At 47.0% G+C, this 57,671-nt stretch carries 43 protein-coding genes and 2 pseudogenes (1 of these 45 only partly in view); 41 read left to right on the top strand and 4 right to left on the bottom strand.

Annotation, left to right across the window (positions count from 1 at the left end; all coding sequences use genetic code 11):
* Positions 1–131: 131 nt before the first annotated feature.
* The 12 genes from ACFVS2_RS20020 (at position 132) to mglC (ending at position 14,027) form a co-directional block, all read left to right on the top strand.
* Positions 132–1,187, top strand: a complete 1,056-nt coding sequence (locus ACFVS2_RS20020; RefSeq protein WP_390236876.1) for a DUF3048 domain-containing protein — start codon at positions 132–134, stop codon at positions 1,185–1,187.
* A 119-nt stretch (positions 1,188–1,306) separates the two neighbouring features.
* Entirely contained in the window at positions 1,307–1,597 is a 291-nt protein-coding gene (locus ACFVS2_RS20015) for a YerC/YecD family TrpR-related protein (RefSeq protein WP_007717484.1), read from the top strand.
* A 17-nt stretch (positions 1,598–1,614) separates the two neighbouring features.
* Positions 1,615–2,310: a heptaprenylglyceryl phosphate synthase gene (gene pcrB, locus ACFVS2_RS20010; RefSeq protein ID WP_390236873.1), complete on the top strand. Its 696-nt coding sequence runs from the start codon at positions 1,615–1,617 to the stop codon at positions 2,308–2,310.
* 489 nt (positions 2,311–2,799) lie between these two features.
* Positions 2,800–3,954: a HesA/MoeB/ThiF family protein gene (locus ACFVS2_RS20005; RefSeq protein ID WP_390236871.1), complete on the top strand. Its 1,155-nt coding sequence runs from the start codon at positions 2,800–2,802 to the stop codon at positions 3,952–3,954.
* A gap of 36 nt (positions 3,955–3,990) precedes the next feature.
* Positions 3,991–5,229 carry a PqqD family protein gene (locus ACFVS2_RS20000; RefSeq protein WP_390236869.1) on the top strand — a complete coding sequence of 413 codons (1,239 nt, stop codon included), beginning with the start codon at positions 3,991–3,993 and terminating at the stop codon, positions 5,227–5,229.
* Positions 5,230–5,304: 75 nt separating this feature from the next.
* Positions 5,305–5,790: a tetratricopeptide repeat protein gene (locus ACFVS2_RS19995; protein WP_390236867.1), complete on the top strand. Its 486-nt coding sequence runs from the start codon at positions 5,305–5,307 to the stop codon at positions 5,788–5,790.
* 70 nt (positions 5,791–5,860) lie between these two features.
* Positions 5,861–7,465 (top strand): response regulator, encoded by a 1,605-nt coding sequence (locus tag ACFVS2_RS19990; protein WP_390236865.1) that lies wholly within the window; start codon positions 5,861–5,863, stop codon positions 7,463–7,465.
* Positions 7,466–7,468: 3 nt separating this feature from the next.
* Positions 7,469–9,232 (top strand): histidine kinase, encoded by a 1,764-nt coding sequence (locus ACFVS2_RS19985; protein ID WP_390236863.1) that lies wholly within the window; start codon positions 7,469–7,471, stop codon positions 9,230–9,232.
* Positions 9,229–10,215 (top strand): substrate-binding domain-containing protein, encoded by a 987-nt coding sequence (locus ACFVS2_RS19980; protein ID WP_390236861.1) that lies wholly within the window; start codon positions 9,229–9,231, stop codon positions 10,213–10,215. Before ACFVS2_RS19985 ends, ACFVS2_RS19980 begins: the two co-directional genes overlap by 4 nt.
* 125 nt (positions 10,216–10,340) lie before the next feature.
* Entirely contained in the window at positions 10,341–11,387 is a 1,047-nt protein-coding gene (locus ACFVS2_RS19975) for a galactose ABC transporter substrate-binding protein (protein ID WP_173618307.1), read from the top strand.
* Between the two features lie 84 nt (positions 11,388–11,471).
* Entirely contained in the window at positions 11,472–12,989 is a 1,518-nt protein-coding gene (locus ACFVS2_RS19970) for a sugar ABC transporter ATP-binding protein (protein ID WP_390236858.1), read from the top strand.
* An 18-nt stretch (positions 12,990–13,007) separates the two neighbouring features.
* Positions 13,008–14,027 carry a galactose/methyl galactoside ABC transporter permease MglC gene (mglC, locus tag ACFVS2_RS19965; protein ID WP_173618305.1) on the top strand — a complete coding sequence of 340 codons (1,020 nt, stop codon included), beginning with the start codon at positions 13,008–13,010 and terminating at the stop codon, positions 14,025–14,027.
* 51 nt (positions 14,028–14,078) lie between these two features.
* Here the strand turns inward: mglC and ACFVS2_RS19960 are convergent, their stop codons facing one another.
* Entirely contained in the window at positions 14,079–15,128 is a 1,050-nt protein-coding gene (locus ACFVS2_RS19960) for a DUF418 domain-containing protein (RefSeq protein ID WP_390236856.1), read from the bottom strand.
* 195 nt (positions 15,129–15,323) lie between these two features.
* On the opposite strand from ACFVS2_RS19960, the gene ACFVS2_RS19955 reads away from it, so the two are divergent.
* The 7 genes from ACFVS2_RS19955 to ACFVS2_RS19925 all read left to right on the top strand — a co-directional run bounded on the left by ACFVS2_RS19955 (position 15,324) and on the right by ACFVS2_RS19925 (position 25,739).
* Positions 15,324–16,109: a VanW family protein gene (locus ACFVS2_RS19955; protein WP_390236854.1), complete on the top strand. Its 786-nt coding sequence runs from the start codon at positions 15,324–15,326 to the stop codon at positions 16,107–16,109.
* A 101-nt stretch (positions 16,110–16,210) separates the two neighbouring features.
* Complete coding sequence (gene pcrA, locus ACFVS2_RS19950) at positions 16,211–18,556, top strand: DNA helicase PcrA (protein ID WP_390236852.1); 2,346 nt, start codon at positions 16,211–16,213, stop codon at positions 18,554–18,556.
* 228 nt (positions 18,557–18,784) lie between these two features.
* The gene (gene ligA, locus ACFVS2_RS19945; protein WP_173618301.1) at positions 18,785–20,800 is read left to right on the top strand and encodes an NAD-dependent DNA ligase LigA; all 2,016 of its coding nucleotides are present in this window, start codon (positions 18,785–18,787) and stop codon (positions 20,798–20,800) included.
* 20 nt (positions 20,801–20,820) lie between these two features.
* The gene (locus ACFVS2_RS19940; RefSeq protein WP_173618300.1) at positions 20,821–21,747 is read left to right on the top strand and encodes a WD40/YVTN/BNR-like repeat-containing protein; all 927 of its coding nucleotides are present in this window, start codon (positions 20,821–20,823) and stop codon (positions 21,745–21,747) included.
* Positions 21,748–21,788: 41 nt separating this feature from the next.
* A complete protein-coding gene (locus tag ACFVS2_RS19935; RefSeq protein ID WP_390236850.1) occupies positions 21,789–22,856 on the top strand; it encodes a CamS family sex pheromone protein in 1,068 nt (355 codons plus the stop codon).
* Between the two features lie 274 nt (positions 22,857–23,130).
* Positions 23,131–24,678, top strand: a complete 1,548-nt coding sequence (gene pruA, locus ACFVS2_RS19930; protein ID WP_173618298.1) for an L-glutamate gamma-semialdehyde dehydrogenase — start codon at positions 23,131–23,133, stop codon at positions 24,676–24,678.
* A 257-nt stretch (positions 24,679–24,935) separates the two neighbouring features.
* Entirely contained in the window at positions 24,936–25,739 is an 804-nt protein-coding gene (locus ACFVS2_RS19925; protein ID WP_390236910.1) for an MraY family glycosyltransferase, read from the top strand.
* Here ACFVS2_RS19925 and ACFVS2_RS19920 read toward each other — a convergent pair whose 3' ends face one another.
* Complete coding sequence (locus ACFVS2_RS19920; RefSeq protein ID WP_390236848.1) at positions 25,740–26,660, bottom strand: diguanylate cyclase domain-containing protein; 921 nt, start codon at positions 26,658–26,660, stop codon at positions 25,740–25,742. It abuts the gene before it with no gap.
* A 156-nt stretch (positions 26,661–26,816) separates the two neighbouring features.
* Here ACFVS2_RS19920 and asd point away from each other — a divergent pair, with 156 nt between their 5' ends.
* The 6 genes from asd (at position 26,817) to ACFVS2_RS19890 (ending at position 35,525) form a co-directional block, all read left to right on the top strand.
* The gene (gene asd, locus ACFVS2_RS19915) at positions 26,817–27,662 is read left to right on the top strand and encodes an archaetidylserine decarboxylase (protein WP_173618296.1); all 846 of its coding nucleotides are present in this window, start codon (positions 26,817–26,819) and stop codon (positions 27,660–27,662) included.
* A gap of 1,244 nt (positions 27,663–28,906) precedes the next feature.
* Complete coding sequence (gene gatC, locus ACFVS2_RS19910) at positions 28,907–29,197, top strand: Asp-tRNA(Asn)/Glu-tRNA(Gln) amidotransferase subunit GatC (RefSeq protein WP_007717539.1); 291 nt, start codon at positions 28,907–28,909, stop codon at positions 29,195–29,197.
* 32 nt (positions 29,198–29,229) lie between these two features.
* Positions 29,230–30,702, top strand: a complete 1,473-nt coding sequence (gene gatA, locus ACFVS2_RS19905) for an Asp-tRNA(Asn)/Glu-tRNA(Gln) amidotransferase subunit GatA (protein ID WP_390236845.1) — start codon at positions 29,230–29,232, stop codon at positions 30,700–30,702.
* 4 nt (positions 30,703–30,706) lie between these two features.
* Entirely contained in the window at positions 30,707–32,143 is a 1,437-nt protein-coding gene (gene gatB, locus ACFVS2_RS19900; RefSeq protein WP_012684435.1) for an Asp-tRNA(Asn)/Glu-tRNA(Gln) amidotransferase subunit GatB, read from the top strand.
* Between the two features lie 132 nt (positions 32,144–32,275).
* A complete protein-coding gene (locus ACFVS2_RS19895; protein WP_390236843.1) occupies positions 32,276–33,847 on the top strand; it encodes a YcdB/YcdC domain-containing protein in 1,572 nt (523 codons plus the stop codon).
* Between the two features lie 19 nt (positions 33,848–33,866).
* The gene (locus tag ACFVS2_RS19890) at positions 33,867–35,525 is read left to right on the top strand and encodes a YcdB/YcdC domain-containing protein (protein WP_390236841.1); all 1,659 of its coding nucleotides are present in this window, start codon (positions 33,867–33,869) and stop codon (positions 35,523–35,525) included.
* A 53-nt stretch (positions 35,526–35,578) separates the two neighbouring features.
* On the opposite strand, the gene ACFVS2_RS19885 is transcribed toward ACFVS2_RS19890, so the two are convergent.
* Positions 35,579–37,339 (bottom strand): RNA polymerase sigma factor, encoded by a 1,761-nt coding sequence (locus ACFVS2_RS19885; protein ID WP_390236840.1) that lies wholly within the window; start codon positions 37,337–37,339, stop codon positions 35,579–35,581.
* 225 nt (positions 37,340–37,564) lie between these two features.
* On the opposite strand from ACFVS2_RS19885, the gene ACFVS2_RS19880 reads away from it, so the two are divergent.
* The 7 genes and pseudogenes from ACFVS2_RS19880 (at position 37,565) to ACFVS2_RS19850 (ending at position 42,422) form a co-directional block, all read left to right on the top strand.
* Positions 37,565–37,903, top strand: coding sequence for a hypothetical protein (locus ACFVS2_RS19880; protein WP_173618291.1), 339 nt, complete (start codon positions 37,565–37,567; stop codon positions 37,901–37,903).
* 111 nt (positions 37,904–38,014) lie between these two features.
* On the top strand, positions 38,015–38,479 hold the full coding sequence (locus ACFVS2_RS19875; RefSeq protein WP_390236838.1) for a hypothetical protein: 465 nt from the start codon (positions 38,015–38,017) through the stop codon (positions 38,477–38,479).
* Between the two features lie 28 nt (positions 38,480–38,507).
* Positions 38,508–39,236, top strand: coding sequence for an ABC transporter ATP-binding protein (locus ACFVS2_RS19870; RefSeq protein ID WP_173618289.1), 729 nt, complete (start codon positions 38,508–38,510; stop codon positions 39,234–39,236).
* Complete coding sequence (locus tag ACFVS2_RS19865; RefSeq protein ID WP_390236835.1) at positions 39,236–40,417, top strand: ABC transporter permease; 1,182 nt, start codon at positions 39,236–39,238, stop codon at positions 40,415–40,417. Before ACFVS2_RS19870 ends, ACFVS2_RS19865 begins: the two co-directional genes overlap by 1 nt.
* A 67-nt stretch (positions 40,418–40,484) precedes the next feature.
* Positions 40,485–40,616: pseudogene (locus ACFVS2_RS19860) on the top strand (DMT family transporter); the annotation flags it as partial.
* Between the two features lie 174 nt (positions 40,617–40,790).
* A pseudogene (gene tnpB / locus ACFVS2_RS19855) lies at positions 40,791–41,911 on the top strand (IS200/IS605 family element RNA-guided endonuclease TnpB).
* A gap of 121 nt (positions 41,912–42,032) precedes the next feature.
* Entirely contained in the window at positions 42,033–42,422 is a 390-nt protein-coding gene (locus ACFVS2_RS19850) for an EamA family transporter (protein WP_390236833.1), read from the top strand.
* A 72-nt stretch (positions 42,423–42,494) separates the two neighbouring features.
* Here ACFVS2_RS19850 and ACFVS2_RS19845 read toward each other — a convergent pair whose 3' ends face one another.
* The gene (locus ACFVS2_RS19845; protein ID WP_452101544.1) at positions 42,495–43,499 is read right to left on the bottom strand and encodes an ROK family glucokinase; all 1,005 of its coding nucleotides are present in this window, start codon (positions 43,497–43,499) and stop codon (positions 42,495–42,497) included.
* A gap of 112 nt (positions 43,500–43,611) precedes the next feature.
* Here ACFVS2_RS19845 and ACFVS2_RS19840 point away from each other — a divergent pair, with 112 nt between their 5' ends.
* The 9 genes from ACFVS2_RS19840 to brxL all read left to right on the top strand — a co-directional run.
* Complete coding sequence (locus ACFVS2_RS19840) at positions 43,612–44,502, top strand: diacylglycerol kinase (protein ID WP_390236829.1); 891 nt, start codon at positions 43,612–43,614, stop codon at positions 44,500–44,502.
* Between the two features lie 118 nt (positions 44,503–44,620).
* The gene (gene rlmD, locus ACFVS2_RS19835) at positions 44,621–46,054 is read left to right on the top strand and encodes a 23S rRNA (uracil(1939)-C(5))-methyltransferase RlmD (RefSeq protein WP_390236827.1); all 1,434 of its coding nucleotides are present in this window, start codon (positions 44,621–44,623) and stop codon (positions 46,052–46,054) included.
* Between the two features lie 245 nt (positions 46,055–46,299).
* Positions 46,300–46,566 (top strand): TIGR04540 family protein, encoded by a 267-nt coding sequence (locus ACFVS2_RS19830; RefSeq protein WP_390236825.1) that lies wholly within the window; start codon positions 46,300–46,302, stop codon positions 46,564–46,566.
* Between the two features lie 17 nt (positions 46,567–46,583).
* On the top strand, positions 46,584–47,180 hold the full coding sequence (locus ACFVS2_RS19825; RefSeq protein WP_390236823.1) for a DUF1819 family protein: 597 nt from the start codon (positions 46,584–46,586) through the stop codon (positions 47,178–47,180).
* Positions 47,181–47,194: 14 nt separating this feature from the next.
* The gene (locus ACFVS2_RS19820; protein WP_390236822.1) at positions 47,195–47,761 is read left to right on the top strand and encodes a DUF1788 domain-containing protein; all 567 of its coding nucleotides are present in this window, start codon (positions 47,195–47,197) and stop codon (positions 47,759–47,761) included.
* Positions 47,762–47,779: 18 nt separating this feature from the next.
* Positions 47,780–51,349, top strand: a complete 3,570-nt coding sequence (gene brxC, locus ACFVS2_RS19815; RefSeq protein ID WP_390236820.1) for a BREX system P-loop protein BrxC — start codon at positions 47,780–47,782, stop codon at positions 51,347–51,349.
* Positions 51,350–51,429: 80 nt separating this feature from the next.
* A complete protein-coding gene (gene pglX / locus ACFVS2_RS19810) occupies positions 51,430–55,005 on the top strand; it encodes a BREX-1 system adenine-specific DNA-methyltransferase PglX (RefSeq protein ID WP_390236818.1) in 3,576 nt (1,191 codons plus the stop codon).
* An 86-nt stretch (positions 55,006–55,091) separates the two neighbouring features.
* Complete coding sequence (gene pglZ, locus ACFVS2_RS19805; RefSeq protein ID WP_390236908.1) at positions 55,092–57,644, top strand: BREX-1 system phosphatase PglZ type A; 2,553 nt, start codon at positions 55,092–55,094, stop codon at positions 57,642–57,644.
* An 18-nt stretch (positions 57,645–57,662) separates the two neighbouring features.
* Positions 57,663–57,671, top strand: the start of a protein-coding gene (gene brxL / locus ACFVS2_RS19800; protein WP_390236816.1) for a protease Lon-related BREX system protein BrxL. The gene runs 2,046 nt beyond the window's last position; only the first 9 of its 2,055 coding nucleotides appear in the window; its start codon is at positions 57,663–57,665; its stop codon lies beyond the right edge, outside the window.

Raw genomic sequence — 57,671 nt, 5'->3', positions numbered from 1 at the left:
GCCAAAAACGAGATGTGTGGCACGGACGTATGAGAATCGTGGAAAACGTGTGGAAGCAGGATTCCCCTGTATCCTTCTGGAAAAAGAAACAGGGAAAAAAAGACAACGAGAGATGGAAAGGAGCGATTCATATGAAACGAACAGTCAAATCGTCTCTCATGGTACTAGCCTTCATGTTCTTAACGACGGCCTGCGCTCAAAAGCCGGTGGACACCCAACCTAGTCCGCAGATACCTGATCCGATTGTGCAAACGCCACCGGAAACGAATCAGCCTATCGAGTATGCGTATAAGGCACCGATGACAGGACTTGGCAGTCACGAAAACCTGGGAAGCAAACGACCGATCATGGTAATGATCAACAACGCTCCGCCCGCCCGTCCACAAACAGGCGTCAACAAAGCGGACATGATTTATGAGGTATTGTCCGAAGGGGAAATGACCCGCTTTCTTGCGATATTCCAAAGCCAAAAACCGGAAGTAATTGGACCCGTCCGCAGTATCCGTCCTTATTTTATCCAGATCGGGACTGGTTTTGATGCGGTCCTCGTCCACGCGGGAGGTAGTCCGGATGCGCTGGAAACCTTGGCGCGAAAAGACCTCAGCCATCTGGATGAAATCCCGAACGGTCAATACTTTTGGCGAGAAAAATTTCGTAAAATGCCACATAACCTGTACACCAAGCCAGAGCTCTTGGAAAAAGCGATGCAGGATAAAGGGATGCGTCAATCGGCAGAGGTGCCTCACTTCACGTTCCTGCCGGAGGATGCTGAGATCAAGGAAGGCGAGCCTGCTACACAGGTTGATCTGACTTTCCACTCATTGAATAAAGCTGCTTTTACCTATGATGCCGAGCAAAAGAAATACATGCGCTTTACGGCAGGCAAGCCGCACTTGGACTTGAGCGACAAGAAACAGTTGTCCACGACCAATCTGTTGGTCATCTCCGCCAAACACCGCGTGCTGGATAAAGAAGGGCGTCTATCGGTCGATGTAATCGGCCCGGGGGACGGTTATTTATTCCAGAAAGGAAAAGCGCGCAAGGTCAAATGGAAGCGCAGCAATGGAGTCATCCGTGCCTATGAGGACGCGGCTTTGACGCAAGAAGCACCGCTTTTGCCAGGAAATACATGGGTGGCTATATTGCCGAACTCACCGGGCCTGTCGAAGTCGCTCAAGTTCCAGTAAGGATTAGGGCTTGCGGATGTAGGCGGTTTCTTCTAAGATAATTGTTGAAGCTTTAGTGCTTAAAAATTGTACAGTGAGAAACCGCTCGAAAGACGGACTATATAACTGAGGTGACAGACATGCAATTGGAAAAATTAAAAGGTAAAGGGCTCGAACAGTTGTTTGAAGCTGTTCTTTCCCTGGAAACGATGGAAGAGTGCTATCAATTTTTTGACGATCTGTGCACGGTGAACGAAATGCAGTCGCTCGCACAGCGCCTGGAAGTGGCGAGAATGCTCCGCAAAGGCTTTACTTACAATCAGATTGAAGCAGAGACTGGCGCAAGTACGGCGACCATTTCCCGCGTCAAACGCTGTTTGAACTATGGAAATGATGGATACCAGATGGCGCTTGAGCGGATCGGAAAATAGCTAGGAGGCAGGCAACGTTGATTGACTATCGTGGCTGGCGCCATACATTTAAACTAGACCCGGATAAAACAATCGATGACGAGGCCTTGGAGGCGATTTGCGAGTCCGGAACAGATGCGATCATTGTAGGCGGCACATACGGTGTGACCTATGACAATACACTCGAATTGATGTCGCGATTACGTCGTTACGCGGTACCAGCTGTCTTGGAGATTTCTTCGCTGGATGCGGTTGTGCCGGGATTTGATTCGTACTTGATCCCGCTCGTACTGAACGCTGGCGATCCAGACTGGATTTTTGCTCCGCATGTATCGGGGCTTCAAGCGTTTGGCGCTTATATTCATTGGGATGAGATCATTACAGAAGGTTATATCATCGCCAATCCAGACGCGGGCGTAGCACAGCTGACGAAAGCACGTCCGATTGCGGATGCTTCGCAGGCCAAAGCGTACGCACAGGTAGCGACGAACGTTTGTCGTTTGCCGATTGTCTACATGGAGTACAGCGGTACATACGGCGATCCGGCAATCGTAAAGGCTGCCAAAGCAGGCGCGGGTGAAGCCCACCTCTTTTATGGCGGCGGGATTCGTAACCCCGAGCAAGCGGCAGAAATGGCTGCGATTGCAGATACGGTTGTCGTAGGGAATGTCATCTATGACGATCTAGCTGCTGCATTGGCTACTGTGAAGGCCGTTAAGAGAACAAGCAACTAAAAAACCACCTCCCCAACTTAGGATTGGGTGAGGTGGTTTTTCATGTCCGCTTTAGTTTTTCACTTGCTCCTTGATTACAAGAGTCAGTTCTTTTGGGATAGCTTTCAATTCTTTCTCCAAATCGAGTGGACCTTATATGACAATATAATCTTTTCCCAAAGAGAAGGAATTTTAAGATTTTTTATAGAAAATGGAAGGAAAATCCTATTGCTTACGAAATAAATAGTCAAATATTATCAAAATATATAATTTTTTGCTAATATTTGTAGATTTCTGTAAATTTATGAAATATAATGAACTTGTCTTAATTTTCGATCTTAGAGAGGGGGAACTATCCATGAAAATCCAAGCGAAAAAAGTTGAAAGCGTTCGCACTACTGCAGTAGCAGCTTAATTCTCTTAAGAAGAGGGGGAATAGCACACGAGCTATTCCCTTTTTTCATCTAAAATGAGCCGGGTTAGCGAACCCCACTATTGGGAGGTGTTTTTATGGAACGTCGTCCTTTATTTAAACCAGTGCATCCCGTCTATGAAGTGACAGAGCAGATGATCCGCTTGGGAGAGGCTCCTGGCTATACCTTCGAATTGGAAGACGAGAATGGGTCCATCCACAAGATGATCAAACTGATGGATGGCACTCGTACTGTCGGTGAAATACATACATTATTGGTTGTCGATTACCCCGAAATTACGTATGAAGAAATATCGGAAGCAGTGGAATCACTGAGTGGATTGGGCTTCCTGATGGATCAGGCAAAAGAAGAGGCTTCCGTTCTGACTTCGGAACAAAAGGAAAGATATAAAGCGAATATCCGCTACTTCTCCTTGTTTACCGATCTCAATCAAAGTCCAAGCGAGCTACAGGAACAGGTAAGTAGAAAAAAAGTGACGATCTTAGGGATGGGTGCCTTTGGCTCTACGCTACTGGTCAATCTGGTAGGAGCGGGAATCCAGCATATCAAGCTCGTGGATTTTGATAGAGTAGAGCTCAGCAATTTGAACAGGCAAATGGTCTTTAACGAGCATGATATTGGTCGTCTGAAGGTGGAAGCGGCACGTGATTTCATCGGAAGGCTTCATTCTGAGGTATTGATTGAAACGGAGACGATGCAAATCAAGTCCAGTGAAGACGTAGAACGAGTTATTGCGGGAAGTGACCTCGTGATGCTCGCAGCCGATCAGCCCTTTTTCTTTTTGCAGAGATGGGTGAATCATGCCTGCACCAAGCTGCAAATCCCGTTCATTGCTGGGGGATTCAACCTCATCGAAGGACAGTTCTTCATGGTAGAACCGGGCAAGACGGGCTGTATTGATTGCATGCATTTGCATCGTTCTACACAGATCGAGGACTATCCGCAGTTGATCCAAAGGCTGCTCGATACCAACTTTGTTCTGCCTACCGCCACCATTGCACCCAACACCATGATGATTACGGGAATGATGGCTTCCGATGCAATCAGGTATTTGACAGGAATCGCTCCGGTACAATCAGCGGGCAAATTTATCATTTTCGATTTCAACACGTTGGAAAAGAGCGTGTTTTTTGAGTGGGAGCGAAATGAAGCCGAATGCCCGACTTGCGGGGGTGGCAGCGGAACGGAGCCGATTTTTCATATCAAGAGAAATGAAGTGCTCGCAAAGTAAGGAGTCGTTCCTGTAAGAGAGGAAGGTGTCTGTCAATTGAATATCTCGGGAGATAGTATTCTCAAGATGCACCCGCTTGCGCGTCGGGCGGAAAACGAGGAAGAGATCCTCATTGGACGAACGGATATCAGCAATTTCATTGTGCTTCCAGCCATTGGTGTCGAGATCATCGATATGCTGGATGAAGGGAAGAGCATCAATGAAGTCGCGACGATCATGGAAGAACAGTTGGGCGAACCTGTGGATGTGCTTGACTTTGCACAAGATTTAATTGCTTCCTATCAATTTGTGTTCATGGTAGATGGAGAAGTTGTCAAAGAGCCAGTACCAGTTGTGGATCATTTCTCTTGGATTAAGCAGGGTACGGGTCAGTTTTTCTTTAATCGTGTTGCCTTTGGATTATACGGTATCTTATTTTTTACAGGTCTTTTGATTTGTGTATTTACGGGCAAGTATATCCCGGTCTATTCCGATATTTTCGTTTCTTCTTCCGTGACGGTTTCGGTTGTGGTTTCTTTCGTGGCCACTTGGGTTTTTCTATTTTTTCATGAGATGGCTCACTTAATGGCGGCCCGATCATTGGGAATCGGCAGTCGCATCGGTCTGGGGCATCGACTTGTTTTTGCCGTAGCAGAGACGAATATGTCCAACATTGTTCTCGTCGAGCCACAGCGCAGATACAGGGCGTTTTTGGCGGGAATGTCCTGGGATGCGATGTTTATGGGAATCGGTGTGATTCTGTTGTTTGCCAATGATCAAGGCTGGCTAACGCTTGTGCCTTTCATGGAAGCATTCATTCGTATGCTGAATGTGATCCTGCTCATGGCTTTGGCCTTTCAGTTCATGGTTTTCATGCAAACCGACTTGTATTACGTGTTGGCAACCAAGTTCCAATGCTCCAATTTGATGGTGAATACACGCCAGTTTCTAAAAGCGAAATTCCGTTCCTTGACGCAGGATGAGCAGGAGGAATGGGAGTACGTAGCCGACCATGAGAAAAGAGTCATCCGCTGGTATAGCTGGGTCTACTTGATTGGATCGTTGTGGGGAATCTGGTTCTTTGTCCAGTATCAGCTACGCATGGCGCTTGATTTTATCTGGATCATCGCCGACGACATGAAAAATGCTTCGCTTCACTCGTGGGAGTTTTGGGACGGCATCCTGTTGATCCTGTTGGTTCTGGTTCCGTTTCTCATATTAGGCTGGTCGTGGATGAGAGCGTACCGACAAAGGAGAAGTGAAAGAGAGCGGGCAAAATCCTTGCAGGGCACATAATTTGCGTCTTCACCTTGCCAAGCTGCCCTGTTACGCTAGGGGGAAGAGAGATACCGAGGCAAAGGAAGTGCTCACATGAACCCGATGATCCAAAATATCATTCATCTGCGAAAAGAAGGGCATCTGGACGAAGCGATCCAGCTTGCCCTTCAGCTCGTCAGCCAATCCCCGACTGATCCTGTCGCCCATTATCAATGTGCTTGGTGCCACGACGCAGCCGGATTGGAGAAGGAAGCTGTTCCATTTTACGAAAAAGCGATTGAACTCGGACTGCCTGTCGAAGACGACCTGCAAGGGGCATTACTGGGTCTGGGCAGTACGTATCGCACGCTGGGACAATACGAGCAGGCAGCAGCTACGCTCGCGAGGGGGATGCAACAGTTCCCCTGTGACCGTTCCTTTCCGATTTTTCTTTCCATGGCGTATTACAATCTCGGGAAGCACCACGAAGCCATGAATCTCCTCCTGAAAAACCTCGCAGAAACCTCAAGCGATCCTACAATTTTGGCCTATCAAAAAGCGATTCTGTTCTATGCAGATGATCTGAATAAGACTTGGTAGCGCCATACTAATTCCATTTGCAGGAAAACAATCGCCTCCCGTTGTACAAGTACAACAGCGGGAGGTGCCTATGTATAAGCTGATATTGGTAGATGACGAAGAAGATGTAAGAGAAGGGGTTAGCCAAGAAATTGACTGGCATAACCACGGATACGAGGTGGTTGCCAAAGCAGAAAACGGCAGAGAGGCATTGGAACTGGTAGAGAGGCTGCGACCGGACGTCGTCGTAACCGACATCAAGATGCCCTTTATGAACGGACTTCAGCTGGCGGAGTCCATCGGGCGCGAGTACCCTGCCATTCGTATCATTATCCTGACTGGGTTTGATGAGTTCGAGTACGCGCAAAAGGCCGTGAAGCTGCAAATTGATGAATATGTGCTCAAGCCGTTTTCCGCGAGCGAGCTGATGGAAGCGCTGGACAAGGTCAAGCGACGGATGGACGAAGAGGCGGCTCATCGGGAAAATGTTCAGCTGCTGCGCGATAGCTATCGAAAAAGCTTGCCGGTTTTGCGGGAAGTTTTTTTATCATCTTTGTTGAGTCGTCAGCTCGTGCAGAACGATGTTTTTTCAAAAGCATGTGAATACGGGATAGAGCTCAGGAGTTCCGAGTATCTCGTGGCGGTTATCTGTGTAGACCAGCCCAAGCCGGAGGAGCAGCAGCTGTTTCTTTTTGCTGTGAAAAATATCGCAGAAGAGCAAATGAACGCAGGTAAGCAGGAGGGGATCGTGTTTCTCCATGAAGATCAGGTCGTGCTGCTCATGCGAACAAAAGCAGATGACACGCAGCGAATCGAAGTGCGAACACAAAATCTCGCAGAAGAAATCAGGCGAACGATTGAAAAATATATGAGCCTCACGGTAACCATCGGAATCGGCAATGTCGTGACAGGAGTAGCGGCACTCCCTTACTCGTATGAGGACGCCATGCAGGCACTTGATTACAAAAGCATCCTCGGCTGCAACAGGATGATTGTGATCAATGACGTGGAAAAGCAAGCGAGTGAGCAGATACGCCTCGATGAGAGAAGAGAGCATGAGTTGGTTCGGTGCATCAAAATGGGGACGAGTGCGGAGCTTCGGATCGTGATTGATGAATTATTTGATCAAGTGGTGCGTGTCTCCGTATCCATTGAGGACTACCGAATTTATTTGTTGGAGATTATGACGACCATTTTGAAGACGGCCCATCGTGCCGAAGTTGACATGGATCAACTGTTTGGTGGGCAACGCTATCTGTTGCAGGTCATGACGACTTTTACCAGTAGGGAGGATGCCCGAGAACAGATCACAGAAATCTGTGAACGCATCATGGCGAGTATCGCAAGCGGACGACAAACGACGTACAGGAGATTGATCACCCAGGCATTGGATTACACCCACGCGCATTATCATTCTCCCGACATATCCATCCACAAGGTGTGCGATCATCTGCACATCAGCCTCGGTTATTTTAGCGGTATTTTCAAGAAAGAGACGAAAACCACCTTTGTGTCCTATCTTTTGTCATTGCGCATGGAAAAGGCCAAGGAGCTTTTGTGGACGACCGATTTGAAGTCCTTTGAAATCGCGGAGAAAGTAGGATATACCGATCCCAATTACTTTAGCTTCAGCTTTCGCAAGTATGCAGGCATGTCCGCTAAAGAGTATCGAAGTCAGAGCGAGCAGGAAGGTTAACCCATGAAACGATTGCTCGCGGTGATCAAGGTCAAAAGGATTCAATTTATCATTACCACCTCCTTTACGCTCGTGACGGTACTCGTCATGCTGTTTGTCGGGGTGATGCTGTACGGAAAATTTGCGCAGACGGCAGAGCAAAACGCCTATCTGCACACGCAGCAAATACTGGAGCAGGTGAAATACAATCTGGACAGTTATTTGAATGGGATGACGCAAATTTTCGAACTCGTTGATGACAAGATCAGAAGAAGCAAGGGACTCACGGCAGACAAGCTGAGCGAACAGCTTGAGACAATCGTAGAAACGAGAAAGGACATCGTCTCCATCGCAGTTTTTACACGAGACGGAACGCTATTGGCCACAACTCCTTCCAAAGTATTGAGGAGCAACACTCGTTTGACTGAACAGAGCTGGTTTCAAAAGGCGATCGAGGACCCGACGAACCTGTCCTTTTCGCTCCCGCATATCCAGAACTTGTTTAAAGGGGAGTACACCTGGGTCGTCTCGATGAGTCGGGAAATCCTTCTCCACGGACCTGACGGAGAAATTCCTGCCGTACTTTTAGTTGATGTGAATTTCAAAGAGATCGATAACCTGTGCCAGAGAGTGGGCTTGGGGAAAAAGGGGTACGTCTACATCATCGATTTGGTCGGGAACATCGTCTACCATCCGCAGCAGCAGTTGATTTACGCCGGATTGAAAAATGAAAACCGTTCCTTGCCGCTGAAGCATTCCTACGGTAGCTATGTAGAAGAGACACAGGACGAAACGCGTTTGATTACCATTAAGACGATCGATCAGCTAGGCTGGAAAATCATTGGGGTTTCCTACATGGACGAGATTGTGACGACCAAAAAAGAAATCAGTCGCTTCATTTTTTGGCTGCTCATCTTTGTGATTGTCATTGTGTTGTTCGTGCTGCACTATCTCTCTGCGAAAATATCACGACCGATCAAGCTGCTGGAGCGATCCATGGAAAAGGTGGAGCAGGGAGACTTTTCAGAGAGTGAGCCGATCCGAGGAAGCCATGAGGTCGAACAGCTTTCCTTGCGTTTTCATCTGATGGTCGCGAAGGTCAGGGAATTGATGCACCAGATCATTCGGGAACAGGAAGCCAAACGAAAAAGCGAGCTGGAGGTGCTACAGGCACAAATCAATCCGCATTTTCTGTACAACACGTTGAACTCTGTGGTCAGAATGGTCGGCAACGGAAAAAACGAGGATGTCATCACCACCATTACTTCGTTGTCGAAGCTGTTTCGGATTAGCCTGAGCAGAGGTAAGAACATTATCACGGTGCGGGAAGAGCTGGAGCATGTCCGTCATTATCTCATTATTCAAAAAATGAGGTACAAGCAAAAATTTGAGTACGAGATCATAGTCGAGGATGAGGATGAAGTGCTCAACTGTCTGACGCTGAAGTTACTGCTCCAGCCGATTGTGGAAAACGCCATCTACCACGGGATTGAGCATTTGGCTGATCCGGGCCGGATTCGCATATATGCAGCACTCATCGACGGTAAGGTGTTACTTCAGGTAAGTGACAATGGCTTGGGCATGTCCCCTGATGTTCTTGCACAAGTAAAAGCTGGCTATTACAAAAGCGAAGAAGGCTCGGGCGTTGGGATTCAAAACGTGCAAGAGCGCATCCGCTTGACCTTCGGCGAAGAGTACGGTTTGGAAATCGCGAGCGAACAGGAAGAGGGGACCGTTGTGCGTGTATGGATTCCGCGCCAGGTTGCAGAGGAGCGAGATCGTTTATGAGGACAGCAGCGGTGAAACGTTTTAGCGTATACGGACTGGTCGTTCTGGTAGCGGTGACGCTTTTTTACTCGTGTAGTGCTCCGCTTACGGATGGGGAAGTAGACAAGAAAAAGACAGTGGCGCTGATCGTCCGTATGAAGCACGGCGATTATTGGCGAACGGTCAAGCTCGGGGCGGAGATGGCTGCCAAGGAATATGAGCGTAACCTGAATTTTTACGCGCCGGACTATGAGGAGGATGCCAGTAAGCAAATGGAGCTGGTGCAGCAGGCAATCGCAGATGGCTCCGAGACAATCGTGGTGGCACCTAGTGACGATCAAGTTTTGCGAGAAGCCATCCAGCTGACAAGGGAGCGGGCCATTCCGATCCTTGTACTCGACACAGTCGGTAAAGATTCAGCCGTCAAAAGCTACATTGGGACAGATAACTACGATATGGGCATGAAGGCATTCGAAAAAATGGTGTACCTGATCGAAAAAAAGGGACAAATCGCATTACTCGGCACAGATCGGGTAAAGGCAAATGCCAAACGAAGAGAACAGGGCGTCCTCGATTTGCTCCCACGGGAAACGCAGGTTGAACTGGTTGCCAACGAAAATGTCCCCTTGGATAAAAAGCAGATCGGTGAGTGGACTCGTGAACTGATCCGCAAGCATCCGCAGTTGAAAGGAGTGATTGCACTCGATGCCAGTACAGCCATCGGTGTGGCCGAGGAAATGGAAAACAGTGGACTGCGGGACAAAGTCAAAATCGTAGCAATCGACAGTCCGCCGGAAGTGCTGGAGTATTTACAGGAAGGAATCATTTCCGCGACGATCATCCAGAAGCCGCTATCGATGGGATATCTAGGCGTCAAGTACGCAGTCGAAGCGAGCAACGGAGAAGCAGTGCCCAATCTGGTCGACACCGGAACAAAAGTAATCGATCGAGAGAATATGTTCTGGTCGGAGAATCAAAAGCTCCTCTTCCCCTTCGTTAAATAGGCCACCGAAAAACAGATGAGGATTTTGATAAAAATGCGCAGGATTTTCGATGGAACACGTTCTGGAAAACGCTTACATTTGGTGTATATCAGATGTAAACATAGGGGATAAAGGGGGATTTTCGAATGAGAAAGCTGATTGCCACTACACTGGTAGCCGCAGTTACACTCTCGGTGGTTGGATGCTCACAATCTGGCGGTTCGCAGCCAGCAGCGTCAGGGGGAGGCTCGGCTCCTGCGGGGAATCCCAAAATCGGAGTCGCCATCTACAAGTTCGATGATACGTTCATGACAGGGGTGCGCAATGCGATTTCGAAAGCCGCGGAGGGCAAAGCGGAAGTGGACATTGTAGACAGCCAAAATGCCCAGCCTACGCAAAATGACAAAGTGGATTTGTTCGTTAACAAAAAGGTAAATGCCCTCGCCATCAATCCCGTGGATCGCACAGCTGCTGGCGTCCTTATCGACAAGGCGAAGCAAGCCAATATTCCTGTCGTCTTTTTCAACCGTGAGCCGATGCCAGAGGATATGCAGAAGTGGGATAAGGTCTACTACGTGGGAGCAAAAGCGGAGGAATCCGGCACGATCTCTGGGCAGCTGATCGTCGATTACTGGAAGGCAAATCCGGAAGCAGATAAAAACAAGGATGGTGTCCTCCAATACGTCATGTTAAAAGGCGAGCCAGGGCATCAGGATGCTGAGCTGCGGACGAAGTTTTCGGTGAAGGCGATTGAAGATGCAGGGATTAAGGTAGAGAAGGTCGCGGAAGATACGGCCATGTGGGATCGCGTAAAAGGGCAGGAAAAGATGGCAGCCTTCCTCGCAGCTTCCGGTGACAAGATCGAAGCCGTTCTTGCCAACAACGATGATATGGCACTAGGGGCAATCGAAGCGCTGAAGGCATCTGGCTATTTTGCGAATGGCAAGTATATGCCCGTTGTGGGCGTGGATGCCACAGCGCCTGCACTGAAGGAGCTGGAGGCGGGAACCTTGCTCGGAACGGTCCTCAACGATGCGAATAACCAAGGAAAGGCAACGCTTAGCATCGCGGCGTCTTTGGCGAAGGGTGAAACGCCAACAAAAGATTCTACAGGCTTTGACATTACGGACGGCAAGTACGTGTGGGTGCCCTACAAAAAAATCACCAAGGAGAACATGAACGACGCGAAATAAAAAAGCAGGAGAGTCGGTGAAGAGACGAATCCGACTCTCCTGTTTCGGTGATGGGGATGATTTTGCAAAGAGGAGGGCATTCGCATGGGCCAGCAGGCGTTTTTGTTGGAAATGAACCACATTCATAAAGAATTTCCAGGGGTCAAGGCACTCGAGGATGTCACGCTAAAAGTCCGTCCCGGAACAGTCCATGCACTGATGGGAGAGAATGGAGCAGGCAAATCGACCCTGATGAAGTGTCTCTTCGGAATTTATCGACCAGATGCGGGAGAAATCGTGTTAAACAATGAGCAGGTGACGATGAGCAGCTCAAAGGACGCGCTGACACATGGCATCTCCATGATTCATCAAGAGCTGCATCCGGTGCCCTTTCGCAATGTCATGGAAAACATATGGCTAGGACGTTTTCCGATCAAAAGAATCGGTCCTTTTCCGTTTGTGGATGAGAAAAGAATGCTTTCGGATACGGAGAAGCTGTTTGCTGATCTGGGTATGGACTTGGATCCGCACGCTGTTGTCCGTGACCTATCTGTATCCAAGGTACAGTCGCTTGAAATTGCCAAAGCTGTCTCCTACCAATCCAAAGTGATCATTATGGACGAACCGACGTCTTCACTGACGGGAAACGAGGTGGAGCAGCTATTTGCGATCATCCGTGAACTGAAGAGTAGAGGTGTCGCCATCATCTATATTTCACACAAGATGGAAGAAATTTTACGGATTGCGGATGACGTGACGATCATGCGCGATGGCAAGCTCATTGGAACCTGGCGGGCAGCTGAGCTGACGACAGACCTGATCATCTCCAAAATGGTCGGACGGGACCTGACGCAGCGTTTCCCGAGTCGTTCCAATACGCCAGGAGAACCGATTTTGAAGGTAGAGGGACTGAGCTCTCCATTTTCCCAGTCATTTCAGCATGTGTCGTTTGAATTACGCAAAGGAGAGATCTTGGGCATAGGCGGCCTCGTGGGCGCACAACGAACAGAACTAATTGAGGCATTGTTTGGACTGCGCGCGGTGTCAGCAGGAAAAGTGTCGATCAACGGTCAGGAGGTACGGATCAAATCACCGAAGGATGCGAAGAAGTACAAAATGGCGCTTTTGACGGAGGAGCGGCGTGTCACTGGCATCATTCCTGTCTTATCGATTCTGGAAAATACGGTCATCGCGAATTTGGCCAGTTACCAAACACCTTTTCTGATCCTCGATGAGCGCAAGCGAAGAGCGGATGTCAGCCGAAGCATCGAGATGCTCCGCGTCAAGACTCCCTCTATGAAAGCCTTGATCAAAAACCTGTCAGGAGGCAATCAGCAAAAGGTTCTGCTGGCGCGGTGGCTTTTGACTGATCCGGATATTTTATTGCTGGACGAACCTACGCGTGGAGTCGATGTCGGCGCCAAATACGAAATCTATTCCATCATCGCGGAGCTGGCGAGTCAGGGAAAAGGCATTATCATGATTTCCTCAGAAATGCCGGAGTTGCTTGGAATGTCAGATCGAATCATGGTCATGTGCGAGGGTAAGCCCTCCGGTTTTTTGTCAGGCCCAGGGGCAACCGAAGAAGAGATCATGCGGCTGGCTACCAAACATCTTGCATGAGAAAGGAGGGGAACAGGCATGTCACAGTTGTCTGCTAAACAGGTACAAGGCTTTGTTACGCAAAATGCCATTTATATCGTTCTGGTTTTGTTGATAGCGGGAATAGCGATTTACGATCCCAATTTTCTTTCCATTACAACGCTTCGGGATATTTTGATGCAATCCTCAACTCGCGCCATTATTGCCTTGGGTGCTGCGTTTGTTCTTATTACAGGCGGAACGGATCTGTCAGCGGGGCGAGTCGTCGGATTGACGGCTGTCATCTCCGCCTCGATGCTGCAAAGCCAAGACTATCCGCGGAGGTTTTTTCCGGATTTACCCGATTTGCCGTTGCTTATCCCTATTCTCATTGCAATTGCTGCGGGCTTGTTAGTTGGCCTGATCAACGGCATTATTGTGTCTCGTTTTAGTGTGCCCCCTTTTATCGCCACGTTGGGCATGATGGTCATCGTGTACGGGTTCAACTCCATCTATTTTGATATGGAGCCCAATCAATCACAGCCAATAGCTGGACTACGCAGTGACTTCAATCATCTTGGGACAGGGTACATCGGTCCGAGTGGCCCGTATTCGATTCCGTATATCGTCATCATTGCGATCATGGTTGCGTTCATCGTTTGGGTGATCTTCAACAAAACACGGCTTGGTAAAAACATGTACGCCATCGGAGGCAATATGCAGGCCGCAACTGTTTCCGGGATCAACGTCGCTTTCAACCTCATGATTATCTATGCCATTGCTGGTGCCTTGTATGGACTCGGAGGTGTTCTGGAGGCAGCCCGGACAGGTGGCGCGACGAACAACTACGGCAACATGTACGAGCTGGACGCCATTGCAGCCTGTGTGGTAGGTGGAGTCTCGACGTCTGGAGGAATTGGTACCGTTCCAGGTGTGCTTGCCGGTGTCCTTATTTTTGGCGTAATCAACTACGGTCTAACGTTTATCGGAGTAAACCCATACTGGCAGCTCATCATCAAAGGACTCATCATTGTGGCAGCCGTTGCTTTTGATATTCGCAAATACTTGGCGAAAAAATAAGAAAAGACCCCGGATCAGCTGTCAGGCAGCTTTTCTGGGGTCTTTGATTGTTTATTTTCGCAGCGGTGTGATTTTCAAATACGTAAATAATCGCCATACCCACTCAAGTGGCCCCATGCGGAAGACAGCCAGCCAGAGTACACTAAATACCATTTGCACCACGTAGATACCAAGGCAGATCAGTGTCGTTTGCAGGTAGCCGAGATTGCCAAACCAATCGAACAAATAGCTTCCCACAAGGATCAAGACGGTTTGTCCGACGTAGTTTGTCAAAGCCATGCGCCCATAGCTGGTCAGTGGAGAGAGGATGGTCTGGACGGTTTTATATTGCAGCAGCCGAATCAAGGTCGTCGTGTAAAAGGCAGCCATGACAAGACCAGTGGAGGTCAAGGCAATCGTGTAGTTCATCAGCTGCTGAAGGGTTTCTTCTGACATGGTATCATCTACAACCAGATTCGCTCCACCCATTGCCGGATCCGCTGGAGTCAGTCGGTATTGGATGAACAAGCCGATTAACGAAAGGACGAAGGTCACTCCCTGCACTTTTTTAATCACTGGCAAAAATCTCGGAATGTCCTGAAAGACCCCGCACTGCCCGACAGCGAGTCCCAAAATAAATAACGGAAGCACTAAAAGCGCCTTGAAGCCGGTAGCACAGACAGCTATCGAAAGAATAAGGCCGATGATCAGATTGGTTCGCGCCTTTAATCGATAAAAAGGCAGTAAGATGAATCCGAAGATGGCATAGATGAAGAGTGCTTCGCCAGGGTGAAACATTTTATGAACAAAGCCAAGAGCGAGTAGCGCAATCAGACGCCGAATGAATAAAACGGTGCTATTGGCCCTTTTTGCTTTTGCTCGACTGATGAAGATATAGAAGCCCACCCCAAACAAGAAGGAAAAGATCACGAAGAAGCGAGATTCCACAAAGAAATTGAAAAACTGGAACAGCCAGTGGTCCACACTTCCGATCTCAGGTGTTTGTGCATACAGCAATGCCACGATGTTGACGAGGAGAATGCCCATTAAGGCGAAGCCCCGTACGGTATCTAATGTATCAATTCGTTGGTTCATTGTAGGTGCGTTTTCTTTCAATCCCATCACTTCCTTCTCTCGTTGTTCGTCGTCCGATCGCGAACTTTTCCTATCCTAGCTCATCCGGAGATGGAGGAGAAATGGCATTTGCTTACGTCTCGCTTACAAAAGTGTAAGAAGTGAGGGGATCTCCCATATTCGACCGCAACTTCATCCTAAATCCCTACGTCTATTGTAATAATCAGGAAGTCGGGGTGCACAATGAAACCGATCGCACGGGGAAAGTGGCGTCTGGCTGCAGGCATGGCCTATTTTCGTTGGAAAAGGTATGTGCAATGGACATTTGGTCAAACGAGGTTCGCTCAGGAGAAAAGAAGCGAATGGTTGCGTTATGTTCATTATTCTCATCAAACGATTTTGTTACGCCCATTGCAGAACGTGGAAATGTGGATGCAGCACAACAAAGTGATCAATTTGCGTCTGGCGATTGCACGACTGAACGGGTTGCTTATTCATCCTGGAGAAACCTTTTCGTACTGGAAGCAGATTGGCAAGCCGACCCGTAGCAAAGGCTATGTAGAGGGCATGCTGCTCTCACAGGGACGCGTCACAGCCGGAGTTGGCGGAGGGCTTTGTCAGCTCTCCAATCTGCTGTACTGGATGACCCTGCATACACCGTTGACAGTGACGGAACGACATCGACATAGCTACGATGTTTTTCCCGATTCGAATCGGACACAGCCGTTCGGAAGTGGAGCGACTTGTTTCTATAACTATCTGGATTTGCAAATCGCCAACAACACACATCAGCCCTTTCAACTGTATGTCTACCTGACCGATACACATTTGGTAGGCGAGTGGCGTTCAGACATGCCACCGACACGGACGTATGTCATTATCGAGAAAGAACATGAGATTTATCCTTCGATTTGGGGAGGGTATGAACGGAAAAATGAATTGTATCGTGATGTTTACACGCTGGCAGGAGAATGGCTGACGCAGAATCAGGCATATTTGATGTACGAGCCATTGCTGCCGAAAGGATGATGTTTCCTGTTCGGGATACGAACTGGAACTCCATTGCGATCTGTGCGAAAATAGGAACATATGCTTTCGTCTAGGGAACGTGGAAAGGTGGATTTATACATATGTCTTTTGCAGATCGTATCACAGCAGGCCTGAACCCGGAGCAGCGGGAAGCAGTCCTTACAACAGAAGGCCCCGTCTTGATTTTGGCCGGTGCGGGTAGCGGCAAGACCAAAGTACTGACTCAGCGAATCGCATACCTGATCAGTGCCAAACAGGTAGCGCCTTGGAGCATTTTGGCGATCACTTTCACCAACAAAGCAGCACGGGAGATGCAAAACCGTGTGGCTGCCATTATTGGCGGAGCGGCAGCGCAGGATGCATGGCTGTCGACGTTTCACTCCTTGTGTGTGCGGATTTTGCGCAGGGATATTGACCGACTCGGCATCAATCGCAGCTTTTCCATTTTGGATGCCGGTGACCAGTTGTCTGTCGTCAAGCAATGTTTAAAAGAATTGAACATCGATCCGAAGCAGTATGAGCCGCGTTCGATCTTGGCAGCGATCAGTGGAGCAAAAAACGAGCTGACCGATCCAGAAACCTATACGCGTCTTGCGGGCGATCCATTTGCACAAGTGGCAGCAAAGGTTTACACGGCTTATCAGAAAAAGCTGAGAAATAACCAGTCGCTGGACTTCGACGATCTGATCATGACGACGGTTCGTCTGTTTAAAGAAGTGCCGGAAGTATTGGAGTTTTATCAAAAGAAATTCCGTTACATACACGTTGACGAGTATCAGGATACAAACCGGGCGCAATACCTTTTGATTTCCATGCTGGCAGACAAGTCTCGAAATGTATGCTGCGTGGGGGATGCTGACCAAAGTATTTATAAATGGCGCGGTGCCGACATCTCGATCATTTTAAACTTTGAAAAAGACTATCCCGAAGCCAAGCTCATCAAGCTCGAGCAAAACTATCGCTCCACCAAAACGATTTTGCAGGCGGCGAATCAGGTCATTGCCAACAACAAGCTGCGCAAGGAAAAGAAGCTTTGGACGGAGAACCCAGGCGGCGACAAGATCATGTGCTTCCAGGGTGATTCCGAGCACGACGAGGCGTATTTTATCGTCGATACGATTCGCAAGCAGATGGCACAGTACAAGAGTTACGACAAATTCGCGATCCTGTACCGGACGAATGCACAGTCTCGTGTGGTCGAGGAAGTTTTCATCAAGTCGAACATGCCGTACACCATCGTCGGCGGAACCAAGTTCTACGATCGCAAAGAGATTAAGGACATCTTGGCTTATTTGCGTCTCATCTCCAATCCGGATGACGATATCAGCTTGCAGCGCATCATCAACGTACCGAAGCGTAATATCGGGGATACGACGGTAGATAAGCTACAAGCGTATGCGAACGCAAATGGTCAGTCCCTTTTCCAAGCGATTCAGGAGACGGCTTATATGGGGCTGCCTTCACGTACGACGAATGCGATCCTATCCTTTAATGATCTTATCTCGAATTTGATGCAAATGACCGATTACTTGAGTGTGACTGAGCTAGTGGAAGAAGTGCTGAAGCGCTCTGGATACCGCGATTCTTTAAAAGAAGAAAAGACACTGGAAGCACAGGCTCGTCTGGAGAATATCGAGGAGTTCCTGTCTGTAACCCAGGAGTTCGAGCGCAAAAATGAAGACAAGAGCTTGCTAGCCTTCCTGACTGACCTCGCGTTGGTGGCAGACATTGATTCCTTGGGAGATGATGGTGCCCAGGAGGAAGTATCGGCGGAGGGGCAGGTTGTATTAATGACCTTGCACAGCGCCAAAGGGCTGGAGTTCCCTGTCGTGTTCCTGGTTGGTTGCGAGGAAGGTGTCTTCCCGCATAGCCGCTCTTTGTTTGACGATGCCGAGATGGAGGAAGAGCGCCGACTGGCTTATGTAGGAATTACACGGGCGGAGGAACGTCTGTACATGACATGTGCCCGTATGCGGACGTTGTTTGGACGGACCAATGTGAATGCGCCGTCTCGCTTCCTGCAAGAAATTCCAGCTGAGCTGTTGGAAGGAAATCCAGCGACAGCGGACCGAAGCTTTGGCGGTGGACGTAGCAGTGCATTTGGACAGCGTGATGGCAGTGCATTCGGACGTGACACGGGAGCGAGACCATTTGGAGCGTCCTCTTCACAAGCAGGTTCTGCTCCGAAATTTGGCATGGGTCAGCGAACCCCAAGCAGCACGCCAGCTACGTTTACTCGTCCGGCGGGTGAAAAACTGCCTGGACACGGTCAAGGAGCAGGCGTTGATTGGAAGGTTGGCGACAGAGTGGCACATGGCAAATGGGGCAACGGTACGGTCGTGAAAGTAAAAGGAACGGGCGACGACATGGAGCTCGACATTGCTTTCCCAAGCCCGACTGGCATTAAAAAGCTATTAGCGAAGTTCGCTCCTATTCAAAAAGGATAATGTGCAAATGCAAATACAGGCCAATCGCAAAAAGGTAGTTCAAAAAGTCGTCTTTTGATCACGAAGCAATCCGGGAAGCTTATTCGCATCGATAATGGCGTTCACCTTCGAAGTCCGGTGCTCATGTAGGTACCTACACTCCGCTCCTCCTTCGTGAGGTTCTCGCCATTATCTCGGTGCTGAAAAGCCAACTTTTTGAACAGGTATGAGTATGAAAGGATGAACGAAATGGATCGATTGACGGCGGAAACAAAAATTAAAGAATTAGCGAAACGAATTGAGCGGCATAATCGTCTTTACCATGAAGAGGATCGACCTGAGATTTCTGACCAGGAATACGATCAATTGATGCGGGAGCTAAAGGAGCTTGAAACGAGCTTCCCTGATTTGCAGTCACCGGACTCTCCTTCCTTGCGTGTAGGGGGAGAACCGCTGCCCTTCTTCGAAAAGGTCGTTCATAAGACACCGATGCTCAGTCTCGGCAACGCCTTTAATGAGGAGGACATCAGGGATTTTGACCGCCGGGTGCGTCAGGCCGTTGGCAGTCAGGCTGTCCGATATGTAGCTGAACTGAAAATTGATGGTCTGGCTGTGTCGCTTCATTATGAAAATGGGTTGTTCGTCCGCGGGGCTACACGTGGAGACGGAACAACAGGCGAAGACATCACACAAAACCTGAAAACGATTCGTTCCATTCCTTTGCGGCTGACGAAGCCGGTAACCCTTGAGGTTCGCGGTGAGGCTTACATGTCCAAGGGAGCATTTGAAAAGCTGAACAAAGAGCGTGAGGAGCGTGGAGAAGCGTTATTTGCCAATCCGCGCAATTCCGCAGCGGGCTCGCTGCGACAGCTCGATCCGAAGATTGCCGCATCCCGTCAACTGGATACGTTTATTTATGGCATTGGCGATTTGCAAGGGGAGATAGTAGAATCCCACAGTGAAGGGCTTGATTTGCTGGAGACGCTCGGCTTCATGGTGAATCAGGAGCGACGTGTATTTGACGACGTCGATGAACTGCTCGCTTTTATTGCGGGCTGGACAGAAAAGCGTCCTCATTTGCCTTATGAAATCGATGGCATGGTGATCAAGGTCGACAGCTACGCTCAGCAGGAGGAGCTCGGATTTACTGCGAAAAGTCCGCGTTGGGCTATCGCATACAAGTTCCCTGCCGAAGAAGCGGTTACGATTCTTGAAGGTATTGAAGTATCTGTGGGGCGTACAGGGAATGTTACCCCGACTGCTTTATTGAAGCCAGTCAGTTTGGCAGGTACGACCGTGAAGCGTGCTTCCTTGCACAACGAAGATATTATTCGGGAAAAAGGTCTCCTTATCGGCGATCATGTTGTCGTCAAAAAAGCAGGGGACATTATCCCGGAGATTATCGCAGTCTTGCCTGAGCGTCGTACTGGAAATGAAGTACCATTTGCTATGCCAACGCATTGCCCCGAATGTGGGAGTGAGCTGGTACGCTTGGAGGAAGAAGTGGCTCTGCGCTGCATCAATCCAATGTGTCCGGCACTAATCCGTGAAGGCATGATTCATTTCGTGTCCCGCACAGCCATGAACATTGACGGCTTGGGAGAAAAGGTCGTGGCCCAGCTGTATCGCGACGGTATTATCCACAGTGTCGCTGACTTGTATTATTTGCACCAACAGCGAGATGCTCTACTGGGCATGGAGCGCATGGGTGAAAAATCCGTAGATAATTTGCTTGCGGCTATTGAAGCGAGCAAGGAGAACTCGCTGGAGCGCGTATTGTTCGGTCTTGGTATACGCTTGGTCGGAGCCAAGGCGGCACGTGTTCTCGCGGAGCATTTTGGCAATATCGATGCCATTATGCAGGCATCCGAAGAAGAGATTACGCAAATTGATGAGATCGGGCCGAAAATGGCTGCGAGTCTCGTGAACTACTTCGCACAGCCGCAGGCTCAGGCAGTTATTGAGAGACTGCGAGCGGCCGGAGTGAATATGGAGTACAAAGGAATCCGCATTGAAAGTGGCGCAGACCTCCCATTCTCAGGAAAAACAATCGTTTTGACTGGCACCTTGACGCAAATGTCACGGCAGGAAGCAGAAGAAGCGATTGCGCGCTTGGGTGGGAAGGTAACAGGCAGCGTCAGCAAGAAGACAGACCTGGTGATTGCAGGCGAAAAAGCCGGCTCGAAGCTGGAAAAGGCAGAAAAACTAGGCGTGGCTGTTATGGACGAAGCAGGCTTCCTGCAAGTATTGGAGAGCAACGCCTAAGAAAACGGTGGCGACAACGGATGAGTAAGGGAAGGGACGTGAAGAGCATGAATAGCTTCCTGAAATGGGGAATCGGTGTAATAGCCATGCTGCAATTGGTTGGCTGTGGAAGTAGCAGCAGTACTGGCAGTGAACAAACCAATACGAATCCTCAACCAGTTACAGCTGCTGCTCTACAAGGGAACTTGACCTATCAGGACGTATTGGAGCAGGGAGCAACCATTCACAATCTGATGATGACCGATGATGCTAAGCAAATATGGGTGGGTACCAATTCGGGGCTGTATAGCTCGGTTGGGGGTGGATCGTGGGGATCTCTCTCGACAGATTTAGAGCAGTATACGATCGAAGGTTGGTTTGTGGACCCGGATGATCCGAAGCAAATATTTGTCGGCGGGATTGATGGGGTTCTTCATTCGACAGATGGCGGTAAAAAGTGGACTTCTGTCAACAAGGGGTTGCCAGAGCCTGCGAATATCAGCAGCTTTGTGGGGAGTCGCCAAGGAGACGAAGTACGTCTGTTTGCCTTTGTCTCGGGTGAAGGCATTTATCAATCGACGGACGAGGCCCAATCTTGGAGCCTGTGGCAGCCGATGGATCAGGAAGTATTTGCCATGGACTTTGATCCCGAACAAGACCGACTCTATGTAGCGGCCCAATTCAGCTTGCTCTATAATGAAGAGGGGCAGTGGAAGACAGAGGAGATTCCCGGAGCACAGCAGATCTATTCGCTCGCCATTAACAGACGAACTGGCACTCTCGCTGTCGCAACCGAAAAAGGTATCTATGAGAAAACCAAGGGCGAATGGCGTTTGCTTGATGCTCGCTCACCGGAAAAGCTGATTGTCATTGCTTCAGGTGGCGAGGATACAAAATGGGTGGGAATTGGCGAATCGGCATTGATCTACAAGCTCGAGGACAATCGATGGATCAAGTGGAACGAATGATTTGTACATCGCCCACTTTTGGATACGAAAAGGAGTAATCTATGAAAGTGAAGTTTTTGACAGGATGCAGGTTCTTGACAGCTGTACTTCTTGTGATGGCATTGACTGGCTGCTCGTTGATACCTGGGGGCAAGGACAAAGCTCCTGAGCCTACTACACCGTCCTTGTCGGAGGTAGTGGAAGTATCCGAGGATTACTACGGCAGTATTACGCCATATCAGCCGAACCAGACGCGAGGTATGCTTGGGGATACGAAATATCGCATCGATTTTAGCCATCTTGAGTTAGGCCTGATGGAGTTTGCTCGGGAGACATTCCCGACGTCCGATTATTATTTCCAAGAAGGTCAAGTGGTGAAAAAAGAGCAAGTCACCCAGTGGATCGCACAAGAAAAGACGGCTGGGGCCAACGGGAAAAAGAAAAGCGGAATTCTCGTGCACGTGTTGGAGCACGATTACCTGAACAAAAAGGATAAGAGCTTGGCTGGCATGGTGTTGGGCTTGTCGCTTTCGCCGAACTACCAGGATGCAACCGGTCAGGACAAGGTCTACACGACGCAAGAACTGCAAGCAAAAGGCCAACAGGTCGCAGCTCGTATTGTGCAGTCTGTACGTGCCAACAGCCCGCAGGTTCCGATATTGATTTTGATGTATCAAGTACCGGAAGCGAATTCTTCTCTGGTGCCAGGTCACTTTATCATGTCAGGAACGGTAGGGGCGAATGAAGCAACGGTATCCAAGTGGCTGCCGATCGAAGAGGAATTTTTACTATTCCCAAGCCCTGAGGCTGAGAAGAAGTACCCAGAGGTGTCCTTGCAGTACGATAAGCTCATGCGCCAGTCTAAGGGTTATTTCGGTGAGTACATCGGGATGACTGGTCTGGGGCGTTTCATGGATGGCAGGTTGACGGAAATGACAATTACAGCTACGGCAGAGTATGACTCCAGGACAGAGGTATTGCAGTTTACTCAATTTGCAGCGGGCAGTATCAACCAACTTTTCGATAAGAACGTCCATGTCAACATGTACGTGCAGTCGATGAACAAACCATTGTCGCTCTACATTCGACCGACAAGTGGTGAGCCGTATATGCATATTTACAGACAATAAGGAAAAGCAACAAGCACCCGAATGATTGCCTGAGAAGGTGAGTAATTTGGGTGTTTTTTTGTACACAAAAGGTAGTCGATTGAACAAAAGTGTAAAGTGATGAACGGTGTGTGTACAAAAGTGTTCGAAATACTTCTTGAATCTTGGAGGTGATTTTTCGGCAAAAATGCAAACACTAATAGAGTCGAGCTTTAATTGTTTGGTTGGTATGATCCTTGCATATGTTTTATGAGTGATCCGAAACATGGAAGATATCGATAAGGAGGCGTCACAGATGCAAGTGGAATTCAAAAACGAGGCGTTTACCAATTTTAGTCTGCCAGAAAATAAAAAGGCATTTGAAGAAGCGCTCGCTAAGGTAGAAAGTGAGCTTGGCCGTGAGTATGCACTTATCATCGGCGGAGAACGCATCACAACTGAAAAGAAATCCAGCTCCTTCAACCCTTCTAATAAAGAACAAGTAGTGGGCGTTGTTTCCCAGGCTGACCAAGCACTGGCTGAAAAAGCGATCCAAACAGCTGCTAGCACTTTCGAAACATGGAAAAAAGTGCCTGCACAATCACGTTCCCGCTATCTGTATAAAGCAGCCGCAATCCTGCGTCGCCGCAAGCATGAGTTCTCTGCTTGGCTCGTAAAAGAAGCAGGAAAAAGCTGGCCAGAAGCTGATGCTGACACAGCAGAAGCAATCGACTTCATGGAATACTATGGCCGTCAAATGGATAAGCTGTCCCAGCGCCATGACCTGCCTCGTATCCCGGATGAGGACAACGAATTGTACTATGTTCCACTCGGGGTAGGTATCGTTATCCCGCCTTGGAACTTCCCTCTGGCGATCATGGCTGGTATGACGACAGCTGCTCTCGTAGCGGGTAACACTGTTGTATTGAAGCCTGCTTCTACCACTCCAGTTATCGCTGCGAAATTCATGGAAATCCTCGAAGACGCTGGCGTACCAGCTGGTGTTGTGAACTTCGTACCAGGTTCCGGTAGCGAAATCGGCGATTACCTCGTAGAGCACAACCTGACTCGTTTCATCAGCTTCACAGGTTCCCGTGACGTAGGTCTGCGTATCAACGAACTGGCTGCGAAACATCGTCCAGGTCAAAAATGGATGAAGCGTCTGGTTGCTGAAATGGGCGGTAAAGACTCCATCGTGGTTGACAACGACTGCGACACCGAGTTGGCTGCACAGTCCATCGTGGCATCTGCATTCGGCTTCTCCGGTCAAAAATGTTCCGCTTGCTCCCGCGCTATCGTTCACCAAGACGTGTACGATCAAGTACTGGGCCGCGTAGTAGAGCTGACCAAACAACTGACAGTAGGCGACATCAGAACCAACGAATTCTACACAGGTCCTGTGGTTGACGAGAAAGCTTACAACAAAATCCTCGAGTATATCGAGATTGGTAAAACCGAAGGTAAACTGGTTGCAGGTGGCGAAAAAGGTCCAGAATCCGGCTACTTCATCATGCCAACTGTATTTGCAGATGTAGATCCACAAGCTCGCATCATGCAAGAAGAAATCTTCGGCCCAGTGGTAGCGTTCGCGAAAGCCAATGATTTCGATCATGCACTGGAAATCGCGAACAACACTGAATACGGCTTGACTGGCGCTGTTATCAGCCGCAACCGTGAAAACCTGGAGCGTGCACGCGAAGAGTTCCATGCTGGTAACCTGTACTTCAACCGCAAGTGCACAGGCGCTTTGGTAGGTGTACATCCATTCGGAGGCTTCAACATGTCCGGTACAGACTCCAAAGCGGGTGGACCAGACTACCTCTTGCTCTTCACTCAAGCAAAAATGGTTTCCGAAAAACTCTAAGCTTCTCAATAAAAAAGGCTGCCTCTTTTACAGGGGCGGCTTTTTTGTTCCCATTTTGTCCACACTAAAGACAAAATGAAGGGCAAAGCAGGTGAGGGTAACTGTTTACTTATATCGTGTCAGGACTCTCCTCGTTTTTTGTTGTGTATTTGTTAATGCCAGTAGCAAATTGGCTGGCTTGGAAAACAAAGCTGCTGGATATGCCCAAGGGGAGAAAGGGACATAGCAGACCGATCCCATTATCTGGTGGTTTGGCCATGTTCGTTGGTCTCTTGTTGGTGTCAACTTTTTTTGCAGGGGCGCAAAAAACCGTTGCAGTTTTGGCAGTTGGAGGGGCCATGCTGGTGGCCATTGGATGGGTAGACGATACCTACAAGTCGAAGAAAAAAGAGTTTCCGGCACTGCCGAAGCTGATGGTGCAGTTATTGGTAGCGACGCTGACATTCCTCATGGATATTCGCTTTCGGGGAATCAATTTCATGTGGCTGGGGGGAGAGGAAGGGATGTATGTCTCATTTCCAATCCTGGTATCCCTGCTAATGACCGTGCTGTGGATCGTCGGCTTAATCAATATGGTGAATTTTTTGGATGGGGTGGACGGACTCGCTGCAGGTGCTACCGTGATCTCAGCGGTGACCTTGTTCTTTTTGTCGATGATCAAGGGTCAAGAATTAACGGCATTATTGGCAGTTGCACTGGCAGGTGCTGCTCTCGCTTTTCTACGCTTTAATTTCTATCCAGCGAAAATTTTTATGGGTGATGCAGGATCGATGTTTTTGGGATTCGCTCTCGGCGTGATCTCGTTGGAAGGAACGATGAAAGGGGCTACGCTCATTTCGTTAGTCGTGACTGTGCTGGCAGTAGGCTTGCCTATCATAGACACTGTACAGGTCATGATCAGTCGGCTTTTAGCAGGCTCCCCCATGTACCAAGCGGATCGTCGACATGTTCATCATCGGCTCATGTCCCGGGGGTTGTCTACGAAGCAGACGGTCATCATTCTGTATGTGGTGAGTTTGCTGTTCTCCGTCTTGGCAGTGTTTTTGTTTTACAGTCAATAATCAAATGGAGTCAAAGAAAAAGAAACGATTGCGCCCTGTATTTTTGGCTTGATAAAGTGCTTTGTCTGCATTGCTCAACAGTTGTTCGGCTTCGCTTGCAGATGCTGGGTAGAGGGCAATGCCTATGCTTGTCGAAAACGGTATGGCTAGGTCCTCGATCATCCACGGCTCTTGAGTCGCAAGCAGGATACGGTTCGCAATTTTTTCAACCTGACGTTCGGAGTGTATGCCGGTCAGGACGACGACAAACTCGTCTCCACCCAGACGCGCGACGATATCTCCATCTCGGACGGATGACTTGAGGCGTGTAGCCAGCATTTGCAAAAACAGATCTCCGGTGTCATGACCCCACGTATCGTTGATTTCTTTAAAGCGGTCACAGTCCAGATAGAGGGCAGCGACCATCTCCTCTTTTGATTGGGCTGCACGTAGAGCTTGCTGGAGCTTTTCGGAGAGAAGGCGTCTGTTCGGCAATCCCGTGAGCACATCATGATACGCCATATAAGCCAGCTGCGACTCCAGGTTTGTGCGCTCGGTAACATCGCGGGTAATAGAAAAGACATGCGTGCATACGCCATTACTATCGTAGACAGGAGAAAGAATGGATTCGCCAATGATGTCACCATTCGCAGTAAAGTGGATCGGACTCCCGCTTTTTACTGCTTGTGTGTACATGTGTTGTAATAAGCTGGCTTTTTCATGAGGATACACGTCCTCAAACGTTTTTCCGTATGCTTCCTCGCACAATTGGCCAACGTGCATAGCGGAAGGATTCATCAAGACATAGCGAAACTGATACTTCCCGTCCGCATCTTGTTCGACTGCCATGAGAAAGAACATGTCCGACATATGATCGAATAGACTGGTTAGGATATCACCATGCTGACTGATAAGTGTAGTAATATCGAGTTTCTTCACCATAACCGATATCTCCTGATAATTGGCTTGTTAGAATGATTATAGTATAGCAAGACTCTCGAAGAAAATGATGAACCTCTGGTAATAGTGCGGGGTTTACTGGCTGTTAGCAGAAGTGGTAAAGTAAGGGTATTGTTGTTTTACGAAGGAGCATTTCTTATGGGCAAAAAGCTGCTCCCAGGTCTCATTCATCGCTTGCCACAAAACGCGATGTCACGGACTATGGGCAAAATTACCGCTACTCCCTTTAGTCGATTAGCCATTCAACGATACATAAAGCACTATCAAATTGATACGTCGATCATAGAAAAGCCGGCTTCGGAATACCGCACGCTGAAGGAGTTTTTTTCCCGACGCCTGAAGCCCGCAGCGAGACCGATTGCACCTGGCCTAGATACCATCGTCAGCCCGGTAGATGGAACCGTTTCGCAGTTAGGTGATATTTGCGAAGGTACCTTGATTCAAGCAAAGGGAAAAGAGTTCAGTGTGAGTGAGCTATTGGGCGGTTCGGAGGAAGAGGCCAAGCGTTATTACGGTGGTAAATTTATCACAATTTATTTGAGTCCAAGGGACTACCACCGCATTCATATGCCGGTAACGGGCGATTTGAGCTGTTACTGTTATTTGCCTGGCAGACTCTATCCGGTCAACCAGCTCGGGATTGAAAATGTAGACCGCTTGTTTGCCCGCAATGAACGCTTGGTAACTCACATCAATACAGATAGCCTGGGCGATATGGCTTTGGTTAAAGTAGGAGCCTTGTTTGTAGGCAGCGTGAAGGTCTGCTACAACACAGCTACGACGAATATCAAGCACGGTCGCCAAACCCACGAGAAGATTGCAGGGACACCTCGTTATGAAAAAGGGGCGGAGCTGGGCTGGTTCGAATTTGGATCAACTGTCATTTTGTTGTTGGAGTCCAACGAGCTCGAATGGGCAACAGGCGTTGAAAAAGGAAAGTCTCTCTTGATGGGGCAGGCGCTCGCGAAAAAGAAGGCAGAATAGCAAACGACAGAAGAGATCACAGTCCAGGGCAAATGCCTTGGACTTGTTTTTCTTAGTAGATGAAGTTTTCTAATAGATGTGGCTGTGGTGGGGAGAAGAATATTTCCAGACTAGGCTCCAGGCTCCGTCCCACTGGAAGAGTAGACTGTCCGCTCCGAAGGGATTCACGGGGAAACGCAAAAGTGGTAGCCGCTTCGTCGCGTGGGCACGTTGCGTTTCTTTTGCCCGCAAATCCCTTCTCCGCTCGGTAGGACTCCACAAGTCGCTACGTCTGGAAATATTCTTCTCTAGCGTAACTACTCACATTCTTTCATCTTTATAAAGCATTAAAAAATCGAATCACACGGAAAGCTCGTAGAGGAAACAGGAGAAATAAGCGAAGATCTTAGGGACACCGACCGAGGCGCAATGAAAAAAGAGAAACAAGCCCTTAGCGTCCACCTCTGAGATACCCCCTGAAAGGACGACTTTGGACGCGGGTTTCGCTTTTTTCATGGAGACGGGCAGTCAATCCCACAGCGGGTGGACCTAGAAGCTGAGCGTTTTCTCCTGCTTCCTCCCCAGCACTACAGCAACAACTTAAGGTCTCTAAATATGCAGCTGTGGTGGGGAGAAGAATGTTTCCAGTCTAGGCTCCAGGCTCCGTCCTGCTGGGAGTTGATTACTGCCCGCTTCGAAGGGATTCGCGGGGAAACGCAAAAGTGGTAGCCGCTACGTCGCACAGGCACGGTTGCGTTTCTTTTGCCCGCTCATCCCTTCTCCGCTTGCTTGGTAGGACTCCACAAGTCGCTACGTCTTGAAATATTCTTCTCTGTCGTAACTGAATAGGTTCTTCGTTCTTTCACTTCTTTAAAAAACGATTAACTCGGAAAGCTCGTAGAGGAAACAGGAGAAATAAGCGAAGATCTTTGGTACACCGACCGAGACGGAATGCAAAAAGCGAAACACGTTCTTAAGCGTCCACCTCTGAAACACATCCTGGAAGGACCACTTTGGACGCGGTTTCGCTTTTTGCATGGAGTCGGTCAGTGAATCCCCCAGCGGGTGGGACAAGAAGCTGAGCGTTTTCTCCTGTTTCCTCCCCACCACAACAGCCGGACAAAGTTTTTATAGGTTAATATCGATCAATATTTTTTTGCCGAAAACATTTTTGTTTTCTATGCCGAAATCCCTGTGAAAATTGACTGAACCTGCTCTTTTCAAGTAAGATCAAAGTTATGTGATACGATTCGGAGGTGGAAAGAATGAGTGCCATTACTCGCAAAGAAGTAGAACACGTAGCTAATTTGGCCCGCTTGCAACTCACTGAGGAAGAAGCGGAGCGATATACGAAAGACCTGAATGCGATTCTTGATTTTGCAGCCAAGCTGAATGAGCTCGATACATCCAATATTGAGCCAACCAGCCACGCTACAGACGTGAAAAACGTGATGCGCGAAGACGTAAACAGACCGTCCCTGCCTCGTGAGGACGTGCTGAAAAACGCACCAGATCACGAAGACGGACAGTTTAAAGTACCGGCTGTATTCGAATAACCTACTGGATAACGAGAAGGGAGGAACCCACTGTGTCGCTGTTTGACAAGCGATTGTCTGAGATACATAGCGCCCTACGCGCAAAAGAGATTTCGGTAACGGATCTGGTGCAGGCTTCCATCGCTAGCATCAAGGAGCATGACGGAGAAATCAAATCCGTCCTGCATGTAGATGAAGAGGGAGCCTTAGCTCATGCCCGTCAATTGGACGAGCGTCTGGTCAAGGGAAATGAGGAGCTGGGTCTTCTCTACGGCTTGCCTGCCGGACTGAAGGACAACCTGGTTACAAAAGACGTTCGCACGACTTGCGCGAGCAAATTTTTGGAGAACTATGATCCCGTCCATGACGGAACTGTTTCCAAAAAGGTGAAGGATGCCGATGCGGTCATCGTTGCGAAGCTGAACATGGACGAGTTTGCGATGGGCGGCTCCAACGAAAATTCCGGCTTTTTCCCGGCGAAAAACCCATGGAACACCGACTACGTTCCGGGAGGCTCTTCCGGTGGATCAGCGGCGGCAATGGCTGCACGTCATTTTTACTTCACGCTTGGCTCTGATACAGGTGGCTCCATCCGTCAGCCTGCAGCTTTTTGTGGCGTTGTCGGTTTGAAGCCTACGTATGGACGTGTCTCCCGTTTCGGGCTGGTTGCGTTCGCGTCCTCGCTGGATCAAATCGGACCTGTGACGAAAAACGTTGAGGATTCCGCCTATGTGCTGCAAGCGATTGCGGGACATGATGAATTCGACTCTACCTCTGCCAATGTGGACGTACCGGATTACTTGTCCGCATTGACTGGAGATGTAAAAGGACTGCGTATCGGGGTACCGAAAGAGTTGATCGGAGAAGGGATTGACCCTGAGGTTCGCGATGCTGTTCTTGCAGCATTGAAGCAGCTGGAGAGCATGGGTGCTACATGGAGCGAGGTTTCCATGCCGCACACGGAATATGCAGTGCCAGCTTACTACCTCTTGTCTTCGTCTGAAGCTTCGTCCAACCTGGCTCGTTTTGACGGCGTACGTTATGGTGTGCGTGCAGACAATGCGGCAAACCTGATCGAGCTGTACAAGGAATCCCGCAGCCAAGGCTTTGGCCCAGAAGTGAAGCGCCGCATCATGCTCGGAACCTACGCGCTCTCGTCTGGTTATTACGATGCTTACTACAAAAAGGCACAGCAGGTGCGTACCCTGATCATTCAGGACTTCAACAACATTTTTGCTGATTACGATGTCATCCTGCACCCAACCACGCCTTCTACGGCTTTCAAAGTAGGCGAAAACGTAGATGATCCGGTGAAAATGTATCTGGAAGATATTTGTACCGTTCCTGTAAACTTGGCTGGTCTGCCAGCAATCAGCGTGCCGTGCGGATTCTCCAAAAACGGTCTGCCGATCGGTTTGCAGATCGTAGGTCGTGCATTTGACGAATCCACCGTATTGCGCGTAGCCCATGCGTATGAGCAAACTGCAGGCTTCTACGGTCGCAAACCGGAATGGGTGAGGGGGTAAGAGCATGAGCAAGTACGAAACCGTCATCGGCTTGGAGGTTCACGCCGAGCTATCGACCAACAGTAAAATCTTTTGCGGCTGCCCGACTGAATTTGGTGCACCGCCGAATACACATACATGCCCGATCTGCTTGGGACATCCAGGTGTACTGCCTGTAACGAACAAGCAAGCGGTAGAATTCGCGATGAAAGCAGCACTCGCCCTCAACTGCGAGATTTCCCGCGAGACCAAGTTCGACCGCAAGAACTACTTTTATCCAGACTCGCCAAAAGCGTACCAAATCTCGCAGTTTGACCAGCCGATCGGCTACAATGGCTGGATCGACATCGAGGTAAACGGTGAGACGAAGCGCATTGGGATCACTCGTCTGCATCTGGAAGAGGATGCGGGCAAGCTGACGCACAGCGATTTTGGCGGAGAGTCTCTCGTAGACTTCAACCGCGTCGGAGTACCGCTCGTGGAGATCGTTTCTGAGCCAGACATCCGCACACCGGAAGAAGCACGTGCGTATCTGGAAAAGCTGAAAGCGATCATTCAGTACACGGAAGTATCTGACGTTCGCATGGAACAAGGCTCCCTGCGTTGCGACGCTAACGTTTCCATCCGCCCGTATGGTCAAGAAGAATTCGGAACCAAGGCTGAGCTGAAAAACATGAACTCCTTCCGCAACGTACAAATGGGCTTGGAGTACGAGGTACTCCGTCAGACGGAGGTAGTTTCTTCCGGTGGCAAGGTTGTTCAGGAAACGCGCCGTTGGGATGAAGCGAACAAGAAGACGTTGACCATGCGTTCCAAAGAGGAAGCGCATGACTATCGTTACTTCCCAGACCCGGACCTGGTTCGCATGCAGATTTCCGAGGAGTGGATTGAAGCGGTTCGCGCAACCATTCCAGAGCTGCCAGATGCTCGTCAGGCTCGCTATGTGAACGAGTTTGGCTTGTCTAAGGATGATGCCGGAGTCATTACGATCTCCAAGGAGACGGCTGATTTCTTTGATGAGACTGTGAAAACAGGAGCAGAGCCGAAGTCAGTAGCGAACTGGCTGATGGTCGACCTGTTGGCACACCTCAACGCCAACAACCTGGTGTTTGCTGATGTGAAAATGACACCAAAAGGCTTGGGAGAGATGATCAAGCTGATCGAGGACGGAACCATTTCCTCCAAAATCGCCAAAACCGTCTTCAAAGAGATGGTCGAGACCGGCAAAGAGCCGAAGCAGATCGTCGAAGAAAAAGGACTCGTCCAAATCAGCGATGAGGGCGCTCTGCGTCAAGTCGTCGTCGATGCGGTCAATTCCAACCCGCAAGCCGTGGCAGACTTCAAGTCTGGAAACGAAAAAGCAGCAGCTTTCTTTGTAGGTCAGGTCATGAAGCAAACCAAAGGTAAGGCAAACCCGGGAATGGTAAACAAGTTGATTCAGGAAGTATTGAACAGCCTGTAGGCAAAACATACGACAGCACTTTCTCTGTAAGGGGAAAGTGCTGTTTTTTTGTGGGGTAAGCTATGCTAAATAGTGGAAAAAAAGTAAGATAGAATGCGTAGCTATCATCATAATTGATTAGGAGAAATGTTCATGACACAAAATTGGAAAAGTGCAACGGCGGCTTTTGCAGTGACAACCATGCTGCTGGGAACGGGTGCCCAGGCATTTGCTGCAAGTCCGGAAATGATCTTGAAAAATGCAGAAACCCCATCTAAAGACCAAGTCAAGCTACCTGCTCGAGCGCTAGAGATTGTCGCTGCACTGGAGAAGCTGGAGCCTGCTTTAAAAGCTCTGACGTTCCGGGAGGTCGTTATTTCTGACTACGATGAAAACCAAGTGGATTTGTATATGAGCCATCCTGACGATACAGAAAAGAGTACGTATCTGCTTTTTGATCGCCATAGCGGTGAATTACTTGGTTATGAGGCTTCTGAATTCATTTGGGACGAGAATGAAAAAGTAACAGACGAAGCCATCGTGCAAAAAGCTGAGAAAGCTGTGCAAGAGTTGCTCGGAGAAAAGAAGCGAAACATGACGGATGCTCCTCAATTGTTGAAAACGGTATACGGTGAAGAAGTGTCATTTATATACCCGAATGTGTATTTTCCGATTCTGCTAAATGGTCTGGAAATAGACGAAACGCGCTACGGTATCGAGGTGGAAATGGATTCAGGCGGGCATTTATTAGGACTATTTTTTCAACCGCTCGATTTGACGGGGATACAAGTTGCTGATCCGAAGAAAGCTGTGGCAAAAGAAGAGATTCAGAAGCAAATATTTACGCCCGAACGCCTTCGTTATGGCTATGTATGGGAAGGAACAGATGGGAAACCCGGAATTGAATATACCATGAGGACGTCACCTGTATTTGATGCATTGACGGGAAAACAGATCGAAATGGAATGGACAGCAGAAGAAGGGGATGGAAAACTCCATACATCTGATATCAAGGACATTTCTTTGAAACCCCAAGGGAAGCCATTCATTTCAAAAGGCGCAACCGATCAGCAAATTTTAGAGAATTTGTTTGAGGTTGATGCCAAGAAGTTGTATACAACCTATCGAAAAGATGAACAGCAGGGCGAAATCACTTATGATTGGTCGAACACTATCGATTTTAATCGGGCCTCTATTATGGTGAACGAAGTGACTGGCGATATCGGCGGATACGTAAATTGGGCACATATCGAAAATCTCTCAGTGCCCCTAACAAAAGAGCAATCCTTGCAAAAGGCGATTACGTTCCTTGAGCCTCATGCTAAAAAAGCCGAGTGGCAAGTCGAAATGTATGAGGAACTCAAGAAAGAGGACAAGAAATCCGTCGAGCAGTATGGCTTTTTGTTTTTCGAAAAACAAAATGGGATACCGCTCATGGAGTATTCCTACGGAGTAGCAATTGATCCAAATAAGGGACAAGTCGTCGAATTCGTGGCATCGGTTCCAGCAGAGGATCGTAAATATCCTGTGCTCAAACCATCTGTAACAGCCCAACAGACAGCAGATATTATTTCCAAACAGGTACCGGTAACTTTGACCTATATCTGGCCGAGATCAGGAGAGAAGAATGCACCCATTCTCGTTTACAAGCTCGATACCAGCAAAGGCTGGCCAATTGTAGATGCCGTAAACGGATCGTTTAAATGGGGAGAGTACGAGGAGTAAGAAAGAAGGAGGAGATTTTATGAAACGAAATGGAAAACGCACAGCAATCGCATTGACAATAGCAATGATGTTGCCAGGAACAAGTGGAACAGCCCTGGCTGCAAGTCCTGAAATCCATCCTAGCCACAGTGCATCTGCAACAAAAAGCGAGGAGAAGCTCCCGGAGCGGGCCACTCAGATCGTAGCTGCTTTAGAAAAGCTGGAGCCTGCATTGAAAGCATTGACGAAACGAACGATTGTGAAACATGAAATGGATGAAAATCTGTTAAACTTCAATCTGGAAAGTCCCGAATCCAATGACATGAGTGCCACTGTTGTCTTTGACAGAAAAACAGGTGAGTTGTTCATGTACAGCGCCAGTTTGCATATTTGGAAGCAAGGTGAAATTGCGACAGACGAGATTATTTTGCAACGGGCAGAAAAAGCAGTGCTTGAGTTATTAGGGGCAGACAAAAGAAAACAAGCAGGCTCGCCTAAATTATCCAAAGCTGTTAAAAAGGAAGACCCTGAATATTTGACTGATAACTCAACAATATACCGCTCCGTTTATTATCCAGTTGAACTAAATGGGCTGGAGATATTGGGGAATGGGCTGGGCATATACGTGTCGACCGATTATGCTGGTCATATCTTGGGTGTATCCAGTGAGCTACTTGATTTGAAAGATACCAAGGTCCCAGATCCGAAAACGGCACTGACACCTGAAGCTGTCAAAAAGCAGTTTTTCACTCCTGAGCGTCTTGGTTTGGGCTATGTGCTGGAAGGGAAAGATGCCAAGCCGGGCATGCAATACGCATGGATGAATAACGCTTACATCGATGCCGTGACAGGAAAGCAGATTGACTTCATGCAGGGAACAGAGATTGCTGGGGATGGAAAAAGAAACCCTGCCAATTTGAAGAAGCTCACGCTATCGCCAAAAGGAGAGCCGCTTATTGTCAAAAGCAGGGCAGATGGAGAAAAAGTCGTGGCGGGCTTGTTTGACGTGGATACGAAGGTGATGTTCACAGAATACATCACAGAAGAAGTTGATGGTGAGTTCATACATTCCTGGAGCGATGAGTTTGGGTATGAACACGTATCCATTTCGGTGGATGCTTCTACGGGAGCGGTCACTAGTGCGGATATTTTTATGGAAACAAAAAGCCTGCCTGTTCCCTTATCGAAAGAAGAAGCCTTGAAAAAAGCAATTTCCTTCATCGAGCCATATGTCGCTAAATCCTCTACTGAATGGCAGGTTGAGATATTTGATCCATACAAACAGCCGAAATTGGCCGATTGGATGATTGAGTTGAATGAGGGAGAGGGTAAAGAGGAGGAGGATACAGGAACAGGAACGTATACTTTCATGTTTTATGAACTGCACGATGGTTTGCCTGTGTTCGACCGTTACTATTGGATGATGGTCGATATAGAGAGTGGACAGGTATTTACTTTCATTGCGAATTTACCGGAAAAAGAGGGTACTCTTCCCATCCTGAAGCCATCCGTAACGGAGCAACAAGCTGCTGAAATCGTAGCCAAAAATCTACCTGTAAAGCTGTCCTACTTCTGGCCAACCTACAATGGCAAGCAAGCTCCTTTTCTCACCCTTGTCTATACGGTTGACAAGAGCAAGGGCTGGCCTTACGTAGATGCCGTAAACGGCACACTTGAATGGGGCGAATACGAGGAATAATTCGAACGAAAAAGAACGCAGTTTTTCTGACTGCGTTCTTTTTTCTGTCCCTTTTATGTGCGCGCCTGATTTGCAGTGAGTCCCGTCTGTATTTGTTCCAGTACAGATACGGCAGCACGCTCATTTCGCTCAATAGCCTGCAACAACGCAATAGCTTGCTTACCCTGCTCCGCATCGTTTGGCTCGCCTCCAGCCGGGAACGGGAAAAGCTTGCTTAACGTGACAAAGCCATCGGCAATCGCCCCGTACAAGCCAGCCGCTTCTTTCATCAATGGGCGAACCTCATCAAACTCAGAATCTGTCCACGTATCAACGATTTCGCTCCAGAAAAGAGAGGCGTAGCGACGTGCATCCCCGTTCACCACGGTCGTATACGCGTTGCCATTCGGCTCAACCGTTCCCTTTTCATAGGCTTCCTGCCAAGCAGCATAGGCGGCTAGACCATTGACGCAGCTCGGGTCCTGCGGTTCTTCTCCACGATAATGAACGAGTGCAGATTGGAGGGCATTTGCGAGCATCGTGCGTTGATCGATCGGAAACGCACGGTCGATGGCAAGGACAAATAGCTCCTCGAGGATACCCCGCCCCAAGTTTTCATAAGGAATGGTGCTGTCGTTTCGGCAGTTATCTCCTGCGAAAAACACCCTTTTTTCATCATCATAGCCGTAGATCAATCCGAACTCTGGCATGAACAGGTCCCAAGCAAGCACAGGGTGCCCTTTGTCGATGGAGCGGTGAACCAGATCCAATGCTTCCGGCAAGAGGACAGACAGCTGGCGCTTCTGGCGTGCTTCCGGGCTGAGCAGCGAAGGTTCTACTTGATTGGCATTAATGCTTGGCTCGCAGGAAAGATGATACGAGGTGACGGCACGAGATTCAAAGCCCATGTTTTTCAAACCCTGCTGCAAGACTCGCTGAAAGTGAAACATCGTCGGGCCCGCAATATGAATATTTTCAGGAACGATCGTCAAGCGAAAGGCATGGCCGCTCAGGCCAAGGATCATCGGCAAAGACATTTTTCGTTCAGTCGATTCTACCAATCCGTATAGTGCTGCTGCGCAAGTAACCCAAGTAGGCATCGTGAATGCTTCTGGTTTATTCAATACTGCTTGTTTCATACTCCCCGCAACCTTTCTCGTCTTCATGTATTGATCAACAACGACACGAGTTTTTTCCTGAATCAGTTTTTTGCGAGAACGCGATAGCACTTGGTAGACATTCGCCTGGGACATCTGGAACATGTGGGCGATCTCATGAGGGGCCAAATGGTCAAAAAAGTGAGATTCCACAATGCGTCTCTCCCGAGGATTGAGGCAGTACAGCAGGCTCCTGATCGTCTCAAACAGTTCACGCCGCACCATGACTTCTTCAGGATTGGTGTTCTGCGCAGAGTGTGACCAAGACCGTCCCAGCCTGTGCAGGATACTATCGAGGTCTTCCCAGTCAGTCGGTTCCTGCTCATGCGTCTGTTTGCCTAGACTCGAGAAGACGGTTTCCCTTTTTTGCGGACCCTTCGAAAGCCGGGTGTACGCCTGATTACGCACAATCCGATGCAGCCAAGGAAGGAAACGTCGACTGTCCACCAGCGTTCCAAGGTGCAAAAAGGCGCGAATGAGAGCATCCTGAACGATGTCTTCGGCAAGAAAGGCTTCTTGTGTGTACGACCGTGCATAGCCGTATACTTTGGAGCGATGACGCCTGACCAGCTCGCTAAACGCCTCCTGATCTCCGGCTTTTGCCTGCTCTACCAGAGCCTCGTCTTCTATCTGGGTGTGTTCCTCATGAGTCTTGGGCCTGATTATCAAGTGATCCATCGCAATAACTCCTCGTGATTTGTTGATTTACAGTGTAGACTTCTGGTTCACGGATTATCTGACACGGGATGCGAAAAAATTTCGGAGTTTTTTAAACTGTTCTATCTAGTGTATCAGACAAATAAAGGCAGTGGTTTTTCCAATGGCAGATGACAAAGCAATTTGTAACAATTTCCACTCTCCCCTATAATGAACGTACAGGAAGAAAAAGGAGGATGGAAGTACATGAAGCTCATTTCTGTTGCAGGAGAAAGTGTGGCACCTGGAAAAGGTGGATCACCGTCTGATACATTTGATCGTTCCATTTCTACATGGCAAGAAAACGGTCAAGAAAAAACAATAACCGTCACCTATGTGCGTTTTTTTGGAAAAGTACTCGCTGAGCGAGGCATTTATGATCAAGAGGCAGAAGGTGTTCCTGTCAGCCATTTGGTAGCGACTCTGTTTCTAGAAAAGAATCCAGAGGCAAAAGAAACTCGTCATTATATTAACGATACGGAGGCTTTCGTCGCGCTGTTTGAAGACTTTTCCCTGACAAAGTGGAAAGAGCGTTATCCTCTGTAGGATACGAGGATTACAGCTTTCAAAGTCAAAAGATTCAGATTCGCCAAAGACACATACGGGTAACTTTTGTGAGGGCATGCTAAGGGCAACCAATTATTGGAGGGAATTAGCATGTTTTCTATTTGGTTGCCACTGGTGCTGACGTCTTCTGCGCTAGTGTTTGGTGCGATACCTTCGCATGTCCCTACGACTTCCTCGGCGGCGTGGATGGTAGCTGTGCAGGAGTTTGATGCGTTTTTGCAGGACTGGAAAAAAGGGCAGACGCTTGCGAACCTGCGTCACCCGCTTTTTGACCTCACGGGAGTGTCAGCGGTGTCAGGAATGATGGAAATCATCCGTTTTTCGGGAGAGGCCCACGGGCAAACCGGAGAAATCACCCTTTCGTTTTACACACTGGAAGGCGACAAGGTCTTTTCGCCCCCAGGCTCCGTGTCTGTCGCGCGAGTCGATGAGAAGCGGCGGGAATTCCATGTCACTGGAGTCATACCGCGGGTTTTGCGCGGGCGGACGGGTGTCGTACAGGTGACGTTTACGGGAGAAAAGCGGGCGTCGTTCTTGCTGAAGGTACGATTCTAGTGAAAGTACGGGAGAGGAGGGGCTGCTGTTGATTGAGGTCAAGGATGTTAGCAAGCGATTCAAGGAGATCGCAGCGGTCCAGCATGTATCGTTTCGGGTCGAGGCAGGCGAGGTTTACGGACTTCTCGGAGAAAACGGTGCGGGAAAGACAACGACGATGCGGATGATGGCGACGGTTTTGACCCCGACCGAGGGAGACATCGAGATTAGTGGGTTTTCCGTTCGACAGCAACCACTTGAAGTGCGCCGCAGAATCGGCATTTTGTTCGGGGGAGATGTGGGTCTTTACAGCCGTTTGACAGCGCGGGAAAATATCGCGTATTTCGGTCGTCTATACGGATTGGAGCAAGCGAGGCTTGAGGAGCGGATTCATAGTCTGAGCCGGATGCTTGAGATGGATGATTTTATCGACAGGCGAGTGGGGGCCTTTTCCCGGGGAATGAAGCAAAAGGTGGCGATTGCCCGGACGCTCGTACACGATCCCGATGTCATTTTGCTGGATGAACCGACGACAGGACTGGATGTAACGGCTGCTACAATCTTTCGAAGAATGGTCAGAAAGCTGCAAGAGGAGGGAAAGACGATTCTGTTTTCCAGTCACAACATGGGCGAGATTAACAAGCTGTGCAAAAGGGTTGCGCTTATGCACAAGGGTAAGCTGCGGTTCGCCGGGGGATTGGATGCTTTACGCGAGCAGTTTGGGACAGAGGATCTGGACGACATTTTCATGGCTGTCGTGGAAGGGAGCGAAGGCTGATGGGCTCGCATGTCGTTTGGACCGTATTGAAAAAAGAACTGATGGACTTGTTTCGCGATCGCAAGGCGTGGATGGGGACGCTCCTGGTGCCATTGCTCGTCATTCCGTTCGTCTTCTTTTTGCTGGGGACGTCCTATAGCAATGTGGAAAAAGAAGCGAGGGAGTACATCCCGTTAGCGGTTCAAGGATCATCCTCATTGATTGCGGTTTTGCAAAAAAATTCTGCCGTTCAAATCCTGGAGCCAGCCAATCCGGAGCAAGCACTGCAAGCAGGTCAGCTGCGCGCTATTTTGACGATTCCGGCTGGCTTCGATGAGGAGATCGCGGCGGGAAAAACAGCTCAGTTATCGGTTGCCTATGACTCCACCAATCAAAAGTCTGTCTATGCCCGTACGTTGATCGAGCAGACAGTAGAGTCTTACAGCAAAGACGTCGTAGCGAAAAGGTTGAACCAAGCGGGCTTGTCCGAGCAGACGATTCAACCGATTGTCCCCACCTTTCAAAATGCAGCCTCTGAGGAAAGGAAGTCGGGAGGGATGCTGGCTGGCATCATTCCGTTGATGTTGGTAGTCTCACTGGCATCCGCGGGAATGGCCGCAGCGAATGATCTCGTCGCTGGTGAGAAAGAGCGGGGAACGCTCGAATCGCTGTTGACGGCGCCGATTGCAGCCCAGCACATCCTCACGGCAAAGCTGTTGGCTGTCATGACTATGAGTACCATGGGGGCAGTAGCGTCGCTGATTTCTGTCACCCTGGCCATGCGTATGGGACCGATGGGGATGGAAGGAGATCATTTTACACTCGCCTTCTTCTCACCTGCCACTTTGTTGGTGCTCATCGTGACGATTTTGTTGTTGGCGGCGCTTTTTGCAGGGTTGGAGCTTGTTTTGAGTACGATTGCCAAGTCTTTTAAAGAGGGGCAGACGTACATGAGTGCTGTCATATTTTTGGCGATGGTTCCCTCGTACATGCTGATGCCAGTCAGTCCGGTCGACATCCCTGCGCATTACTACGTCATGCCTGTGTTCAACGGTGTCGCACTGTCCAAGGAAGTGTTTTATGGCAAGGTCGACCCGATGCATGCACTCCTAGGGATTGGCTCCTTGCTTGTCTATGTGGTTTTCACTATTTTTCTCGCGTCGCGCATATTCCGTAGAGAAGGAGCGGGGTTAAAGCACTGAACACGGAGATGAACCTGCCCTGTTGCTTCTTTTGTCGCTGTCATTTCGAGAAAGCTGGTGAAATGTTGTGAATCCGCTGTATGTCGGTGTGTTATATATTTTCGGATCGGCTGCTGGCTTTGGCGTCATGTCTATTTTCGCTGTGTACGCCTACGAAGCGGGTGTGTCTGTTTCAACGCTCTTGTTTTTGCGGTTTTTATCATAACAGCCGAGAAGACTTCCACTTCTAAGCCATGCATAGCTTGGCGAAAGTGGGGGATGAATCGGCGCTGCGAAGGAAGGACTTCTGTTTTTTTTCGGTTGCTCCCGCAATATTTTTGTGGAACATACGTTCTTGTCATGGTAAACTCTTCCTGCGAGGAGATGAATCAGGATGCTCCGTAAAAAGGCTTTCCAATTTCGCATTTTTCCCAACCTTGAACAAGCCATACTCATCTCGAAGACATTGGGATGCAGTCGCTTTGTGTTCAATCGATTTCTGGCACATTGGAACGAAACCTACAAACAAACGGGCAAGGGGTTATCTTACCATTCTTGTTCTGCTCAACTGCCACAGTTAAAAAAAGAACAGTCTTGGCTCCAAGAAGTAGACAGCACAGCCCTTCAATCTTCCCTCAACAACCTCGCAGATGCTTTCACACGATTTTTCAAGAGACAAAATGAAGCGCCACGTTTCAAAAGCAAGAAGAATAAAGTCCAGTCTTATACCACGAAATATACGAATGGAAACATCCGGATCGCTGGGAACCAAATCAAGCTGCCGAAACTTGGCTGGGTGACATTCGCAAAATCAAGAGAGGTAGAGGGACGGATTCTAAACGTCACGGTTAGACGAAATGCTAGCGGGAAATATTTTGTTTCGGTGCTTTGTGAGGTACCTTACTCTCCGAATATTCCTGTGGACAAAGAGAAAACCATTGGCATTGACCTGGGTCTCAAAGAATTTGCTACGTTTTCCACGGGGGAAAAGATCAAGAATCCCAAGTACCTTCGTCTGTACGAAAAGAAACTGAACCAATGGCAAAGGCGGCTTTCACGCCGAAAAAAAGGCGGAAAAAATTACGACAAAGCGAGAAAAAAGTAGCGATCTTGCACGAAAAAGTTGCCAACACCCGAAATGACTTCCTGCATAAACTGTCCACTAGGCTGATTCACGAAAACAAAGTGATCTGTTTGGAGGATTTGCAAGTGAAATACCTGATCAAGAATCACAAGCTGGCGAAAAGCATTGCCGATGCGTCATGGTCCACTTTTCGCGCCATGATGATCTACAAAGCCGAATGGTATGGACGAACGCTCTCCCTTGTTGGCAAACAGTTTCCTTCCAGCCAACTTTGCTCCACGCCAAAATGCGGGAACCGCAACAGAGACGTCAAGAATCTGAACTTGCGAGAATGGACATGTTCGTACTGCGGGACACGGCATGATCGTGACGAGAATGCTGCGATCAATATTGTGCGAGAAGGACTACGGTTGTTGTGTGAAACAACTTAACTGTCGGAACGACAGGGATAGCTTGGCGCATTTCACTTCGGTAAAGGTGATTACCCAAGAATCCCCCACTTCAAGGCACTAGCCTTAGTGGTGGGAGCGTTCAAATTGTGGTGGGAATCGAGTGGTAAAAGGCGTTTCGTCCTATGTAACGTCTGCGTACATCGTCCTGTTTGCTACCATTTCTACCTTTTTCATTGCGCTAAAAGACGGAGGTGTCGACCTGTCTTTTGCGGTACAAGGGTGGTGGGCGCTTCTGGGGATCGTCGTTTTTTCTACGGTGGTCGCCATCAGTTTTTTCTTCCGCGGCTTGCAACTGATCGGGTCAACCAAAGCGTCGGTACTAAGCACGCTGGAGCCCGTTGTCACGTTTGGGTTTTCGGCGATGTTGTTTGGCGAAGCTTTTAGCCTTCTTCAGCTGTTGGGAGGATGTGCCGTGCTAGTCGGTGCTGCGTTGATTGTTTCGGGCAAAGGCGGCGAGCCAGAGCTGGCACCCAGGCAGGCTTCTTCATAAAGTTATACCAAAAAGACGCTCTTGCTGTGAGGATTCACGTGCAGGAGCGTCCATTTTTTTTATGTGGCCCGATCAGGATTCGTTCATTTGTGAGCGGATTAACCAGCCCGCACCGTACACACCCGCATCATTGCCGAGTTCGGCAGGAACGATCTCTGTGGACTCGACGACGTAGGTGAATGGAACAAAGCGTTTGAATGATTCACGGATTCGGGAAAAGAGGAAGTCACCTGCTGCGGCCACGCCTCCACCGATCATAAACTTCGCCGGATTGAGAACATTCGCCAAATGAGAGAGCGCGAGACCGAGATAGAGCGCCACTTGATCGATAATCGCGAGAGCCGCTGTGTCACCTGCTACGGCTGCTTCGAGGACATCCTTGGCAGCAATGGTTCCTTTGGCGGCAAGTACAGCAGCAAGCGCCGGGCTTGATCCGTTTGTAGCTGCAAATCGCCCTTCACGAATGATAGCAGTCGCAGAGGTATATGTTTCGAGACAACCTGTTTTGCCGCAATTGCAGGGGGCACCGCTATCCGGGGTCATGGTGATGTGACCGATTTCGCCGCCAACACCGTTGATACCATGGATCACCTTTCCATTCAAAATGACGCCTCCACCTACACCTGTGCCGAGTGTGATGAGAACGAGGTCTTGTGCACCTTGGCCTGCACCTTGCCACATTTCCCCGAGGGCTGCGACATTGGCATCGTTGTCAACCGCGACTGACAGACCTGTAAGGGATTCCAATTTTTCCTTTAATAAAACGGGTTGGCGCCAGTGAAGATTCACCGCTTGGAAGACAATTCCCTTCCCGCCATCGACGGGTCCGGGTACTCCTACACCGATTCCGCAGACTTGCGAAAGAGAATAGTCATGCTGCGCAAGAAGATCATGAGACATGTCTACGATTTTTTGCAAAATGCCATCCTCGCCGTCCGCAACAGGCGTCGGTTCTTGCATTTTTGTAACCAGCTCACCGCCTGGCGTAATCAAAGCCATCTTGATTGCAGTGCCACCCACATCTACTCCCACGATGATCTTCTTCACAAGCGTCTCCCCTATCTCCTTAATTTCCATCTTTTTCTATCTTATCACGCTACATTGAGCATAGCGATTCCCAAAAATGGCTATACAGGATATGATGGAAGAGAGTACCCCCGTGAGCGAGGGAAGGAAGAAGGTATCTGCCTTGAAACGAGCCAGATTAATCTACAATCCAAGCTCCGGCCGGGAGATCGTGCGTCGGCGATTGCCGGAAATCCTCGATTTAATGGAGTCGGCCGGATATGAAACTTCATGCTATGCGACCAAAGGGGAAGATGATGCGACAGAAGAAGCTGCTCGTGCAGTAGCTCGCGGTTTTGACGTCATCCTGGCCGCTGGTGGAGATGGAACCATATATGAAGTAGTCAATGGGATGGCAGAGCATAAAGCACGTCCATCTCTTGGAATAATCCCCTGCGGAACGAGTAATGATTTTGCCCGGGCGGTCGGTATACCGAAATCGATCACGCGTGCAACGGAGATTATCGCCAAGGGCAAGAAGAAACGTATTGACCTGGGACGCATCAACAACCGCTATTTTATGAATATCGCGGGTGGCGGCTCACTGACGAATTTGACCTATGAGGTTCCGAGCAAGCTGAAAACGCTAATCGGACAAATGGCGTATTACGTCAAGGGTTTGGAGAAGCTGCCGTCGCTGCACCCGATCCGTGTTCGTCTGGAAAGCCGTAGAGAGGTGCTGTTGGATGAAGAAATCATGGTTTTCCTCATCGCCAATAGCCGCTCGGTAGGCGGTTTTGACAACATCGCCCCGGAAGCCGATTTGTCAGACGGCAAGCTGGATGTCATCGTTGTGAAGAAGTTGAATATTGCGGAGTTTATTCGCTTGGCGACACAGGCGGTTCGCGGCGAGCACCTGAAGGACCCAAACATCCTGTATTTCCAGGCAGATTACATCAAAGCCACTTCACCGAGCGGAGAGACGGTTCAGCTCAATCTGGACGGTGAGCTGGGCGGACAGCTGCCTTGCGTGGTGGAAGCGTTGCCGGGGCATATCGAGTTGTTCGTCCCGTAAGAAGATAGTAAAATGAATAGCAATAGCCGTGGGGATGCCGCTTTTCGCTGTGCATCCCTGCATGTTTCCTAGAGCGAAAACGAAAACCTATAGAGCAAGATAAAAGGAGCAATAGATAGTGGCGAAGACAACAAAGAAGCGGCGCGGTCCGCACCCGACAGCCAAAGTGGAGCTGGACGTCCCTGTACGTGTCGGACAAACCGTGGAAGTGGAGATAACCGGACTGAACCACGAAGGAGCAGGAGTCGGCCGGATTGAAGGATATACGCTGTTCGTAGATGGCGCACTTGCAGGAGAGCGAGTTCATGCGCGCGTCGATCATGTGAAGAAAAACTTCGGCTTTGCCAAGATGACAGAAGTAGTAGAAGCGAGCACCCATCGCTTCCTGCCGCCCTGTCCGCTGTACGACCGTTGCGGAGGCTGTTCGTTGCAGCATCTCGTATATGAGGAGCAACTGCGGCATAAGCAGCAAATCGTGCGGGACAACCTGCGACGTATTGGCGGTTTCCAAGTCGAAGGGGAAGGGGCCATTACGGTTCACCCGACACTCGGCATGAGTGATCCATGGCGCTACCGCAACAAAGCACAGGTACCAATCGGTGAGGAAAACGGGGCGTTGGTCGGCGGCTTTTACGCGGAGAAATCCCACTCGATCATCGACATGAACGAATGTCTCATTCAGCATCAGGCGAATGATGAAGCAGTGGCAGCCGTTAAGCAGGCGGCGACCAAGTTGAATATTAAGGCATATGACGAGGTGCGAAATACCGGATTACTCCGCCATGCGGTAGTCAAGGTAGGGGTCAAGACGGGGGAAGTCATGGTCGTTCTCGTGACGACAGAGGAGCAGATTCCGCAGCGCGATCAGCTGGTGGAAGCGATTCGTGCACAGGTAGCTGGCGTGACGAGTATCGTACAGAACATCAACCCGGACAAGACCAACGTTATTTTTGGTAAAAAGACCGTGACGCTCTGGGGCAGCGATGTGATTTACGATTATATCGGTCCGATCAAGTTTGCCATTTCGGCGCGGTCGTTTTATCAGGTCAATCCTGCTCAGACCGAGGTGCTGTACAACAAGACGTTGGAGTATGCGGGTGCGACTGGTACGGAGACGGTTATTGATGCGTACTGCGGCATCGGGACGATTTCGCTCTTTCTGGCGCAGAAGTCCAAGCATGTGTACGGTGTGGAGATTGTGCCGGAAGCGATTGCGGATGCGAATCGCAATGCACAGTTGAACGGCGTGGAGAATGCGACGTTTGAGGCTGGACCTGCAGAGGTTGTCATTCCTGCTTGGAAAGAGAAGGGCATACGGGCGGACGTGATTGTGGTTGACCCACCGCGCAAAGGCTGTGATGAGGCGTTGTTAACGACGATTTTGGAGATGCAGCCGGAGAGAGTGGTTTATGTGTCTTGTAATCCTTCTACGTTGGCGAGGGATTTGAAGGTGCTGGCGGAGAGGTATGAAGTGAAGGAAGTGCAGCCGGTGGATATGTTTCCGCATACGGGGCATGTGGAGTCGGTTGCTTTGTTGGTGAGAAGAGTGTAGCGAAAAAATAAACCCCTGAAATAGTTGATATTAGCCTTGGGAAAAGATCGAGGTAAAATGAAAAATCCAGCAACCTCAACTCTTTTCCCTGTGTAGTAGAGTTATGGCAATAGGTATTTGAGAACGAGTAATTGACTGAACCGCTGAAATAGCGGTTTTTCTTTTTTTCATGTATCTTGCGTAAGTAAAAAAGTAAGAATAAGATATAAATAGAGTAAAAGTTAAAGTGGTTTGAGGTGTTCTCTGTGGAAATCAAACTCTTCTATAAAAGGCAACGTGAACTTGCCAGTGTATTAAACAGTATCGTCGATGCTTACTGGGAAAATTCAATGAGTGAAGAAGACCTGATGAAGAATGTATCTGTTATTTACACCAACAATTCGAAAAAAATTCTAAAGCAGAATGACTTTACTACAATTCTCAAGCAACAATGCGGTAAGAGAAGGCTTGAGGTCATTGAGCGGATATTACATATGAACGGAATGGTACAAGATAAACAATCTGTGGGTTGAAAGAAGGGAGCTGAATCATGTCTCAAGAATTAGATTATAGTGCGACTATAACTGGGGCTTCTTTCCTGTTTTATGAGTTTAAGCAGGTCGTAAGTCTTAAAGAGCAGGGATTAGGGGATTCAAACATAAAGGAAAGGGTCATAACAGAAAACTTGTTTCAATACAAGGTAAAAGCGAGTCTTAAAAGGAGCCTGCCATCGGTTTTGCGGAGAGTAAATGTACTGGATGGTACTTTAAGAAAAATGGTACTGGAAGAATCGCTGGTAACGGGTAAAATCATTAACCTTTACGCCATCATGAAAACGGACAGGCTCTACTTCGAATTCATGCATGAAGTCATCCGCGAAAAGCTTGAGTCGGATAGCTACTTGTTTGAAAAGAAAGATCTCAACTTATACTTTGCTTCTAAAGCAGAACAAGATGCAGGTGTAGCAGGGTGGACTGAACAGACAATCAATAAGCTAAAGCAAGTGTTTATCAAGGTTTTGTATGAATCAGGACTACTGAAGAATAAGAAGACAGGCGAGTTAAGCAGGATTCTGATGGACGAGCAGTTGAAGCGACATTTGATTCAAATTGGAGACGTTGCTTTTGTGCGAGCAATGGGTGAATGAGCGAGGGCAGACGTATGGCGAATTTAAACAGCAGGTTGGACAAGATCATACCGAAGATAAAGGAAGACAAGTTCATTGAAGGTAGAGGTCTGGGTAACGAGATCAGTTTCTATATCTTTGATTATGAACCAGAGAAGGAATTGATCGTTCGGGATTACATCTCCCATGTATTGAAAGAATTTAATTATGAAGGTTCTAATCGCAAGCTCATTGAGTTTGATCTATATAAGATGCTCATTGAGATTGCTAAGGAGAAGCGAATTTTTGATCGAATTCCGCAAATGGAGGAGAAACAGGGGAAAGATGCTTTGTTTAAGGCGATGGCAAACTTTGCGAAGCCTGAAATCTTTCTACAAAAGATTAAAGAACAAATGCAGGATCACGATGTTGTCCTTATCACAGGTGTAGGCAAAGTATATCCATTTGTTCGTTCCCATAATATCCTGAACAACCTTCAAGAGATACTGGATAAGACCCCTGTTATCATGTTTTTCCCAGGTAAGTACGATGGATTATCACTTCGCTTATTTGATCGTTTCAAAGACGACAACTATTATAGAGCATTTCGTTTAGTGGATTAGACCAGAGGGGGAAGGTTTGTGCTAATCAAAGATATGTTTGTGAAAGACATTGAACGTAGCATTAAGGGTGTAATTAAGGTCGCTCAGACTGATGAGAATAACATTTATCAGGAACTCGATGAATATGTCGTAACACGAGAGCTGAAGAAGCACTTATCTAAGTTTTACGAGAACTACCAGCACGGGATTGACGGCCATACCGATAAAATGGGCGTATGGATTTCGGGCTTTTTTGGTTCGGGTAAATCGCACTTTTTAAAGATTCTTGCCTATTTGCTTGAAAATAAGAAAGCGAAAGACAAGCGGGCAATCGATTTTTTTGCCGATAAAATCCAAGATCCAATTGTTCTTGCCAATATGAAGAGAACCGCTAACGTAGAAACCGAAGTTATTCTGTTCAATATTGATTCGAAAAGCTCATTGGATAACAAATCCAAAGAAGATGCCATTCTTCGGGTTTTTACTAAAGTATTCTACGAACATCAGGGCTTCTACGGCGATATTCCTGGTGTGGCAGAAATGGAGAAGTATCTGAACAAAGAAGGCTTGTATGAGGACTTTAAGCGTGAGTTTAAAGCGGCGGCAGGCGAAGAATGGGTTGATCGTAGAAATACCTTTTATTTTGATGCAGATTATGTCATTGGGGCTTTAACCAAGGTAACTTCGATGTCGGAAGAAACGGCGAGAAACTGGTTTGAGAATGGTGTAAATAACTTTGAAATCAGTATCGAGAAGTTTTCGAAGGACGTGAAAGATTACATTGCCCAGAAAGGGAACAACTTCCACCTTATTTTCCTTGTTGATGAAATAGGGCAATATATTGGAGACAATATACAGTTAATGTTAAACCTTCAAACAATGGCTGAAGATCTTGGGACACACTGCTTAGGCAAGGCATGGATCATGGTCACTTCACAGGAAAGCATCGATAGTATTGTTAAGGTGAAAGGCGACGATAATTTTTCCCGTATTCAAGGGCGATTCGATACGAGACTATCTCTATCCTCCATATCAGTTGATGAGGTTATCAAGAAACGGATTCTCGAAAAGAAAGAGCATGCGGCTGACAAACTGAAGCTTCTTTACCATGAGAAGAGTGCAACACTCAAGAATTTGATAAGCTTTAAGGACAGCACTGCGGATTTAAGAGGGTATGAAGATGATAGGGAATTTGCTGATGTGTATCCGTTTCTTCCTTATCAATTCAAGCTCCTTCAGAACGTATTCGAACAAGTACGTAAGCACGGAAGCTCTGGTAAACATTTGTCTGAAGGTGAACGCTCGATGCTTTCTGCCTTCAAAGAGGCTGGCTTACGATTTAAAAATGCGGTGGAAGGCACATTAATTCCTTTTTATGCATTTTACGACACAATCAAAGAGTTCTTAACGCCGTCTATCGCAAGGGTTATTGAGGGGGCATATGCGAATCCAGCATTACGTGAGGATGAATTTAACATAGATCTCCTTAAAGTGCTGTTTATGATTAAGTATATCAAAGAGCTTCCTGCTAACATCGACAATATTGCCACGCTAATGGTCACACAGATCGATGAAGATAAGCTGGCATTGAAGGAGAAAATCAAGGTTGCACTTCGAAAACTGATCTCTCAGACACTCATTCAGAAAAACGGTGAGTTCTACTTATTCCTGACGGATGACGAACAGGATATCAATCGAGAAATCAAGGACATGAGGATTGAAGAAGATGTCATCAAGCGTGAGCTTGCCACATATATCTTTCAAGATTTGTACGATGATAAGAGATACCGCTATTCTGCACAATACCAATTTCAGTACAACCAGAAGATGGATGAGAAAAACATTGGTAATCAAACGTCAAGTATCGGAATCAATATCCTTTCGCCGCTGTCTGATCACTATGCTAAATCCGAAGAAGAGCTAATGCTCATGTCTTCTGGTACAGGGGAGATGATTCTAAAGCTGGGTGCAAATGAAGCTTACGTGGAAGAAATGGAAGAAGTGCTCAAAATCGAAGAGTATCGGAAGAAGAAGAATCCGACACAGCTTCCAGAGAGCATTCAAAACATCTTAAATAATAAACAAGCAGAGGCAAGGGATCGTAGACGCAGAGTGAAGGATTTGCTGGAAGAAGCCATCAAAGGCGGCGTATTCTACATTAACGGCAATAAATCTGAGATCAAAGGTTCGTTGGTAAAAGAGCGGATTAACGCTGGATTTCAGTCGTTGGTCGAGAATGTATATACAAAGCTTGGTTACGTGAAGAAGTTCCTGGATTCAGAGAAGGACTTGATCACGATACTAAGAAAGAATACCGAACAACTGTCCATCGATGGAACACAAACGAATGCAAACGAGCTCGCTGTAAAAGAAGTCATGGACTTTATCAGCTTACAAGATAGCATTCAAAAGCAAATACGGGTTAAAGTGATATTAGATCGTTTCAAGGACAAGCCGTATGGTTGGAAGGATCTCGACATAGCGGGTCTGGTTGCGGAATTAATGAGAGAACAACGTATCCGACTCCGGCTTAACTCAGAATACTTGGAGCCAGAAGACGGCGACACCGTTAATGCATTGACCAAGGCAAATGAAGTTGAGAAAACCATTGTTGTAAAACGGGTCAAAGTTGATGAAGCGTTACTTAGAGTTGCCAAAAATATCTGTAAGCAAGTGTTCAATAAAACGGACGTGGCAGACGATGAGGATGGTCTGATTAAAGATATTCGAGTGTTCATTGAAGATCAAGTTAAAGAGATTAATGGACTAAAAAGCCGCTACGAAGGCAGAAAATATCCTGGCGGCAGTCTCTTGGAAAAAGGTCTTGAATATTTCGGTGAGTTTACGAAGGGATTAGATAACGTATCGTTCTTTACCAAGCTTCGGGATCTGGAAGATAACCTGTTAGACTGGGAAGAAGATGTTACGTATGTGAAGAGCTTCTTCGCCTCCCAAAAAGATATTTTTGATAAAGGACTTCGTGCAATCGAGAAGTACAAAGAGAACGATGTTTATTTATCGAGCAACGAAATTAAAGGTTATGCTGAAAAATTACAAGTGATTTTAACGGAAGCCCAGCCTTATCGTAGAATTAAAGAAATTCCTGAGCTTGTGAATAAAATTGATGAGCAAATTCAGAGTGTACTTGAAGAGAAGAAAGTAGCGGCAAAGAACGTCATTCAGTTGGATCTCGATTATCTCACGCTCCGTGCCAGTGAAGAGGGCACATCTGACGAGACAAAAAATCGCATTCAAGCTTACTATGACAACTTATATAGTGTTATGAATGAGCTTTCTGATATTTTCAAGGTAGATGCAGCCATAACTCAAAGCAACGATTTTAAAGATAAGCAGGGAATTGCACTTAATCGTGAAATTCAAGCGTTTTATAAAAAACAAGAAATCAATAATCCAGAAATAGTGGTTGACGGAAAAGAGCCTTACGTAGCGGTGAAAACAGCTCCTCTGAAAGAGCGGGTAAAAGTAAATAACTTACTCGTCACTAAAACTTTGCGTACAGAAGAAGATGTGGATCGGCTACTTAATACGCTGTCGGCTGAGCTGAAAAGAATTATTAAAAGCAATAAGCAAATTGAGTTTATTGATTAATTGACAGTGCCGTGGCTTTGGCCACGGCACTCTGGCTATCACATTAATCAAATTCCATTACGGGTTGGTGAACAGCACGCATGAATAAGACAGCCTTGAAAAATTTTGCGATCAATGCTCGTAAAGAGCTAATTGAGAAGGTCAAAGCAAAAGCTTTTAAAATAGGGATTACTGAAGAGAGCATCAAGAAAGCTCAGATTGAAGGCTCAGATGCGATCTATATTGATGGTAAACAGCTATCTGTTACTGAAAGGAAGCAACGGGATAAGCTTGTTTCTCGAATAAAGGAAATAGGATATAAGCAAGTTGTAGAAGAAGTAGTATATACATGGTTTAACCGCTTTACTGCTTTAAGATTCATGGAGGTAAATAACTATCTTCCTACAAAAGTAAGAGTATTGTCATCGAGTAATGCCGACAATCCTGAACCCGATATTATCAAAGAGGCATTGTCAGTAGACTTGGATATCGATAAAGAACTGGTATATGAATTGAAATTAAACAATAAAACAGAAGAACTTTTCAAGTATTTAGTCATTAAGCAATGCAACAGCTTGAATAAATATCTTCCATTTATGTTTGAAACTATCGATGACTACAAAGAAATTCTGTTTCCAGAAGGATTATTGGCTAAGGAGTCTTTTCTTCGTGAAATGACCGATGTAACAATCATCCCAGAATCCAATTGGAAACAGGCTGAGATAATAGGGTGGCTTTATCAGTATTACATTTCTGAAGAAAAGGATAGGGTTTTTAGAGAGAAGAAGAAGTTTAAAGCTGAAGAAATCCCTTATGCGACTCAACTCTTCACACCTGATTGGATTGTCCGATATATGGTGCAAAACTCTCTTGGGCGTTACTGGATTGAATCACATGCTGAACATAAAGTTTTGATAGGTAATTGGGAATTCTATCTTGAAGACCGGAATCATGATTTTGAAGAGAAACTGGATCAATATTTTAATAAGGAACTGAGTGTAGAAGATATTAAGTGCTTTGATCCTGCAATGGGAAGCGGACATATTCTTGTATATATGTTTGACGTGCTGTACGAAATTTATAGTCGATGTGGGTATATGGACCGTGAAATACCAAAACTTATCATCGAAAACAACCTTTATGGACTCGACATTGATGACCGAGCATATCAATTGGCATGTTTTTCAATTGTCATGAAGGCAATGGAATACAACAAACGTTTCTTTAGAATTATTGAAAATGAAGGATTATCGCTGAATTTAGCTTCAATTCAAGAATCAAATATCCTAACCGATCAAGATATTGCCTACATTGCTGGAGAGAGTGTTGGAGAAAATTTCGAACAAATGAAAGAGTTTTTTGAGCAATTTAGAGAGGCTAAAACAATTGGTTCTCTTATTAAAGTGGATATATATCCTCGTGAGTTATTAGAAAATAGATTGGAAATCATTAAGGCAAATCCAGTTAGCGACTTGTTTATGATGGGAACGAGAGAAAAATCCTTAATTCTTCTATCACAACTAATCAAACAGGCCTACATAATGAAAAATCAATATGATGTTCTCGTTACCAATCCACCTTACATGGGTTCAAAAAATATGAACGCAGTGTTGGCCTCCTTTTTGAATAAACATTACCCTGATTCAAAAGGAGATTTATTTGCATCTTTTATGGAGATTGATCATTACATTAAAAACTCTGGTTTTTATGCAAGTATTAATCAACATTCTTGGATGTTTTTGTCAAGCTTTGAAAAATTAAGGAAAAAATTGATCTGTAACAAATTAATAGATTCAATGTTGCACTTGGGTCCAAGAGCCTTTGAGGAAATAGGGGGAGAAGTTGTTCAGTCTACAGCATTTGTATTAAGAAACGTCTATGTGCAAAATGTCAGGGGAATTTATTTACGACTGATTAATGAAAAAACGTCAAATGATAAGAAAGAGAAAACACTAAAAGCTGTTCAAAATCCGACTGTTCCTTACCGCTATTCTTTTGCACAAGACAACTTCAATAAAATTTTAGGAAGTCCCATTGTATATTGGGTTAGTGATTATATAATACGTGCATTTAAAATAGGGGAATCTTTAAGAGAAATAGCAGACCCAAGAAAAGGATTAGCAACAACAGATAACGAGAGGTTTTTAAGATTATGGCATGAAATTGCTTTTTCCAATTTAGGAATAGGTTATAAAGATGCCAATAGTGCAAAATCAAAAGCTCAAAAATGGTTTCCATTGAACAAGGGAGGTAGCTTCAGGCGGTGGTATGGGAACAAAGAGTTTGTCATTAACTGGTTTGATGATGGGGTAGAAATTAAGAATGCAGTCATAAAAAGGTATAATGGAGGTAGCTATACTAAAGAAATAAGAAGTGAAGATAAATATTTTTCTGATAGCATTACTTGGAGTGCTTTGACTACCAGCAAATTAAGTTTTCGATTTTCTGACTATGGAGCTCTGTTTGATTCTGCAGGTTCATCAATGTTTATTAATGATGAATATAGATATTACCTTCTTGGCTTTCTTAACACACCTGTTGCAGAAAATTTACTGCAAATGCTAAATCCTACTCTTAATTATGGTGCTGGTACAGTAGGAGGTATACCAGTTATATATGCAAAAGAGTTTGCAATGAAAGTAAATGAAATTGTTAGTGAAAATATAAAATTATCCCAAAATGACTGGGATACATTTGAAACCTCATGGGACTTTGTATCGCATCCACTTCTGTACTCACAGAAATTAAGAGACAAAATGCATAATGGGGAGAGAAAGCTGAGTGGAGAATTACTTGAGGATAGTTATAAAAAATGGCAGGAGTTCGCCGAAAGACAGTTTGCACAACTTAAAGCCAACGAAGAACAATTAAATCGTATATTTATTGAAATTTATAATTTACAGGATGAGTTAAAACCAACGGTTGAGGACAAGGATATTGCAATCCGCAAGGCGGATAATTTAAGGGACATTAAATCCTTTATTTCTTATGGCGTTGGTTGTATGTTTGGAAGATACTCATTAGATGAAGATGGACTTATCTTTACGGGAGGAAAGTTTGATCTAGAGAGATATAAAACATTTGCTGTGGATAAAGACAACATTCTCCCCATCCTATCAGGTGCTTATTTTGAAGAAGATATAGTATCCAAATTCATAGAATTTGTTAAAGTTACCTTGGGAGAAGAAACTTTAGCGGAAAATCTTGAGTATATAGCGGATTCTCTTGGGAAGAAAGATGGAGAAATAGCTAAAGAAACATTAAGGAGATACTTGCTTAATGACTTCTTCAAAGATCATTTGCAAACATACAAAAAGAAGCCGATATATTGGATGTTCACCTCTGGAAAGCAGAAGGCATTTAACTGCTTGATTTACATGCATCGCTACGACCGATCAACTCTGTCGAGAATAAGAACGGACTATCTACATGAGCTACAGATTCGCTTAGACTCAGAGAGAAAATCTCTTATCGATATTATCGAAGGAGATGGAACTACAAAGGAAATAAGCAACGCTAAGAAGGAGCTGAAGTTTTTGGACTTGAAGATTCAAGAACTACAAGCATATGATGAAAAACTCCATCACTTGGCAGATATGCAGATCGGAATTGATCTGGATAATGGTGTTACTGTTAACTATGCGAAATTCGAAGGCTTACTCGCTCCAATTAAATAAATTGGGTACAATGGGGATATACCAGTTAATCTTGGTATATCCCCTTATTTTGAGCCTGATGAAAAAGGTGTTGATAAATCGTGAATATGGATGAAGTTATAAAAGCACTGAAGGATGCTTTTCTTCAACCACTTAATGAACGTGAACAACGTAAAATTGTCTTCTGGTTCGATAAAGACCATGAGTTTGCTGAATACATCCAGGAAATTTCCATAGAGAATGTCAAGGTACATTTATTGACTGAAGGTAACAGCTTCTATACGAAGGTACTACTCGAAGAAAAAGATCCAACTTCAAATTACTTGATCTACTCTAACTTAGATATGAACATGGAAGACAATTGGCTGTTGGATACGATTCTTTACTCGAAGACCTTCTATGCTGATAGGTTATCCCTCATTATGAATGAGTTGAATATTGACCCTTCTTTACGAAGTGTTGTAAAGAAATACGAGAAGTTCTTTGGCAGTAAGGAACGTCTTCGGAAATTTAAGGCATTTGAGGTTTCGACCTTTACAGAGGAAACCATTGAGTTGGTCATAATGAGTGCTTTGTCTAATCTCAAAAGCCCTGATTTCGAGGATGTCTTGAAAGTTGTTCTGATGGATACGCTCGATGACAGCCAAAACAAATATCTGGATCTGATCACGAAGTTTGTGGGATCAGAAGTGTTTTGGAATGCGGTGGCTGAGCGGTATGGTTATGAGCAAAGTCACAAATCACTCAAGACGCTGTTTATTCATTTGAGTATCTCTGCATTAAGCCATGCGGTTAACGAGGAACATCTCTCACTCATTAAGAACTATATTGCCACTCGAAACAGGTCTAATTCATTGGTGTTTATCGATCACTGGATGCATCATAAAACAGATTACCAAGTGTTCGATCAGTATGCTGAAATTGCCGAGAAAGAAATCAAGTTATCAGATATTGTGAACAAGTTTCGTGTAGAGGAATTCAAAACGGCGGATACCTTCCCCTATTTCGACAAAGCCATCATTATCTATATCGCAAACAGTCTGGAAGAACGGTTGGAGGATTATGAAGCGTATACGAGGTTGATTAACCTGCGTAGAGCGAAACATTATTATGAGCAGTATCAATACATATATGAAGCTCTGTACTACACCGTTAAGATGTTCGAGTTCTACAAAAGATACAACCTGGGTATCCCGAAAGCACAAGCTGTGGATATGTATCGAGCTTATGTGAACGATTATCACCAAATGGACACGTACTATAGGAAGTTCTATGTTGCTTATGATAATGATTCCAACAGTGAAATTTTGAAGAAACTCAAGGTGATGGTTGAAAACTTGTATACCAACTGGTACATGGGCGAATTAAATTCGCACTGGTCCGTAGCTGTGCAAGATGAGATGAAATCAAGCTGGGTACTTCCAGGTATCCAAAACCAAAAGGATTTCTATAGGAGCTTTGTTGCTCCTAAAATTTATAATGGTGATAGGGTATTTGTAATTATTTCTGATGCTCTTCGTTATGAAATAGCGGCGGAACTGGCGGACAAGCTTAATTCAGAAACGACAGGAGCTTGTGATATCCAGCCGTTGTTGGGAGTAGTTCCTTCCGTTACGAAGTTAGGAATGGCATCGCTTCTACCGCATAAGACCTTGGACATTGATCTAAACGGTAAAGTGTTGGTTAACGGCCAATCCTCAAGTGGAATAGACAATCGGATCGACCTTCTACAAGCGACAGTAGCCGATAGCACAGCAGTTCACTTTCAAGAGCTGAAAAATATGAATAAGGCTGGTCGCAGAGAAACGTTCAAAGGTATGAAGCTGATTTATATTTATCACGATAGCATTGATGCGACAGGAGATAAGGCTTCTACCGAGATCTATACATTTTCAGCGGTGGAAAGAGCAATCGATGAATTATACGATATCGTCAAGATCATTAAGGATGATTTGAGCGGTACGAACATATTCATTACTGCCGATCATGGCTTCGTTTATCAACGTGAGTTATTAGAAGAGAGTGATAAGATCGAGAAAGAAGGTATTCAAGCCTTTGAGATCAAGCGGCGACACCTACTTTCACAGGAAAAGAGGGGGCGAAGCGGTCTTCTCGATATTAATATGGATACCCTGATCAAGAATGAGCATCAGATCACGACATACGTTCCGAAAGCAGCAATCCGTTTTAAAATTCAAGGAGCAGGAGCGAACTTTGTTCACGGTGGAGCCAGCCTTCAAGAAATTGTCGTACCGCTCATTCAATTTAAAAATATTCGCAGTGGACAGAAGAACAGTCGTGAAATCGAGAAGGTAGATGTAAAGCTTACCAACACGACGAGAAAAATAACAAACAGCCTGTTCACCCTTACATTCTTCCAGACTGAGAAGGTGGAGGACAAGAGAGTTCCACGGACAGTGAAAATCTACATGGTGGATGATGCGGATGGCGTGATTAGTAATGAAGAAATGCTGATTTGTGACCGCACTTCGGATAAGCCAGATGAACGGACATTTAAGCTTCGTTTTGCATTGAAGTCGATTCCATATGACAAGAACAATAACTACTATCTCATTACGAGAGATGTTGAAACAAATGTAATCGTGGAGAGAACGCCATTTACAATCAATTTAGGTATTGTAAGCGATTTTGATTTTTAGAGGAGGGGAGGAATTCGGATGGAGACA

Source organism: Brevibacillus sp. NPDC058079, from assembly GCF_042885155.1.
Classification (GTDB): Bacteria; Bacillota; Bacilli; order Brevibacillales; family Brevibacillaceae; genus Brevibacillus.
Note: the sequence above shows the minus strand (reverse complement) of the source record. Positions and strands in the feature narration are given on the sequence as shown.

What these genes read in the sequence shown, in the direction of transcription:
- ACFVS2_RS19875 (WP_390236838.1), top strand. Translation starts at nt 38,015, where the DNA reads ATGTTTTCTATTTGGTTGCCACTGGTGCTGACGTCTTCTGCGCTAGTG.
- ACFVS2_RS19980 (WP_390236861.1), top strand. Translation starts at nt 9,229, where the DNA reads ATGAGGACAGCAGCGGTGAAACGTTTTAGCGTATACGGACTGGTCGTT.
- ACFVS2_RS19985 (WP_390236863.1), top strand. Translation starts at nt 7,469, where the DNA reads ATGAAACGATTGCTCGCGGTGATCAAGGTCAAAAGGATTCAATTTATC.
- ACFVS2_RS19995 (WP_390236867.1), top strand. Translation starts at nt 5,305, where the DNA reads ATGAACCCGATGATCCAAAATATCATTCATCTGCGAAAAGAAGGGCAT.
- pruA (WP_173618298.1), top strand. Translation starts at nt 23,131, where the DNA reads ATGCAAGTGGAATTCAAAAACGAGGCGTTTACCAATTTTAGTCTGCCA.
- ACFVS2_RS19865 (WP_390236835.1), top strand. Translation starts at nt 39,236, where the DNA reads ATGGGCTCGCATGTCGTTTGGACCGTATTGAAAAAAGAACTGATGGAC.
- asd (WP_173618296.1), top strand. Translation starts at nt 26,817, where the DNA reads ATGGGCAAAAAGCTGCTCCCAGGTCTCATTCATCGCTTGCCACAAAAC.
- ACFVS2_RS19970 (WP_390236858.1), top strand. Translation starts at nt 11,472, where the DNA reads ATGGGCCAGCAGGCGTTTTTGTTGGAAATGAACCACATTCATAAAGAA.
- ACFVS2_RS19990 (WP_390236865.1), top strand. Translation starts at nt 5,861, where the DNA reads ATGTATAAGCTGATATTGGTAGATGACGAAGAAGATGTAAGAGAAGGG.
- pglZ (WP_390236908.1), top strand. Translation starts at nt 55,092, where the DNA reads ATGGATGAAGTTATAAAAGCACTGAAGGATGCTTTTCTTCAACCACTT.
- ACFVS2_RS19920 (WP_390236848.1), bottom strand. Translation starts at nt 26,660, where the DNA reads ATGGTGAAGAAACTCGATATTACTACACTTATCAGTCAGCATGGTGAT.
- ACFVS2_RS19820 (WP_390236822.1), top strand. Translation starts at nt 47,195, where the DNA reads ATGGCGAATTTAAACAGCAGGTTGGACAAGATCATACCGAAGATAAAG.
- gatC (WP_007717539.1), top strand. Translation starts at nt 28,907, where the DNA reads ATGAGTGCCATTACTCGCAAAGAAGTAGAACACGTAGCTAATTTGGCC.
- gatB (WP_012684435.1), top strand. Translation starts at nt 30,707, where the DNA reads ATGAGCAAGTACGAAACCGTCATCGGCTTGGAGGTTCACGCCGAGCTA.
- mglC (WP_173618305.1), top strand. Translation starts at nt 13,008, where the DNA reads ATGTCACAGTTGTCTGCTAAACAGGTACAAGGCTTTGTTACGCAAAAT.
- ligA (WP_173618301.1), top strand. Translation starts at nt 18,785, where the DNA reads ATGGATCGATTGACGGCGGAAACAAAAATTAAAGAATTAGCGAAACGA.
- pcrA (WP_390236852.1), top strand. Translation starts at nt 16,211, where the DNA reads ATGTCTTTTGCAGATCGTATCACAGCAGGCCTGAACCCGGAGCAGCGG.
- ACFVS2_RS19885 (WP_390236840.1), bottom strand. Translation starts at nt 37,339, where the DNA reads ATGGATCACTTGATAATCAGGCCCAAGACTCATGAGGAACACACCCAG.
- ACFVS2_RS20015 (WP_007717484.1), top strand. Translation starts at nt 1,307, where the DNA reads ATGCAATTGGAAAAATTAAAAGGTAAAGGGCTCGAACAGTTGTTTGAA.
- ACFVS2_RS20005 (WP_390236871.1), top strand. Translation starts at nt 2,800, where the DNA reads ATGGAACGTCGTCCTTTATTTAAACCAGTGCATCCCGTCTATGAAGTG.
- ACFVS2_RS20020 (WP_390236876.1), top strand. Translation starts at nt 132, where the DNA reads ATGAAACGAACAGTCAAATCGTCTCTCATGGTACTAGCCTTCATGTTC.
- ACFVS2_RS19960 (WP_390236856.1), bottom strand. Translation starts at nt 15,128, where the DNA reads ATGGGATTGAAAGAAAACGCACCTACAATGAACCAACGAATTGATACA.
- ACFVS2_RS19975 (WP_173618307.1), top strand. Translation starts at nt 10,341, where the DNA reads ATGAGAAAGCTGATTGCCACTACACTGGTAGCCGCAGTTACACTCTCG.
- ACFVS2_RS19890 (WP_390236841.1), top strand. Translation starts at nt 33,867, where the DNA reads ATGAAACGAAATGGAAAACGCACAGCAATCGCATTGACAATAGCAATG.
- ACFVS2_RS19895 (WP_390236843.1), top strand. Translation starts at nt 32,276, where the DNA reads ATGACACAAAATTGGAAAAGTGCAACGGCGGCTTTTGCAGTGACAACC.
- ACFVS2_RS19880 (WP_173618291.1), top strand. Translation starts at nt 37,565, where the DNA reads ATGAAGCTCATTTCTGTTGCAGGAGAAAGTGTGGCACCTGGAAAAGGT.
- ACFVS2_RS19955 (WP_390236854.1), top strand. Translation starts at nt 15,324, where the DNA reads ATGAAACCGATCGCACGGGGAAAGTGGCGTCTGGCTGCAGGCATGGCC.
- ACFVS2_RS19925 (WP_390236910.1), top strand. Translation starts at nt 24,936, where the DNA reads ATGTTCGTTGGTCTCTTGTTGGTGTCAACTTTTTTTGCAGGGGCGCAA.
- ACFVS2_RS19935 (WP_390236850.1), top strand. Translation starts at nt 21,789, where the DNA reads ATGAAAGTGAAGTTTTTGACAGGATGCAGGTTCTTGACAGCTGTACTT.
- ACFVS2_RS19825 (WP_390236823.1), top strand. Translation starts at nt 46,584, where the DNA reads ATGTCTCAAGAATTAGATTATAGTGCGACTATAACTGGGGCTTCTTTC.
- ACFVS2_RS19845 (WP_452101544.1), bottom strand. Translation starts at nt 43,499, where the DNA reads ATGGAAATTAAGGAGATAGGGGAGACGCTTGTGAAGAAGATCATCGTG.
- ACFVS2_RS19940 (WP_173618300.1), top strand. Translation starts at nt 20,821, where the DNA reads ATGAGTAAGGGAAGGGACGTGAAGAGCATGAATAGCTTCCTGAAATGG.
- pglX (WP_390236818.1), top strand. Translation starts at nt 51,430, where the DNA reads ATGAATAAGACAGCCTTGAAAAATTTTGCGATCAATGCTCGTAAAGAG.